This is a genomic window from Bradyrhizobium sp. 132 (assembly GCF_023074185.1).
Lineage (GTDB): Bacteria > Pseudomonadota > Alphaproteobacteria > Rhizobiales > Xanthobacteraceae > Bradyrhizobium.
Map to the genome: position 1 here is coordinate 55,948 of NZ_JADPKY010000033.1, position 55,037 is coordinate 110,984.

Annotated in this window: 58 protein-coding genes and 3 pseudogenes (2 of these 61 only partly in view); 21 read left to right on the forward strand and 40 right to left on the reverse strand. The window is 64.5% G+C overall.

Features of this window, described 5'->3' with window-relative positions; all coding sequences use genetic code 11:
* Positions 1–821: the 5' portion of a cell envelope integrity EipB family protein gene (locus tag IVA74_RS05600; protein WP_247340669.1), read on the reverse strand. Its footprint begins 25 nt before the window's first position; the window shows 821 of its 846 coding nt (coding positions 1–821); its start codon is at positions 819–821; the stop codon falls past the left edge of the window.
* A 242-nt stretch (positions 822–1,063) separates the two neighbouring features.
* On the opposite strand from IVA74_RS05600, the gene IVA74_RS05605 reads away from it, so the two are divergent.
* The 4 genes from IVA74_RS05605 to IVA74_RS05620 are packed head-to-tail and all read left to right on the forward strand — an operon-like array spanning position 1,064 to position 4,058.
* The gene (locus IVA74_RS05605) at positions 1,064–1,531 is read left to right on the forward strand and encodes a RidA family protein (RefSeq protein WP_247340671.1); all 468 of its coding nucleotides are present in this window, start codon (positions 1,064–1,066) and stop codon (positions 1,529–1,531) included.
* A gap of 5 nt (positions 1,532–1,536) precedes the next feature.
* Positions 1,537–2,283 (forward strand): glycerophosphodiester phosphodiesterase, encoded by a 747-nt coding sequence (locus IVA74_RS05610; protein WP_247340673.1) that lies wholly within the window; start codon positions 1,537–1,539, stop codon positions 2,281–2,283.
* Between the two features lie 53 nt (positions 2,284–2,336).
* Entirely contained in the window at positions 2,337–3,578 is a 1,242-nt protein-coding gene (locus IVA74_RS05615; RefSeq protein ID WP_247340674.1) for a GNAT family N-acetyltransferase, read from the forward strand.
* Between the two features lie 51 nt (positions 3,579–3,629).
* Positions 3,630–4,058: an HIT family protein gene (locus IVA74_RS05620; protein ID WP_247340675.1), complete on the forward strand. Its 429-nt coding sequence runs from the start codon at positions 3,630–3,632 to the stop codon at positions 4,056–4,058.
* 117 nt (positions 4,059–4,175) lie between these two features.
* On the opposite strand, the gene tsaA is transcribed toward IVA74_RS05620, so the two are convergent.
* From tsaA to IVA74_RS05640, 4 genes and pseudogenes are all read right to left on the reverse strand, one after another.
* Entirely contained in the window at positions 4,176–4,667 is a 492-nt protein-coding gene (gene tsaA, locus IVA74_RS05625) for a tRNA (N6-threonylcarbamoyladenosine(37)-N6)-methyltransferase TrmO (protein ID WP_247340676.1), read from the reverse strand.
* Positions 4,668–4,698: 31 nt separating this feature from the next.
* On the reverse strand, positions 4,699–5,049 hold the full coding sequence (locus tag IVA74_RS05630; RefSeq protein WP_247340677.1) for an AzlD domain-containing protein: 351 nt from the start codon (positions 5,047–5,049) through the stop codon (positions 4,699–4,701).
* A pseudogene (locus IVA74_RS05635) lies at positions 5,046–5,785 on the reverse strand (AzlC family ABC transporter permease). The gene IVA74_RS05630 and the pseudogene IVA74_RS05635 overlap by 4 nt, the downstream one beginning before the upstream one ends.
* Positions 5,786–5,891: 106 nt before the next feature.
* On the reverse strand, positions 5,892–6,845 hold the full coding sequence (locus tag IVA74_RS05640) for a lytic transglycosylase domain-containing protein (protein ID WP_247340801.1): 954 nt from the start codon (positions 6,843–6,845) through the stop codon (positions 5,892–5,894).
* Positions 6,846–6,953: 108 nt separating this feature from the next.
* Here IVA74_RS05640 and IVA74_RS05645 point away from each other — a divergent pair, with 108 nt between their 5' ends.
* Positions 6,954–7,970: a TRAP transporter substrate-binding protein gene (locus IVA74_RS05645; protein ID WP_247340678.1), complete on the forward strand. Its 1,017-nt coding sequence runs from the start codon at positions 6,954–6,956 to the stop codon at positions 7,968–7,970.
* 55 nt (positions 7,971–8,025) lie between these two features.
* Here the strand turns inward: IVA74_RS05645 and IVA74_RS05650 are convergent, their stop codons facing one another.
* The gene (locus IVA74_RS05650) at positions 8,026–8,226 is read right to left on the reverse strand and encodes a hypothetical protein (protein WP_247340679.1); all 201 of its coding nucleotides are present in this window, start codon (positions 8,224–8,226) and stop codon (positions 8,026–8,028) included.
* A gap of 76 nt (positions 8,227–8,302) precedes the next feature.
* A complete protein-coding gene (locus IVA74_RS05655) occupies positions 8,303–8,584 on the reverse strand; it encodes a type VI secretion system-associated protein TagO (RefSeq protein ID WP_247340680.1) in 282 nt (93 codons plus the stop codon).
* Positions 8,585–8,816: 232 nt separating this feature from the next.
* Here IVA74_RS05655 and IVA74_RS05660 point away from each other — a divergent pair, with 232 nt between their 5' ends.
* Positions 8,817–9,455, forward strand: a complete 639-nt coding sequence (locus tag IVA74_RS05660) for an HAD family hydrolase (RefSeq protein ID WP_247340681.1) — start codon at positions 8,817–8,819, stop codon at positions 9,453–9,455.
* 3 nt (positions 9,456–9,458) lie between these two features.
* On the opposite strand, the gene IVA74_RS05665 is transcribed toward IVA74_RS05660, so the two are convergent.
* On the reverse strand, positions 9,459–10,499 hold the full coding sequence (locus tag IVA74_RS05665; RefSeq protein WP_247340682.1) for a phenylacetaldoxime dehydratase family protein: 1,041 nt from the start codon (positions 10,497–10,499) through the stop codon (positions 9,459–9,461).
* A gap of 28 nt (positions 10,500–10,527) precedes the next feature.
* On the reverse strand, positions 10,528–11,544 hold the full coding sequence (locus tag IVA74_RS05670; protein ID WP_247340683.1) for a carbon-nitrogen hydrolase family protein: 1,017 nt from the start codon (positions 11,542–11,544) through the stop codon (positions 10,528–10,530).
* Positions 11,545–11,732: 188 nt separating this feature from the next.
* Here IVA74_RS05670 and IVA74_RS05675 point away from each other — a divergent pair, with 188 nt between their 5' ends.
* The 4 genes from IVA74_RS05675 (at position 11,733) to IVA74_RS05690 (ending at position 15,764) form a co-directional block, all read left to right on the forward strand.
* A complete protein-coding gene (locus IVA74_RS05675; protein WP_247340684.1) occupies positions 11,733–12,689 on the forward strand; it encodes a helix-turn-helix domain-containing protein in 957 nt (318 codons plus the stop codon).
* Positions 12,690–12,734: 45 nt separating this feature from the next.
* A complete protein-coding gene (locus tag IVA74_RS05680; protein ID WP_247340685.1) occupies positions 12,735–13,025 on the forward strand; it encodes a hypothetical protein in 291 nt (96 codons plus the stop codon).
* Between the two features lie 116 nt (positions 13,026–13,141).
* Complete coding sequence (locus IVA74_RS05685) at positions 13,142–14,167, forward strand: aldo/keto reductase (protein WP_247340686.1); 1,026 nt, start codon at positions 13,142–13,144, stop codon at positions 14,165–14,167.
* Between the two features lie 175 nt (positions 14,168–14,342).
* Positions 14,343–15,764 carry an MFS transporter gene (locus IVA74_RS05690; RefSeq protein ID WP_247340687.1) on the forward strand — a complete coding sequence of 474 codons (1,422 nt, stop codon included), beginning with the start codon at positions 14,343–14,345 and terminating at the stop codon, positions 15,762–15,764.
* Positions 15,765–16,019: 255 nt separating this feature from the next.
* Here the strand turns inward: IVA74_RS05690 and clpA are convergent, their stop codons facing one another.
* Together clpA and clpS are read right to left on the reverse strand one after the other, a co-directional pair.
* Positions 16,020–18,416 (reverse strand): ATP-dependent Clp protease ATP-binding subunit ClpA, encoded by a 2,397-nt coding sequence (clpA, locus tag IVA74_RS05695; RefSeq protein WP_247340688.1) that lies wholly within the window; start codon positions 18,414–18,416, stop codon positions 16,020–16,022.
* Positions 18,417–18,702: 286 nt separating this feature from the next.
* On the reverse strand, positions 18,703–19,035 hold the full coding sequence (gene clpS, locus IVA74_RS05700) for an ATP-dependent Clp protease adapter ClpS (protein ID WP_247340690.1): 333 nt from the start codon (positions 19,033–19,035) through the stop codon (positions 18,703–18,705).
* 478 nt (positions 19,036–19,513) lie between these two features.
* Between clpS and IVA74_RS05705 the strand changes: the two genes are divergently transcribed.
* Positions 19,514–20,866, forward strand: a complete 1,353-nt coding sequence (locus tag IVA74_RS05705) for a TadE/TadG family type IV pilus assembly protein (protein WP_247340692.1) — start codon at positions 19,514–19,516, stop codon at positions 20,864–20,866.
* Positions 20,867–20,939: 73 nt separating this feature from the next.
* Here the strand turns inward: IVA74_RS05705 and IVA74_RS05710 are convergent, their stop codons facing one another.
* Positions 20,940–21,278 (reverse strand): phasin family protein, encoded by a 339-nt coding sequence (locus tag IVA74_RS05710; protein ID WP_247340694.1) that lies wholly within the window; start codon positions 21,276–21,278, stop codon positions 20,940–20,942.
* A 387-nt stretch (positions 21,279–21,665) separates the two neighbouring features.
* Between IVA74_RS05710 and IVA74_RS05715 the strand changes: the two genes are divergently transcribed.
* Positions 21,666–23,513, forward strand: a complete 1,848-nt coding sequence (locus IVA74_RS05715; RefSeq protein WP_247340696.1) for a D-alanyl-D-alanine carboxypeptidase — start codon at positions 21,666–21,668, stop codon at positions 23,511–23,513.
* 317 nt (positions 23,514–23,830) lie between these two features.
* Here the strand turns inward: IVA74_RS05715 and IVA74_RS05720 are convergent, their stop codons facing one another.
* From IVA74_RS05720 to IVA74_RS05735, 4 genes are all read right to left on the reverse strand, one after another.
* Complete coding sequence (locus tag IVA74_RS05720) at positions 23,831–24,556, reverse strand: DnaJ domain-containing protein (protein ID WP_247340697.1); 726 nt, start codon at positions 24,554–24,556, stop codon at positions 23,831–23,833.
* Between the two features lie 66 nt (positions 24,557–24,622).
* Positions 24,623–25,372, reverse strand: a complete 750-nt coding sequence (locus IVA74_RS05725) for a VWA domain-containing protein (RefSeq protein WP_247340698.1) — start codon at positions 25,370–25,372, stop codon at positions 24,623–24,625.
* A 120-nt stretch (positions 25,373–25,492) separates the two neighbouring features.
* On the reverse strand, positions 25,493–26,353 hold the full coding sequence (locus tag IVA74_RS05730) for an alpha/beta fold hydrolase (RefSeq protein WP_247340699.1): 861 nt from the start codon (positions 26,351–26,353) through the stop codon (positions 25,493–25,495).
* Positions 26,354–26,699: 346 nt separating this feature from the next.
* Entirely contained in the window at positions 26,700–27,623 is a 924-nt protein-coding gene (locus IVA74_RS05735) for a division plane positioning ATPase MipZ (RefSeq protein WP_247340700.1), read from the reverse strand.
* Positions 27,624–27,905: 282 nt separating this feature from the next.
* Between IVA74_RS05735 and panC the strand changes: the two genes are divergently transcribed.
* Positions 27,906–28,757, forward strand: a complete 852-nt coding sequence (gene panC / locus IVA74_RS05740; RefSeq protein ID WP_247340701.1) for a pantoate--beta-alanine ligase — start codon at positions 27,906–27,908, stop codon at positions 28,755–28,757.
* Here the strand turns inward: panC and IVA74_RS05745 are convergent.
* The 5 genes and pseudogenes from IVA74_RS05745 to IVA74_RS05765 form a co-directional block, all read right to left on the reverse strand.
* Entirely contained in the window at positions 28,754–29,194 is a 441-nt protein-coding gene (locus IVA74_RS05745; RefSeq protein WP_247340702.1) for a DUF1489 domain-containing protein, read from the reverse strand. The two genes, panC and IVA74_RS05745, sit on opposite strands and share 4 nt — an antisense overlap.
* 42 nt (positions 29,195–29,236) lie before the next feature.
* Complete coding sequence (locus tag IVA74_RS05750; RefSeq protein ID WP_247340703.1) at positions 29,237–30,208, reverse strand: hypothetical protein; 972 nt, start codon at positions 30,206–30,208, stop codon at positions 29,237–29,239.
* A 157-nt stretch (positions 30,209–30,365) separates the two neighbouring features.
* Positions 30,366–30,569: a hypothetical protein gene (locus IVA74_RS05755; protein WP_007603227.1), complete on the reverse strand. Its 204-nt coding sequence runs from the start codon at positions 30,567–30,569 to the stop codon at positions 30,366–30,368.
* A gap of 178 nt (positions 30,570–30,747) precedes the next feature.
* A pseudogene (locus tag IVA74_RS05760) lies at positions 30,748–31,125 on the reverse strand (YidB family protein); the annotation flags it as partial.
* Positions 31,126–31,204: 79 nt separating this feature from the next.
* Positions 31,205–31,867 carry a glutathione S-transferase family protein gene (locus IVA74_RS05765; protein ID WP_247340706.1) on the reverse strand — a complete coding sequence of 221 codons (663 nt, stop codon included), beginning with the start codon at positions 31,865–31,867 and terminating at the stop codon, positions 31,205–31,207.
* A 124-nt stretch (positions 31,868–31,991) separates the two neighbouring features.
* Between IVA74_RS05765 and IVA74_RS05770 the strand changes: the two genes are divergently transcribed.
* Positions 31,992–32,705: a DUF599 domain-containing protein gene (locus tag IVA74_RS05770; protein WP_247340708.1), complete on the forward strand. Its 714-nt coding sequence runs from the start codon at positions 31,992–31,994 to the stop codon at positions 32,703–32,705.
* A 15-nt stretch (positions 32,706–32,720) separates the two neighbouring features.
* On the opposite strand, the gene IVA74_RS05775 is transcribed toward IVA74_RS05770, so the two are convergent.
* From IVA74_RS05775 to mgtE, 4 genes are all read right to left on the reverse strand, one after another.
* Complete coding sequence (locus tag IVA74_RS05775) at positions 32,721–33,662, reverse strand: hypothetical protein (RefSeq protein WP_247340709.1); 942 nt, start codon at positions 33,660–33,662, stop codon at positions 32,721–32,723.
* Between the two features lie 49 nt (positions 33,663–33,711).
* Positions 33,712–34,530: an aldo/keto reductase gene (locus IVA74_RS05780; RefSeq protein ID WP_247340710.1), complete on the reverse strand. Its 819-nt coding sequence runs from the start codon at positions 34,528–34,530 to the stop codon at positions 33,712–33,714.
* 157 nt (positions 34,531–34,687) lie between these two features.
* Positions 34,688–35,020: a helix-turn-helix domain-containing protein gene (locus IVA74_RS05785; RefSeq protein ID WP_247340711.1), complete on the reverse strand. Its 333-nt coding sequence runs from the start codon at positions 35,018–35,020 to the stop codon at positions 34,688–34,690.
* A gap of 165 nt (positions 35,021–35,185) precedes the next feature.
* A complete protein-coding gene (gene mgtE / locus IVA74_RS05790; RefSeq protein WP_247340712.1) occupies positions 35,186–36,607 on the reverse strand; it encodes a magnesium transporter in 1,422 nt (473 codons plus the stop codon).
* Positions 36,608–36,723: 116 nt separating this feature from the next.
* On the opposite strand from mgtE, the gene IVA74_RS05795 reads away from it, so the two are divergent.
* Positions 36,724–37,497: a polysaccharide deacetylase family protein gene (locus IVA74_RS05795; RefSeq protein ID WP_247340713.1), complete on the forward strand. Its 774-nt coding sequence runs from the start codon at positions 36,724–36,726 to the stop codon at positions 37,495–37,497.
* 179 nt (positions 37,498–37,676) lie between these two features.
* A complete protein-coding gene (locus IVA74_RS05800) occupies positions 37,677–38,957 on the forward strand; it encodes a polysaccharide deacetylase family protein (RefSeq protein ID WP_247340714.1) in 1,281 nt (426 codons plus the stop codon).
* 5 nt (positions 38,958–38,962) lie between these two features.
* Here the strand turns inward: IVA74_RS05800 and IVA74_RS05805 are convergent, their stop codons facing one another.
* A complete protein-coding gene (locus IVA74_RS05805) occupies positions 38,963–39,337 on the reverse strand; it encodes a hypothetical protein (protein ID WP_247340715.1) in 375 nt (124 codons plus the stop codon).
* Positions 39,338–39,631: 294 nt separating this feature from the next.
* On the opposite strand from IVA74_RS05805, the gene IVA74_RS05810 reads away from it, so the two are divergent.
* A complete protein-coding gene (locus IVA74_RS05810; RefSeq protein ID WP_247340716.1) occupies positions 39,632–39,889 on the forward strand; it encodes a hypothetical protein in 258 nt (85 codons plus the stop codon).
* A gap of 21 nt (positions 39,890–39,910) precedes the next feature.
* On the opposite strand, the gene IVA74_RS05815 is transcribed toward IVA74_RS05810, so the two are convergent.
* The 13 genes from IVA74_RS05815 to IVA74_RS05875 form a co-directional block, all read right to left on the reverse strand.
* Positions 39,911–40,099, reverse strand: coding sequence for a hypothetical protein (locus IVA74_RS05815; RefSeq protein WP_247340717.1), 189 nt, complete (start codon positions 40,097–40,099; stop codon positions 39,911–39,913).
* Positions 40,100–40,110: 11 nt separating this feature from the next.
* Entirely contained in the window at positions 40,111–40,440 is a 330-nt protein-coding gene (locus tag IVA74_RS05820) for a four-helix bundle copper-binding protein (protein WP_247340719.1), read from the reverse strand.
* A gap of 99 nt (positions 40,441–40,539) precedes the next feature.
* Entirely contained in the window at positions 40,540–41,484 is a 945-nt protein-coding gene (locus tag IVA74_RS05825; protein WP_247340722.1) for a cation diffusion facilitator family transporter, read from the reverse strand.
* Between the two features lie 18 nt (positions 41,485–41,502).
* Positions 41,503–42,408, reverse strand: a complete 906-nt coding sequence (locus IVA74_RS05830) for an NAD(P)/FAD-dependent oxidoreductase (protein ID WP_247340724.1) — start codon at positions 42,406–42,408, stop codon at positions 41,503–41,505.
* The gene (locus IVA74_RS05835; protein WP_247340725.1) at positions 42,405–43,481 is read right to left on the reverse strand and encodes a flavodoxin family protein; all 1,077 of its coding nucleotides are present in this window, start codon (positions 43,479–43,481) and stop codon (positions 42,405–42,407) included. The genes IVA74_RS05830 and IVA74_RS05835 overlap by 4 nt, the downstream gene beginning before the upstream one ends.
* A 66-nt stretch (positions 43,482–43,547) precedes the next feature.
* Positions 43,548–43,754 (reverse strand): hypothetical protein, encoded by a 207-nt coding sequence (locus tag IVA74_RS05840; RefSeq protein ID WP_247340726.1) that lies wholly within the window; start codon positions 43,752–43,754, stop codon positions 43,548–43,550.
* A complete protein-coding gene (locus IVA74_RS05845; protein WP_247340727.1) occupies positions 43,751–43,957 on the reverse strand; it encodes a hypothetical protein in 207 nt (68 codons plus the stop codon). The genes IVA74_RS05840 and IVA74_RS05845 overlap by 4 nt, the downstream gene beginning before the upstream one ends.
* 296 nt (positions 43,958–44,253) lie before the next feature.
* Complete coding sequence (locus tag IVA74_RS05850; protein WP_247340728.1) at positions 44,254–44,454, reverse strand: hypothetical protein; 201 nt, start codon at positions 44,452–44,454, stop codon at positions 44,254–44,256.
* Between the two features lie 134 nt (positions 44,455–44,588).
* On the reverse strand, positions 44,589–44,810 hold the full coding sequence (locus tag IVA74_RS05855; RefSeq protein WP_247340729.1) for a hypothetical protein: 222 nt from the start codon (positions 44,808–44,810) through the stop codon (positions 44,589–44,591).
* 134 nt (positions 44,811–44,944) lie between these two features.
* The gene (locus IVA74_RS05860) at positions 44,945–45,691 is read right to left on the reverse strand and encodes a Crp/Fnr family transcriptional regulator (RefSeq protein ID WP_247340730.1); all 747 of its coding nucleotides are present in this window, start codon (positions 45,689–45,691) and stop codon (positions 44,945–44,947) included.
* Positions 45,691–48,852, reverse strand: coding sequence for a CheR family methyltransferase (locus IVA74_RS05865; protein ID WP_247340731.1), 3,162 nt, complete (start codon positions 48,850–48,852; stop codon positions 45,691–45,693). Before IVA74_RS05865 ends, IVA74_RS05860 begins: the two co-directional genes overlap by 1 nt.
* A 351-nt stretch (positions 48,853–49,203) precedes the next feature.
* Entirely contained in the window at positions 49,204–49,470 is a 267-nt protein-coding gene (locus IVA74_RS05870; RefSeq protein ID WP_247340732.1) for a hypothetical protein, read from the reverse strand.
* Positions 49,467–50,489, reverse strand: a complete 1,023-nt coding sequence (locus tag IVA74_RS05875; RefSeq protein WP_247340734.1) for a chemotaxis protein CheB — start codon at positions 50,487–50,489, stop codon at positions 49,467–49,469. The genes IVA74_RS05870 and IVA74_RS05875 overlap by 4 nt, the downstream gene beginning before the upstream one ends.
* A gap of 87 nt (positions 50,490–50,576) precedes the next feature.
* Between IVA74_RS05875 and IVA74_RS05880 the strand changes: the two genes are divergently transcribed.
* Positions 50,577–50,981 (forward strand): response regulator, encoded by a 405-nt coding sequence (locus IVA74_RS05880; protein ID WP_247340736.1) that lies wholly within the window; start codon positions 50,577–50,579, stop codon positions 50,979–50,981.
* A 344-nt stretch (positions 50,982–51,325) separates the two neighbouring features.
* Here IVA74_RS05880 and IVA74_RS05885 read toward each other — a convergent pair whose 3' ends face one another.
* Positions 51,326–52,108, reverse strand: coding sequence for an SDR family NAD(P)-dependent oxidoreductase (locus tag IVA74_RS05885; RefSeq protein WP_247340738.1), 783 nt, complete (start codon positions 52,106–52,108; stop codon positions 51,326–51,328).
* Positions 52,109–52,281: 173 nt separating this feature from the next.
* On the opposite strand from IVA74_RS05885, the gene IVA74_RS05890 reads away from it, so the two are divergent.
* The 3 genes and pseudogenes from IVA74_RS05890 to IVA74_RS05900 all read left to right on the forward strand — a co-directional run.
* Positions 52,282–53,457, forward strand: a complete 1,176-nt coding sequence (locus tag IVA74_RS05890) for a zinc-dependent alcohol dehydrogenase (RefSeq protein ID WP_247340739.1) — start codon at positions 52,282–52,284, stop codon at positions 53,455–53,457.
* Between the two features lie 12 nt (positions 53,458–53,469).
* Entirely contained in the window at positions 53,470–54,009 is a 540-nt protein-coding gene (locus IVA74_RS05895; RefSeq protein ID WP_247340740.1) for a hypothetical protein, read from the forward strand.
* Positions 54,010–54,036: 27 nt separating this feature from the next.
* Positions 54,037–55,037, forward strand: a pseudogene (locus IVA74_RS05900) (alpha-amylase family glycosyl hydrolase); it runs 603 nt beyond the window's last position.

Below are 55,037 nucleotides of genomic sequence, written 5' to 3' on the forward strand. Positions count from 1 at the left end.
GCGTCGAACTTGCCCATCGCGCCCGAAATCACAAAATCGTTGTAATCGAGCACGAGCTGGCGCGAGACGCCGTTTTCGTAGAGCTCGAACGCCATCGCGTAGACCGGCGTCTGCTCGCCTTCCTTCTGCTGGGCTTCGCGGTCGAAATAGCTGACGGTCACGGGCCAACGCTTGAGCGACTTCATGTGCTCGTCGGACGTCGACGGATCGGGCGAGCCCTCGCGCTCGGCCGGGATCGGCTGGCCGATCACGGTCAGCGTGTTGTAGACCTTCTGGCCATCGTCGGAGCCGTCATAGACGGAGAGCTCGAGCAGCGACTTGCCGTCCTTGGCGGCGGCAATGATGCGCTGGATCTGTTCGGTCGGGAATACGATCTTGCCATCGAGCGTAAAGCTCTTCGGCGCCGGCAGCTTCAGCTTGACGTTGATGTGGTCGCCGTCGCGCTCGGCCGAGCCGTCGACCCGGCCGGCATCCGCCTCGTTCATCCGCGTCTCGATCTTGAAGCGGTAGCTTTTGCCGGCGGCGTCCTCCCAGGAATTGGAGCGGAGGTCGCTGAGCGTGACCTTGCCCTCGCCGCTGTCGAGCTCGGAGACCTGGCGGAATTCGGAGGTGTAGCCCTCGCACGAACTGCCGGCGAAATTGTAGAGGATGCGACCGCGCGCGCTGTTGACCGAATTGGAGCGCGATTTCACTAGGCTCAAATCGTAGAGTGCCTGATGCGCGAGGAATGGACCGTTGGCCGCCTGCGCGACGCCTCCGGGACCGAAAGCGGCCGCCGCGAGCGCCGTCACACCGAGCGAAGTCCGGAAAAGGTGCAGCATGTCTGGTCCCTTGGGGAAAGCGCAAATCCGACATTTTAATGAACGTTCCATTGCGTCGCAACTGAGGCCGTTTCACGTAAAGTTGCGGCTACAGTTGAACCACCTGCCCCGCCTCGACAAAATGCAGCCGCTTGCAGGCCCTTGGGCTTGCTTGCATGTGGCGGCACGATGGGCGAAACAGGGCGCGCTCGGCCTGCAACGGAGGCGCCCGGGCGGATGGATTTTGGACAACGAGGTCGAACATGGCGGGCACGGTCGAACAGAAGCTGGCGGAACAGGGCATCAAGCTGCACGAGGCCCCCACCCCCGTGGCCAATTACGTGCCGTTCGTGCGTACCGGTAATTTGCTGTTCGTCTCCGGTCAGGTCTGCTTCGCCCCCGACGGCAAGCTGATCGCCAAGGGCAAGCTCGGCGCCGGCGTGACCATCGAAGACGGCGCGGCTGCCGCCCGCGGCTGCGCCGTCAACCTGCTGGCCCAGGTCAAGGCGGCGCTGGGCGACCTCGACAAGGTCGTTCGCGTGGTGCGCCTCGGCGGCTTCATCAACTCGGCGCCGGACTTCCTGGACGGGCCCAAGGTCCTCAACGGCGCCTCCGACCTGATGGTCGCCGCCTTCGGCGACAAGGGCCGCCATGCCCGCACCACCGTCGGCGTCGCCTCGCTGCCCGCGGATGCGGCGGTCGAGGTCGACGGCGTGTTCGAGGTCGCCTGAGCGGAATGCGCGCTCCCGATTGGCTGACAGCCCGGCCGGTCGCCCATCGCGGCCTGCACGACATTTCCCGCGGCATCGTCGAGAACATGCCGGGCGCGGTTCAGGCTGCGATCGCGGGCAATTTCTCGATCGAAGTCGACATCCAGCTGTCGTCCGACGGCGAGGCCATGGTGCATCACGACCATGAGCTGGGCCGCCTGACCGAAGCCGCCGGCGCGCTGGTCGAGAAGACCGCCGCCGAGCTGAAGGCCGTCGCGTTCAAGGACACGGCCGAGCGGATGATGTCGCTCAGCGACCTCTGCAGCATGGTCGCCGGCCGCGTGCCGCTGGTGATCGAGGTCAAAAGCCATTTTGACGGCGACCGCAATCTGGTGAAGCGGATGGCCGAGGTGCTGGCGTCCTATCAGGGGCCCGCGGTCGGCATGTCGTTCGATCCCGACCAGGTGCTGGCGCTGCGCGACCTGTTGCCCTCCCTCCTGCGCGGCATCGTCGCGCAGCGGAGCTATGAGGACGAATATTGGGCTTACCTGAACCAGGAGCAGCGCGACAGCATGCTGTACCTGCGCCACGGCTTCCAGACCCAGCCGCATTTCGTCGCCTTCAAGGTCGACCACCTCCCGGCCCCGGCGCCCTGGATCGCCCGCAATGTGCTCGGCTGCGCCCTGCTAGGCTGGACCGTGCGCACGACCGAGCAGCGGACGCGGGTCGGGCAATATGCAGACCAGATGATCTTCGAGGGCTTCGTGCCGTAGGCTTGATGTTCCCACTCTTGAAGTCGCTGCTGCAATGCACGATCTTGGGCACGATGGCACCATCCGAAATCACCCTCGAAGCAGTACCTTCCATTGGCGAAGTGTCACCGGACGATTGGGACGCCTGCGCCAATCCCGGCAAGATTTGTAACGGGCATGGCAAGGGAACCTCATCCGGGCTTCCAGGCGATTCCCACGGCCTCTCAAGGCCCGCCTATAACCCCTTTGTCTCCCACGCATTTCTTTCCGCGATCGAGAAATCGGGTTCGGCAACAATCCGCACCGGCTGGGAGCCTCGGCATCTCGTGGCCAGGATCGATGGCCGCGTTGCGGGGGTGGCGCCCTGCTATTTGAAATCGCATTCGCAAGGCGAATACGTCTTCGACCGCGGCTGGGCGGATGCCTATGAGCGCGCTGGCGGGCGCTATTATCCGAAGCTTCAGGTCTCGGTTCCCTTCACGCCGGCGACGGGGCCGCGGCTGCTAGTTCGCGACGGCGTTGACCACGAGCGCATCACGGAGGCGCTGGCGAGCGGGCTGGTGGCGCTGTGCGGCGTCAGCAAGGCCTCCTCGGTGCACGTTACCTTCGCGCGCGAGGCGGAGTGGAAGCTGCTCGGGAAGCACGGCTTCCTCCAACGCACCGACCAGCAGTTCCACTGGCACAACCCGGGCTTTGCGACGTTCGACGATTTCCTGGCGACGCTGAACTCACGCCACCGCAAGTCGATCAAGCGCGAGCGGCGCGATGCACTGGCCGCCGGGGTCACCATCCACTGGCTCACGGGCAAAGACATCACCGAAGACGCGTGGGATGCGTTTTTCATGTTCTACATGGAGACCGGCTCGCGCAAATGGGGCCGGCCGTATCTGACGCGGGAATTCTTCTCGCTGATCGGCGAGACCATGAGCCAGGACGTGCTGCTGATCATGGCACGCCGTAACGATCGCTGGATCGCTGGCGCGATCAACTTCATCGGCTCGGACACGCTGTTCGGCCGCAACTGGGGTGCGGTCGAGCATCATCCCTTCCTGCATTTCGAGGTCTGCTATTATCAGGCGATCGACTTCGCCATCAAACACGGCCTGGGGAATGTCGAGGCCGGCGCGCAGGGCGAGCACAAGATCGCGCGCGGCTACCTGCCGCGGACCACCCACTCCGCCCACTTCATCGCCGATCCCGGCTTGCGCCGCGCCATCGACGATTACCTCAAGCGCGAGCGCGCCTATGTCGCGGAAGCCGGACGGCAGCTGGCCGAGCTCGGCCCGTTCCGCAAAGGCGCCGACGAGGCGCCTTGACGGTTCACTGCTGCTGGTGACAGTAGCGCGAAATTCCAGGGAGCCGCCGCCATGACCGCCTACGACACCAACAACATCTTTGCAAAAATTCTGCGCGGCGAATTCCCCTGCCACAAGGTCTACGAGGATGAGCACGTGCTTGCCTTCCTCGACATCATGCCGCGGGCACCAGGCCACACGCTGGTGATTCCAAAAGCCCCTGCCCGCAACATCCTCGACATCAAGCCTGATGACTACGCCCATGTCGCCCGCGGCGCCCACAAAATCGCAGCCGCTGCGATGACAGCGTTTAGGGCTGACGGCATCACCGTGCAGCAGTTCAACGAGGCGGCCGGCGGACAGGTGGTATTTCATCTCCACATGCACGTGATGCCGCGCCACGACGGCGTGGCCCTACTGCCGCCCGCCAGCCGCAAGGAAGACGTCAAGGTGCTGGAAGAGAACGCGACCAAGCTGATCGCGGCGTTGAAGGAGGTTTGAGTTTCTCGGCTCGTCATTGCGAGCGAAGCGAAGCAATCCAGACTGTGTCCGCGGTGGCAGTCTGGATTGCTTCGTCGCAAGAGCTCCTCGCAATGACGCGGATGGAGCGAAGCGCCTTCACTCCGTCTGAAAATCCCGCGGCTGCGGCGCGGCCAGCGGGGTGAACTCGCAACGATCGGGCTTGATGTCGATCAGCGGCGTGTTGTCGATGCAATCGAGTCCACGCACCAGAATCGCATTGCCCTCGATGCCGACGAGCTTCACGATCGACGTGCCGATCGGATTGGGCCGGACCGGCGAGCGCAGCGAGAAGGTGCCCCGGGTCTTCTCGTTGTTCTTAGGGCTTTGCAGGACGATGTCGCGGCGCGACTGGTCGAGCCAGTAGAGCACTTCGAGATTGCTGTAAAAATCGACGCCCTTGATCGCCGGCACGAACGGTTCGAAGATCTCGAGCCGGCATATAGGGCCGTCATGCCGGCCTTGCCGCGGGGTCTCCAGCCGCGAGGTCCAGGGCGTGCGGATGCGGCCGATGAAGACGAGGCCTGCATCCTGCGTCGACGGCAGCTCGATGGAGACTTCGCCTTCGCGGAGCTCGTTTTCGCGAACCATATTTCCTATTCCCTGCTGTTCGCCGGCGGTTTTAGCCCAACCACCACGTACCGGCCAGCATGAAGACTTCGCCCGCGACCACGCCGGCGAAGATCGAGCGGCGGGTCAGCAGGAAGACGATGAGGCCGGCGCCGACCGCACCGTAGCGCAAGGCATCCGGCACGCTCGCAAGCGCCCCGGGCGGCTCGACCACGATCTGGGCGATGACGCCGGCCAGGATCGCGGTGGCGACCGCCCGTACCCAGACCAGAAGCTCGGAGCCCTCGTCGATGCCGCCGCCGAACCACAGGCCGAGCATGCGCCATATCTGGTTGGGAACAACGCCAGCGACGAACAGCACGGCGAGCGCGTGCCAGTCGCCGATGAGCTGTGCAAAGCTCATGCGCGCACCTCGCGCCACCAATGCACGCCATAGGCAATCGTGCCGGCCACGAGGCCGCTGACGAGGATGTCGAGGCCGGAGTTCATCTTCGCGGCCAGCGGATAGAGCAGAACCCCGAGCGCCAGCGCGACGCCGTCGGCGACCTCGCGGCTGTTGCGTGCGGTCGAGAACAGGAAGGACAGCGGCGTCAGCAGCAGGATCGCGGCGCCCAGCGTCTGCGTCAGATTTGCAGCGAGGAAATAGCCGACCGTGTTGGCGGTGAGACACACCGAGACGAGACCGAAGCCAAGTCCGTTGACAAAGGCGATCCGGCGCTCACGCGGCACCTGCGGCAGGAAGCGATGGCATTCGACCCACAGTGTCACCGCGGTGAGATGCGCCGCGAAAAACAGCTCGCGCCGTTTTGTCGTCGGCGTGCGCATCAGCGGCAGCACCGAGACCACCATCGGAAACAGGCGGACGGCGCTGACCGTGACTGCGATCGCCGACTGGATGACGGTCGCGCCAGAGCCGAGCGTGTGATCAGGATGATCTGCGCCGGTCCCGCCCAGACGAACAGCGTCGAGCAAAGCGCCCATAGCAGGCTGAAATGGCTATCGTGGGCGAGCGCACCAATGCCGAGATAGGTCGCGAACAGGACGAAGGTGAGGATCGTCTGCGTGATCGAGCGCAGTCCCCACGCAAAGGCGCGCCAGGGACTTTGCCATTGAGGTGAATCGAGCGGAGGAAGCGCCACGGGAGTCTTGGACGGATGAGGAATCGTGCCTGCATAACGGGCAATGCGGCGCCTCGCGTCAAGAAAGCGCGCGGCGGGGCTGGCATGCACGCTGGGACAGATGCCCCTACCCGCTCACGCCGCGGTTCTTCAGCACGAAGCACGCCCCGCCGGCCTTGCGGATGCGACCGCAGAGTTCATCCGCCTCGCTCCGCGTATCGGCGCCGATGCGCACCTGGTAGAACGCGCGCGTGCCGCGGCTGCGCATCACCGAGCTCAGCAGGCTCGGATCACGTTCGCCGATCACGTCGCTTAGCCGCGTGACCGCGCGGGAATACATCGCCAGCGCCCGGTTGCGGTCGAAGCCGGCGGCGAGCTGCACGCCCCAGATCTTTGCGGCCGCGAGCTCCACATGCTGCTCGAGCTCGGCGACGAAGGCATTTGGCGCGCGCTTCAGGAGCACCATCAGATCGCGGCAGCTCGTCGGCGGCGAGCTCGGCGGGCCCTTGCCGGTGCTGCCGGCCTTGGCCCATGCATCGACGCTCGTGCCGGTAATGGCGAAGACGTAGTTGCGCGTCTGGTCCGGCATCGGACCGGTGCCGACGAGCCATTCCTGGACCCGGCGCGGGCCGGCATTGTAGGCGGCGGCCGCCAAGCCGAGATTGCCGAACTGATTGCGCAGCTCGTTCAGAAATTCCGCCGACTTCGGCAGCGCCTGCACCGGATTGAAGGGATTGAGCAGTCCTCGCTCGCTCGCGGTGCCCGGCATGAATTGCGCGATCCCCTGCGCGTGCTCGCCGCTGCGCGTCATCGGCCCCACCGCATCAGCCTGGAAGCGGCTCTCCTGCCAGATCACGCGGGCAAAGAACTCCAGCGGCAGATTGGCATCGCGCGCAGCGGCCTCGATAATCAGGCAGATCGACTCCCGCGTGTCACTCTCGCGCGCATCGCCGGACTTAGCCGGCGGCGTCGCGAGTTCCTCGACGCTGGGGACGGCGACGTCAGTCTTTGCAGGCGAGCTGTCCCATGCTGCGACCCGTGTCGCCGAGACAAGCAGTGCGGTGATGATGCACAACGCAATCTGCACCCATCTCGTGCAGGCATGGTGATGGCGCGCGCCGGCGCGGCGTGCAACAAGATGATCTGCCATGTTGTGGCATCGTGCCATGGTTCGACGAGTTGCCAATATATGCTGCCTGACCTGCTTTTCTCAATGCGATATCCCGCCAAACGGATCCGCGCGATCCTTGCCCTCGCCGCACTCATCCTGAGCGTCGCGCCAGCCGCCGCGCAGGTGAAATGGCGGATGACCACGGAATATCCTGAGAATAACATCTCCGGGATCGGGCTGACGACCTTCGCCAGCCGCATCTCCGAGCGCACCCACGGTTTCGTGACCGTGACCAACGCTTTCGACAACGAGCTCAAGATCAATTCGGGCGAGATGCCGCGCGCGGCGCTGGACGGCCGGATCGCGGGCGGCGATGCCTTCGCGGGCGCGCTCTCGGGCCTCGACCCTGTGCTCGGATTGTCCACCCTGCCCTTTCTCGTGCAATCGGTCGAAATCGCCCGCGCCAGCAATTTGCGGGCGCGCCCGCTCTATGAGAAGGCGCTCGCTGCGCGCGGCCTCAAGCTGCTCTATCTGACGATCTGGCCGGCCACGGGCCTCTGGTCGGAACGGTCGCTCGACAGCGCCGACGATCTGCCGAAACTGAACTTGCGGGCCTACGATGCCAATTCCAGCGAGGTCATGCGCGCGGCCGGCGCGAACGCACAATTCCTGCCGATGGACGCAGCACTTGCCGGACTGAGGGAGCACCGGCTGAATGCCTTCCTCACCTCCGGCGACGGCGGCGCGGGACGCAAACTGTGGGACTTCCTGCCGCATTTCACGGCCATCAACTACGCGATGCCGATCTCGATCGCCTTCGTCCGCAGCGACGCATTTGCCGAACTGTCCGAGCCGATGCAGCGCGAGGTGCTGGCTGCTGCGGCCGAGACAGAGCAAAGCCAGTTTGCGCTGCTCGCCCATCGCACATCCGACAATTATGCGCGCATGCGGGACAATGGCGTCCATATCGCCGAACCGGCGCCTGCGTTCCTTCTCACGGAGCTGCGGAAGGCAGCAAAGGACGCGATCGCCGCCTGGGAAACCCAGGCGGGCGCGGAGGCGACCGCAATCGTCGAATGGGCGAGACAGCAATGAGGAAGCTGTAGCGGCATCTGCGATGAACGCTCCGCTGGTGTCGCTGCTTATCGCCCTAGGTTTTGACCGGAACCGGGATTTCGCCCCGGATGGCGCGGTCGAGGGCATCGATCAGCGCCTGGATCTCGATAAACTTGTTGCGCGCTCGCTCGGCCGTGTCGCGCACAAAGGGAGCGGCCAGCACTTTCGCATGCGCGTCCCTGTCCTCGATCATGCGATCACGGGCCTTCTGCAGAGTTTCAAGTCGCTCGCTCATCCGGCCTCTCCCAAAAAATTGTCTCGATCCTAGTCCGGACTCGCCGGTCGACGAGAACACGGCGAACAAGCAACCCTCAACAGCCGCGGCAGATGTTCTTCAGCTTCGCTGCGGTTTTGGCCTCTTCCGCAACGAACGGGTCCTTGTAGGCACTACGGGACGCATCGTTCTCCGCAGCAGCGGGCTTTTTCTCCTTTGGAGGAAATGCAGTATCGTAGCAGGCGAGACGTTCGCTCGTGCTTTCGATCGCGCGGCAGTCCGGTCCTGCCGCGACAGCGCCTTGCGACAGTGTGCCCAGCATCAATGCGACAAGAAGCGCTCTCCGGCGGATCCAGTCGACCAGACGAAATCCAGCCATACACGCTCCTGCTCAGTCGGCGGGAGCACTGGTGACCCTCAGTCACCGGTTGATGCCGATGGAAGGGCGGTGATGGCGCGACTCTACGCGTCCCTCCCGCGAATAGCGAGCTTTAAGGGATACGCAATATCAAGAAGGCGGATTTCGGCGTGGCAATTGTTGCGCGTTGCCTTGGTCCGCGGCCTCGTTTAGGTCAAGCAATAGATGGCGGCATCAACCCAGGCGCGGCAACATGATTACAATCTATTTCGATCTCGACGGCACGCTGACCAACCCGAAACCCGGGATCACGCGCTCGATCCAGTACGCCCTGGAGCGGCTGAACGTGGCGGTGCCGAGCGAGGACGAGTTGACCTGGTGCATCGGCCCGCCGCTGCACGCCAGCCTGGAAAAGCTCACCGGCAGCGCGGAACTCGCCGACCGGGCGCTGCTGCTCTATCGCGAGCGCTTCAGCGATGTCGGCCTGTTCGAGAACGAGGTCTATGCCGGCATCATGGACACCCTGACAACGCTTGCCGCGACGACACCGCGCATGTTCGTGGCGACCAGCAAGCCCGCGGTCTACGCCACCCGCATCGTCGAGCATTTTGGACTAAAGCCGTATTTCGAGCGCGTGTTCGGCTCCGAGCTCGACGGCACCCGCGTCGACAAGCGCGACCTGCTGCGCTACGCGCTCGACGAAGCCAGGGTCGATTCCGCCAGCGCGATCATGATCGGCGACCGCAGCCATGACGTGGTCGGCGCCCTCACCAATGGCATGACGGCGATCGGCGTGCTGTATGGCTATGGCAGCGAGGCCGAGCAGCGGGACGCCGGCGCGCATCACATCTGCGCCGCGCATCCCGAGCTGCTCACTCACTGCGTGGCCTAAGTTCTAGGCACTGACGGTCTCCACCGCCGCCAGCATGCCGGTCTTGGCGTGGCAGTTCAGATATTCGAAGAACTGCTCGTCGGCCGCCGCCACAGTGACCTCGTGATAGAGCCGCAGTTTTGCTGAGGGGCCGAGCGTCGACAGGTACTTCATCGCCGCGCCGAATATCCTGACGTGGGTCGGATGCGACTCCGCCCACCGCTCCAGCGCAGCCAGGCTCTTCCACCAGCTTTGGCCGTAGGACTTTTCGCTCGCGTTCCCGTCGGCTGCAAGCACGCGCATGTAGCGGTTGGCGTAGCAGCCGATGCCAAGACCGTCATCGCGCAAGAAATCCATCCCCTCGCGCAACACCGGCTCGACGTCGTCGAGATAGAGCTTTCGCTCCGAGGTCTCGGTATCGCTCCAATCCTGTCCTGACCGGATCAGGCAGAGATTGTCGTGCGCCTTCACGCGCAGCCGCGCGCCGTCGCGGATCAGCTCGGGATTGCCGCCCGGCGACATCGGATCGGTCTGCGACAGCGGGATGCGGTCGCGCATGCCGCCCCAATAGGCGTGCTCCTGCACCTCGCCGCTCATGCCCTGCGCAATCACCGCAACGCCCTCGGGCCGGTCGAGCGAGGAGAACAGCGTCTCGTGCCGCGCCACCGTGGGGCGCAGCACCTCGATGAAGGTGCCGACGCCCTCGAACTGCTTCCCGGTCCAGGCCTCGCGCGCCGGTCCGAACCAGGCGTCGAAGCGCGCGATGTCGTCCCAATAGACCACTGAAACGACGTTCTCGTAGCCGGCCTCATCGACATATTGCGCGCGGTCCCAATGCGAGGGCCCGTCTTCCGCCGCAAAGCGCTCCGCGATTTCGGCGAGCGCATCCGTCGCGACCGCCGGCGCCGCGCCACGATATTGAACACCGAAATAGGCCATCAACACGCGGCTCACGGCGGGCTTGTAGCGCGCCACGAAGGACGGATATGGCGGCTGGTAATCGTCCGGCACACGCTTGTGGCGCGTGCGCGGGGTCTCGAGATGCAGAGGAATTGCGGATTCCATGATCGTGTCCCTCCCTCGATCCCGACGATCAACTCGCCGCCGCGGCAATGTCGGTGGGCTCGACGCTGTCGACCGGCAGCGCAAACTGCTCGACGCGCTGGTATCGCTTCTTGTTGAGCAGGAGCCGCGTCACGTCGGGCCGCGAATAGTGCCCGGCGGGATCAGCGGCGTTCTTGGCGACACCGATGGCGCCGAGATCGATTTCGGCGATCAACAGCCCTTCCTGGTCCGGCGCGAGCTTGTCGCCGATCTGGCTCCCGTCAGGGCCGTAGATCGCAGCAAAGCCACCGCCGGCATGCAGCAGCGCGTGCTTGTCCGGCCGATCGCAGAGCTCGTCGATCATCGCCTGCGAGACCGTCGCGCAAGGCGCCAGCACGAAGCAGGATCCTTCCACCGCGTAGACGCGCGAAGCGGCGTTGTTGACCTCGGCGCCGAGCGCTGGCGCGAAAGGATCGTAGAGCGAAAAACTCGGCCAGGCCGCGACATGCACCTGCTCGTTCTGGGCATACATCGCATATTTCGACAGCGGCTGGAGATGCTCCCAGCAGCACAGCGCGCCGACACGGCCGATGTCGGGCCGCGCATGCACGGCGAGATCGCTGCCGTCGCCCTCGCCATAGACCGTGCGCTCGGCATGGGTCGGCCGCAGCTTGCGGCGCTTTGCGATGGTCTCGCCATCTGGCCCGATCAGCCATTGCGCCAGGTAAAGACTGCCGCCGTCACGCTCGGACAGGCCGAACACCGCGGTGAGCTTGGCCTTGCGCACGGCGTCGCGCAGCCGCTCGGACTGCGGGCTGTCGTAGGACAGCGAATTGTCGAAATAGCGCTGCACGAAGCCGCGACCGATCGCCCAAGCCGGCGAATCCATCCAGATGTGCCAGGGGTAGCCGGGGATGAAGGCCTCCGGAAAGGCGATCAGCTTGGCGCCTTTCTCGGCGGCGTCCCTGATCAGGGCGATCGATTTGTCGATCGAGGCATCGAGGTCGAGCCAGGCGGGCGCCGCCTGCACCACCGCGACCTTGTATTTCGGATGTTGGATGCCCATTCCCGCCTCCCTTGCCGGTTGATCGGAAGCTACGTCCGATGCAGTCTATTGGGCCAGAGCCGGACCAGGACCGCTCGACCGCCCCGGCACGAAAACTCGACTGGAACGGCGGTACGGGATTTGCCTCCGGTCAGGCGCGATCCGCGCCAACATGCGATTTTGCGGGATGTGAAAGGGAGGCTCTGCAGATGCCAATCCAGTTCACCACGGACGACAGCCCCGGCCACCGCCGGCTTGCGCTCTGGCAGGATATCGTCTGCGACGTCTTCGTCGGGCTCGACTGCAAGTCCGACCTCGGCAGCGCCTTTCGCGGCTCGGTCACCCGGGCGCCGCTGGGCAAGGCGGAATGCTCCGAGGTCTGCTCCGACCGTCAGCACGTGCTGCGCACGCCCTCGCGCATCGCGCGCTCGGATCAGGATTTCATCCTGATCGCGCTCGGCAATCGCGGCACCGGCGGCGTGGTGCAGGACGGCCGCGAGGCCGTGGTGCATCCGGGAGAGTTTGCGCTCTACGACACCACCCGTCCCTATGAGCTGAAATTCGACGGCACCTTCACGCAGACCATCTTCAAGGTGCCGCGCGAGATGCTGCAGCGCCGGCTCGGCGCGACCGAAGCCCTCACCGCCTGCTCGTTCGGACCGGACTCGCCTCTGCAGAGGATTGCCTACGATTTCATCTACCGGCTTTGCCAAAGCGCGGATCAGATCGATCCGCTCCACGCCGCCGCTCTGTCGGAACAAGCCGTCGACGTCCTGGCGATGGCACTAGGCGAGCGGCTAGGCAAGGCGCCGCTGCCGTCCTCGACGCATCGCTCCGCCCTGCTCTACCGGCTGAAGGCGCATATCAGGGCTCATCTCGCCGATCCCGACCTCTCGCTATCCGAGACCGCAGCGGCGCTCGGCATCTCCTCCCGCTACGTCAACGATCTCCTCGCCGACGAGGACACCTCGTTCCAGCGCTACGTCCTCGGTGAGCGCCTCGCTCAGTGCAGGCGCGACCTCGCCTCGCCCGTGCTCGCCCACCGCCACATCAGCGAGATCGCCTTTGCCTGGGGCTTCAACGACCTCTCCCATTTCGGTCGCGTCTTCCGTGAGCATTTCGGGATGTCGCCGCGCGATTTCAGACAGAGCCAATTGCGGCATTGACATCCGGGTAGCCATTAGCCGGAGCCTTCGCTTCAGGCGAAGGCAATGCTCGTGAATTCCAGATTGTCAGGTGCTGCCGCCGGGATCAGGCTGGCGCACATGAGGACTCACGCCAACACAAGCGGATCGGAGGTCTTGCTGGGCGTCATCGCGATCCGGCTCGCGGTGCTGGTCGTGGTGGGCTGGACCCTGACGCTCTTGCCGCGGCAGGCGCGCGAGAGCGACGCCGGCTGCCTTCCCTCACCTGTAACGTGGAGCGAGGCTCGGCATCCGGCGACGACGACCGGCGCGCGCGTGACTGACGCAGCCTTCGACGACATGCGTCTGCACGACTAGGGCCCTCCCAAGCAAGGCCGGTATGTGGGCGTGGAATAGGACACGGCGCCTGCTTGCACTACCATTCGGCACCAAGGCCGCACCGTTCAACCAGCGGCCAGCCGAGGAGCATATCGATGGAATACCGACGCTTGGGCCGCTCAGGCCTCATGGTGCCCGCCTTGAGTCTTGGGACCGGCACCTTCGGCGGCGTTGGCCGCCTCGCTGCGTGGGGCACGACTGACGCAGCCGAAGCGCGGAGCCTTCTGGATATCTGCCTCGATGCCGGAGTGTCGATGTTCGACACCGCGAACGTCTATTCGCTCGGCGAGTCCGAGCGCGTTCTCGGCGAGGCCATCAAAGGCCGCCGCGACAAGGTTTTGATCTCGACCAAGGCAACGTTCCGCTTCGGCGACGGCCCCAACGACATCGGCTCGTCACGGCAACATCTGCTCGCGGCCATCGATGCTTCGCTGAGCCGGCTCGGCACCGATTACATCGACCTGTTCCAGCTTCACGGCTTCGACGCCTTCACTCCGCCTGAAGAGGTGCTTGCGACCCTCGATGGGCTCGTGCGCGCCGGCAAGATCCGCTACGTCGGCGTCTCGAACTTCTCCGGCTGGCACCTGATGAAGTCGCTTGGCGTCGCCGACAAGCACGGCTTTCCGCGCTATGTCGCCAACCAGACCTACTATTCACTGATCGGGCGCGACTACGAATGGGAGCTGATGCCGCTCGGCCTCGACCAGGGGCTCGGCGCCGTGGTCTGGTCGCCGCTCGGATGGGGACGCCTCACCGGAAAGATCCGCCGCGGCCAGCCAAAGCCTGACGTAAGCCGCCTACCCAAGACGGCCGAGTTCGGCCCGCCGGTGCCGGACGAGCACGTCTATCGTGTCGTCGAGGCCATCGACGAGGTCGCGAAGGAAACGGGCAAGAGCGTCTCGCAGATCGCGTTGAACTGGCTGCTGCAGCGTCCGACAGTCTCGACGCTGATCATCGGCGCGCGCAACGAGACGCAGCTTCGCGAAAATCTCGGCGCGGTCGGATGGTCCTTGACCAAGGATCAGATCGCAAAGCTCGATGCCGCGAGCAAGGTGACCCTGCCCTATCCGTACTGGCACCAGCGCACGACCTTCACCGACCGCAATCCGCCGCCGGTGTAGACACCTTCGGAAACGCGAAATCGCCTGGCAGGCTGCGAAAGCCGTCCTGCCCATGCCTCGCCGCCGGGAGACCCGCTCCCGGTGCAGGAACTGTCCGTCTCCTGCCGGGTTGCGATGCATCTCGCTATTTCCTATTCGGAGAAGTACCACGGCTCGAATCAAGCGCGCCTCCACCATGTCGCCTGCTCCCATCGAGCATGCCGACGGCCTGCCGCAGCCGCAGCGCAACCAGGCGGTGCTGACGATTGCGCTCGGCATCATCATGGCGGTCGTCGACAGCGCCATCGCCAACGTCGCGCTGCCGACGATCGCGGCCGACCTCGACGCAAGCCCGGCCTTCTCGATCTGGATTGTCAACGGCTACCAACTCGCGATCACGATCTCGCTGCTGCCATTGGCTTCGCTCGGCGAGATCGTCGGTTATCGCCGCGTCTATCTGGTGGGGCTGGTGCTGTTCACGCTCGCGTCGGCCTTCTGCGCGCTGGCGCACACGCTGCCGCTCCTCACGATTGCACGCATCGTGCAGGGGTTCGGCGCGGCCGGCATCATGAGCGTCAACGCGGCGCTGGTGCGCTTCACCTACCCGCGCAGCCAACTCGGCCGCGGCATCGGGCTCAACGCCCTCGTCGTCGCCTTCTCGGCCGCGGTCGGCCCGACGCTCGCCGCCGGCATCCTAGCGTTCGGCAGCTGGCCCTGGCTGTTCGCCATCAACGTCCCGCTCGGCCTGGTGACACTCGTCTTCGGCCTGCGTAGCCTGCCTCACACCAAGGCTGCGAGCCACTCCTTCGACTGGCAGAGCGCGGGGCTCTCCGCGATCACCTTCGGCGTCGGCATCGCGGCCGTCGACAGCGTCGGTCATGGCGAGGCCGCCATCACCTGCCTCGTGCAGTTTGGCATCGCCATCGTCGCCGGCGCGCTGCTGATCTACCGCGAAACCCACGTGGCTTCGCCGCTGCTGCCGGTCGACCTGTTGCGCATCCCGGTGTTCGCGCTGTCAATTGCGACCTCGATCGCCTCGTTCTGCGGGCAGATGCTGGCCTTCGTTGCGATCCCGTTCTACCTCCAGAGCCGCTTCGGCTATTCGGCCGTGCATATGGGCCTCCTGATCACGCCATGGCCGATCGCTGTGGCGTTCGCGGCGCCGCTGGCCGGCCGCCTGGTCGAGCATTATCCGGCGGGCTTGCTCGGCGGCATCGGGCTCACGCTGTTTGCGTGCGGCCTCGGCACGCTCGCCTTCCTGCCGGCGACGCCTACACCGCTCGACGTGATCTGGCGGATGGCGCTCGCCGGTGCCGGCTTTGGCCTGTTCCAGACCCCCAACAACCGCACCATGATCGCCGCCGCCCCGCGCGAGCGCGCCGGCGGCGCGAGCGGCATGCTGGGCACGGCGCGGCTGCTCGGCCAGACCACTGGCGCGGCGCTGGTCGCGCTGTTCCTCGGTCGCTATCCGATCGAAGGAACCAGGATCGCACTGCTCACCGGCGTCGGCTTCGCGCTCTGCGGAGCCATGCTAAGCATGTTGCGGCTGTCGCCCGCGGGCGCGCGCGGTGCCGAGCATGTCCGCGTGCAGGACGATCAGCGTCTGCGCGGCGATTAGCGGGCCTCTCTCCGACTCAAAACGTCGCAGCGGGAGTCGCCGGAGAGGCGCAAAAGGTGGTCGCGGGGCCTTCGAAGAGACCCAAGGCGAAACCGAGGGCCGGGCCCGCTCCTACCGCTGCGGCTGCGCCGCCAGCGGAAGTAAAGTAAGCTTCGTCTCTCACGAGGGCATCGGCGCCCCCTACCTAAGGAAGTGTGGCCCTCCAAATAAAAAGGCCGGCTCTTCAGCCGGCCTTTTCAATTCATTGCGCGCAGATCAAGCTTTGACCAGCGGACCCTTGGTCGGCCCTTTCGAACCGCCCGGCTTGGACTTGCCCGGCGGGCGTTTGCGGGCGCCCGGGAGCTTCTCCTGCTTCGGCGTAACCGGACCCTCGACGAACTCGAAGCCGATCTTGTCCTTGGTCTCGTCGGCCTCGTCTTTGACGAGGACGACGCGGACGTGGCCGCCGCCCTTCAGCTTGCCGAACAGCACCTCGTCTGCCAGCGGCTTCTTGATGTGCTCCTGGATCACGCGAGCCATGGGACGTGCGCCCATCTGCTCGTCGTAACCATGCTTCACCAGCCAGGTCTTGGCGGGTTCGGACAACTCGATGGTGACGTCGCGATCGCCGAGTTGCGCTTCGAGCTGAAGCACGAACTTCTCGACCACCGTGCCGATCACCTCGACGCTGAGATGGCTGAACGAGACGACGGCATCGAGACGGTTGCGGAATTCCGGTGCGAACTGCCGGTTGATCGCCTCGTGGTCGTCGCCTTCACGCTTCGAGCGCGTGAAGCCGAACGCCTGCTTGGCGAGATCGGACGCGCCGGCATTCGTGGTCATGATCAGGATCACGTTGCGGAAGTTGACCTGCTTGCCGTTGTGGTCCGTGAGCCGGCCGTGGTCCATGATCTGGAGCAGCACATTGTAGAGATCAGGATGCGCCTTCTCGATTTCGTCGAGCAGCACCACGCAATGCGGATGCTGGTCGACGCCGTCGGTAAGCAGGCCACCCTGGTCGAACCCGACATAGCCGGGAGGCGCGCCGATCAGGCGCGACACGGTGTGTCGCTCCATGTATTCGGACATGTCGAAGCGCAGCAGCTCGACGCCGAGTGACGCCGCGAGTTGCTTTGCGACCTCGGTCTTGCCGACGCCGGTGGGGCCCGAGAACAAATAGCAGCCGATCGGCTTCTCCGGCTCGCGCAGGCCGGCACGCGCCAGCTTGATCGAAGCGGCGAGCGACTCGATCGCCTTGTCCTGACCGAACACGGTGCGCTTCAGGGTCTGCTCGAGGTGCTTGAGCACCTCGGCGTCGTCCTTTGACACGCTCTTCGGCGGGATCCGCGCCATCGAGGCGATCGTGGTCTCGATCTCCTTGATGCCGATGGTCTTCTTGCGCTTGTTCTCGGCGACCAGCATCTGCGCCGCACCGGATTCGTCGATCACGTCGATCGCCTTGTCCGGCAGCTTGCGGTCGTGGATGTAGCGCGAGGAGAGCTGCACCGCGGCCTCGATCGCCTCATTGGTGTATTTCAGCCGGTGGTAGTCCTCGAAGTAAGGCTTTAGCCCCTTGAGGATCGCGATCGCGTCCTCGACCGTCGGCTCGTTGATGTCGATCTTCTGGAAGCGCCGCACCAGGGCACGGTCCTTCTCGAAGTGCTGGCGATATTCCTTGTAGGTGGTCGAGCCCATGCAGCGGATGGTGCCCGAGGCAAGCGCCGGCTTGAGCAGGTTCGAGGCGTCCATCGCTCCGCCCGACGTCGCGCCCGCACCAATCACGGTGTGGATCTCGTCGATGAACAGGATGGCGTTGGGATGCGCCTCGAGCTCCTTCAGCACCTGCTTCAGGCGCTCTTCGAAGTCGCCGCGATAACGCGTGCCGGCAAGCAGCGTGCCCATGTCGAGCGAGAACACGGTCGCAGCGGCCAGAACTTCCGGCACCTCGCTGTCGACGATGCGCTTGGCAAGGCCTTCCGCGATCGCGGTCTTGCCGACACCGGCCTCGCCCACGAACAGCGGATTGTTCTTCTGCCGGCGGCACAGCACCTGGATCGCGCGGTTGATCTCGGAATTGCGTCCGATCACCGGATCGATCTTGCCGTCGCGCGCCTTCTTGTTGAGGTTGACGCAATAGGTCTCGAGCGCCTCGCCCTTCTTCTTGGCGTCGTCGCTGCTCTTGGTCTCGGTCTCCTCGTCGACACCGCGCACGGGGCGCGCCTCGGAGACGCCCGGCCGCTTGGCGATGCCGTGGCTGATGTAGTTGACGGCGTCGTAGCGCGTCATGTCCTGCTCCTGCAGGAAATACGCGGCATGACTCTCGCGCTCGGCGAAGATCGCGATCAGCACGTTGGCGCCGGTCACCTCTTCGCGGCCGGACGACTGCACGTGGATCACCGCGCGCTGGATCACGCGCTGGAAGCCGGCAGTCGGCTTGGCGTCGTCGGCGCCGTCCGTCACCAGATTCTCGAATTCGGTCTCAAGATAATTGACGAGGCTCGTGCGGAGCTTGTCGAGGTCGACGCTACAGGCGCGCATGACGGCGGCTGCATCGGAGTCGTCGATCAGGGAGAGCAAAAGATGCTCGAGCGTCGCGTATTGGTGATGACGCTCGTTTGCGATCGCCAGTGCACGATGCAGGGATTGTTCAAGGCTTTGGGAAAAAGTCGGCATTCGCGTCCTCTATGGCCCCCACCATCATGATCGTCATCGACCGGTCAGGCAACAACAACCTTTGTCACATATAGGTATATAAGATCGCGGCGAAAGGCCGGTTCCGCGACTCAGGCGGCTGCACAGCTGCGGTACTTTTTGATGCAAAACCCGTTCCGGTTCGGGCGCGATCGGCGCCGGTGCAGAATTCCGTAGTTTTGCCCGCAACGAACATCGCGCGCAGACCTCACGCGACGATCACACTGCGACATGCACAAGAGCCGGCCTCGAACGCGCCGTAGGTGTCTTACTTCTTTTCCATCACGCATTGCAGCGGATGCTGGTGCTTGCGGGCGAAATCCATCACCTGCGTCACCTTGGTCTCGGCGATCTCGTAAGTGAACACGCCGCACTCCCCGATCCCATGATGATGGACGTGCAGCATGATCTTGGTCGCGGCCTCGGCATCCTTCTGGAAGAATTTCTCCAGCACGTGAACGACGAATTCCATCGGCGTGTAATCGTCGTTCAGGATCAGCACGCGGTACAGGTTCGGCCGCTTGGTCTTGGGTTTGACCTTGGTGATGACGGACGTGTTTGGCGCGGAGGGACCGCCGGGACGGTTCTCGTCGTTGCTCATCCGGGGAGCGTGGGCGGCGGCGGACAATTCTGGTCTGGAAGACAATTGCGGCATGGCTCAGGCGTTCAAATTCCCCACGGAAGCGTATGACGGTTCACCGCGCAGCCCCGTCTTCGGAGCTTCGCACAGGCGCGCCGCCTTGTTGGATCGCCGCTTTCAACCGATCCGGTCCAAACCAGATCGGCTTCAGCGAATATGGGCCTGCCCCCGGCTCGCCGCAAGCATGCGACGGATCGGCCGATGCGGCCGCGGCGGTCCCGATTCCCGGTCGGAGCGATCCTCGGCAAGGTTAATCAATCCGGACCGATTTGACAAAAACTTCCGCCCGCCCGTTTAGAAGATGTTGACCAGGAACCCGGCCGTTGACGCCGCTGCGACGGTTTCGCGCGGGATACTCCGGTTTTCTACGGTTGAATTTACCGGGCGTTCAATGGCGTGGCGCGAAAACCGGCAAAGTCAAAGATTTTCGGGGATCGCCATGTCTCGCCTGCCCCTCGTCAGCCGTATCGGTCGACAGCTCGCCCGGTTCGGAGCGGCCGAACAAGGCAATATCGCCGTGATCTTCGCCATCGCGCTGCTCCCGGTTTTGACCTTCGTCGGAGCTGCGGTCGATTACAGCCGCGCGGTCCAGGCCCGTTCCGCGATGCAGTCGGCCCTCGATTCCACTGCACTGATGGTCTCCAAGGATCTGTCGTCCGGCACCATCACGACGTCGCAAATCAGCACCAAGGCGCAGGACTATTTCAAGGCCCTGTTCACCGCCACCAACACCCTGCCGTCAGTCACCGTCGCGGCCACTTACACCGCGAGCACCAGCATGGGCTCCACGATCCAGGTCACCGGCACCGGCAGTTACACGACCACCTTCATGAAGGTCGCCGGCTTCCCGACGCTCGACGTCGGCGCCAATTCCACCAGCGCCTGGGGCCTGGTGCGCATGCGCGTGGCCTTGGTGCTCGACAACACCGGTTCGATGGCGCAGGACGGCAAGATGGCGGCGATGCAGACCGCCGCGAAGAGCCTGGTCGATCAGCTCAGCGCGCTCGCCAAGACCAGCGGCGACGTCTACATCTCGGTCGTTCCGTTTGCCAAGGACGTCAACGTCGGCAACAGCAATTCCAGCAAGTACTGGATTGATTTCAGCGATTGGGACGCGGCGAACGGCAGCTGGAGCTGCACGTCAGGCAGCAACAACAACTGCAACAATTGGAAGTGGACACCGGCCAACCATAATGCCTGGACAGGGTGCGTGGTCGACCGCGACCAGGATTACGACATCAAGAACACGACGCCCACGAGCGGCAATGTGGGGACGCTGTTCCCGGCCGAACAATACTCCTACTGCAACACAGGCAGTTCGTCCTATCTGCAGCCGATCATGCCGCTGAGCTACGACTGGAGTTCGCTCAAGGGCCGCATCGACGACATGAAGCCCACCGGTAACACCAACCAGGGCATTGGCCTTGCCTGGGGCTGGATGACGCTGTCGACCGGCGATCCCATGAACGCGCCGGCCAAGGACACCAACTACACCTACAAGGACGCGATCGTGATCCTTTCCGACGGTCTGAATACGCAGAACCGCTGGTACAGCAGCGCTTCGCAGATCGACACGCGGCAGAAGAAGCTGTGCGACAACGCCAAGGCTCAGCCCAGCAACATCACGATCTATACGGTGCAGGTGAACACCGGCAGCGACCCGACCTCCAGCGTGCTGCAATATTGCGCGAGCGGCACCGACAAGTTCTATCTGGTAACGAAGGCAGATCAGACCGTCTCGGTGTTCAAGGACATCGGGACGTCGCTGTCGAAGCTGCGCGTGGCGCGCTAAGACCGACCCGCCGCGACACAAAAAAGCCCGGCTGCTTCAGCCGGGCTTTTGATTCCAGGATGCCCAGGAAACGTTAGTTGGCGGCCGGCGTGAACTTCGACACGATGGTCTCGACCGGCTTGAACGCCTGCTTGGCGAGATCGCTGTAGAGGCCGGCGATCTTCTGCGATTCCGCGACGAAGGTCTCGTAGGCGGAACGGGCGAAATCGGTCTGCGCTTCGACGGCCTTGTCCAGCGACTTCACACCGGAAAGCTTCTCGACGAAGGACTTGGTGTCTTCGAACGACTTCTTGGTGTAGTCGCCATAGGCGCTGGCGATCGCCTGAAGGCCGTGCTGCATCGAGGTCGCGGAGGCGACGTACTGCTCGAAGTGCTCTTTCCCGTAGCCCTGAAAGTCTTCAACCTTGAACATTCGGAATCCTTTTCCCTAGCTCTCGTCGGAAGCCCCGGCTCCCTGACTCTGCTCACAATTAGTGCAACGCACAAAAAAGTCAAGAATCTTGTGCAACGCACAAAAATGCATGCAAACTCGCGGAGATTCCCGGGGGGTCCCGCAATGGTTCCTTAAGCTTTTGGAAACCGCGGCCCCGTACTTTGATTCCCTGGACGTCTTCAACTTCCGCAAGCGGCCGAAAGCCGTTGAAGAACATCACCTTAGCCAGAATAGCGGCTCAGGCCCAACCTCCCCCGCGGCGAACACCTGTGGAGGAGCAGCCTGAGCAGGTAATGATCCCGGATCTCATGGGCACAATTTCGCCTCACGAGCCGGTGATCAAGTCAGAAACGGGGACGGGGTTTCATGCTTCGTAAAAACTTGTCTTCCTCGCGCTTGGCGCGGATTGGCGTTTTCGGGCTTCTTACGGTCACCACCGCAGTCATCTTCACCACCGATGCTGCCGAGGCGCGACGCCATCGGCGCCATTACGCGCAGCATCGCGTGCAGCGCGATGTGTCCGAGAGTTCCAGCCCGAAATTCGCGTCGATCATCGTCGACGGCAATTCCGGCTCCGTGCTCCAGGCAACGAGCCCCGACGGGATCCGCCATCCGGCCTCACTGACCAAGATCATGACGCTCTATCTACTGTTCGAGCGTCTCGAGTCCGGCAAGATGAAGCTCGACACCGAGATGCCGGTGTCGCAGCACGCCGCCGATCAGGATCCGACCAAGCTGAACCTGCGTGCCGGCCAGACCATTCGTGTCGAGGACGCTATCAAGGGTCTCGTTACCCGCTCGGCCAACGACGCAGCCGTGGTGATCGCGGAAGCGATCGGCGGCGACGAGGACGACTTCGCCCAGATGATGACGCGCAAGGCGCGCTCGCTCGGCATGTCCAGGACGGTCTACCGCAACGCCAACGGCCTTCCCAACGACGAGCAGGTCACGACCGCGCGCGACCAGGCCACGCTCGGCCGCGCCATCCAGGAGCGCTTCCCGCGCTACTATCGCTATTTTGCGACCTCGACGTTCACCTGGCACGGACAGTCGATCCGGAACCACAATCATCTGCTCGGTAGTGTCGAGGGCGTGGACGGCATCAAGACCGGCTACACCCGCGCCTCCGGCTTCAATCTCGTGACCTCGATGCGCCGCGGCAACCGCCACCTGATCGGCGTGGTGCTGGGCGGCCGCAGCGGCGGCTCGCGCGATGCCATCATGCGCAACCTGCTCGCAGAGAACCTCGATAAGGGCGCGACCACCCACACCGTCGTCGCGGTCACCGAGCGCAATGGATCTGACGCCGCTGTCGAGGTCGCCGATGCGTCGGATACCCCGGCCCGCTCCGTTCCGCAGGTTCAGGCCGCCGCCGCTCCTGCCCCCGAAACAGCCTCGCAGCGTCTCGCCTCGCGCCTGTCGGCGCTTGCTGCTGCGACCGCCGCGATGCCGCCGGCTCAGCCCAGATCTGAATCCAGCAAGCCTGAAGTTCGGCCGACTGAATCCAAGATCGAGCCCGCGCCGCTCACCAATGGCGTGATCTCGAGCCAGCCGCTCTCCCTCATCCCCGGTTCGTCCGAGCCGATGAAGCCGGTCCGGGTCAAGACTGTCCAGGTCAAGGCCGGCACCGTGAAGGTCGCCTCCGCCGCCCCGGCTCAGGTCGCACCGCAGGTCACGAGCACGATCGCGGCCCGCTCCGACGTCGCCGAAACCTCGAGCGCCGTCGTCGCCCGGGCAGACCTCATCAACAAGCGTGAGGTCGTCAGCCAACCGGAAGCTCCGAGGGCCGAGCTCGCCCGTACCGAGCTGCCGCGGCAGCCGGCGGGCTTCGGCACCGGCAATGGCATCCTCGGCGTATTGCCGGCCGCAACCGCCGCCGCGCCCGCTCCGGCCGTCGCGAGGCTCGCTTCAGCCGAGCCGACGCTGCAGCCGATCCAGATGAGCGCCACCACCAGGCCGGCCGTCACCCATAGCGGCTGGATCGTCCAGGTCGGCGCGCTCGAGAGCGAGAACGAAGCCCAGCAGCGCATCGACGCGGCGCGCAGCTCGGCCCGCGGCCTGCTCAGCAAGGCCGACCCGTTCACCGAGGTCGTCGCGAAAGACAATCGCAAGCTCTACCGCGCCCGCTTCGCCGGGCTCGAGCGCGACCAGGCCGAAGCCGTCTGCCGCACCCTGAAGCGCGCCGATATCTCCTGCATCACCGTCCGCAACTGATCTTTCGCATCGCGCCAATCAAAAAATGCCCGCCCCTTGCGCGGGCATTTTCATTTTCGGGATGCGGTGATGCCAAGACCTTTTGATGCCAAGACCTTTCGGTGCCAAGACCTTTCGATAGCAAGGCTGCGATGCCAAAGGCCCTGATGCCAGGCTGTTTGATACCGAGGCTGTTCCACGACAACCTCTCGTCAAGGATTTACGGTTAAAATTTTACGCAAGGGATCGACCACGCCGACAATGGCGGGCATCGGGGCGACGGCAAACAGAGCAAGCGGGGCTCACACGGGACGGGCGTTTGTAGCGTGGTGCCGGAGTTAGCCGTTATGCGTACGAAGCAGAGTATCCTTGGCCTCGTTTACACGGGCAGCGAGATACGTCGAGCCCCCCTGGTCGGGATGCAATTTCTTCATCAAGGACTTGTGGGCGCGGCTGATATCGTCACGCCCCGCCCCCGGCTGCAAGCCAAGGATCTGATAGGCCTCCTCCGCCGTCATTTTGCCGCTCGCCACCGTGCGGCGCTGCCCCCCTGCCGCGTTGCTCTGCGCGTTCTGACGCCAGGCGGGAAACCGGCGGTCCAGATAGCTTTCAAGTAAGGCCACGCTCTCGGCGTCGAACGCCGGGACCATTGCCAGCAGGCCAGCGAGATCGAACTCGTCGAGATCGCGCCCGGCATGAGGCCCCGCGACGATCCGGCCTCCGAGCTGGCCAGACTCGTGATCGAGCCGCATATCCAGGAATTGCGAGCGCACGCGTGAGGCCTGACCGGCCGGGCGCGTCGCGCCCCCGCCGAACAGCCCGCCGACGTTGCCCAAGCCGGCGTTTGCCAGCGGTGTCCAGCCCAGGAGCCCGGCGCCGAAGATCCCGAGCGGGATCGCCACCACCAGTTCGCCCCGCAAGCCCGTGAACGCTGCGACAGCCAGCGCCACCACGCCGCCACCGAACCTGATCGTGCGTGCCAGCACGGCCGGATTGGCGGAACGAAACATCTGGAGCAGCAGATAAAGGGTGATAACAGCGATAGCGCCGGCAATCAGGGTCATGGCCGGAATATACTCGGCCTATCGTCAAAATGCATGGTGTCTTGTCCCCCGCAGACCGCGCCAGCGCTACTTCATCTGGCCGATCAGCTTGGCCGCGCCGCTGGCGGTCTTCGCCAATTGCAACAGCGCCTCGCGTCCGCCGGCGGCGTAGGCGGCAGCTGCGCGCAACAGCTCGCGCAACTGCGCCGCCGCGCCCGGATCGAACCGGCACCAGGCGCCGCCGGTCAGGCGCGCAATTTCGCGAAAGGCCTGCTCGGCGACGGCGTCATGGCCTTCCTGAAAAACGAACACAGGCACCTTGAGCATGCCGAGCTCACCGGCCTTGGCACAGAGCTCGTCGACGTTCTCTTCCATGGCGTCGCCGACGAAGACAACGGCGCGCACGCCGGATGCGACCGCCTCGCGCCGCGCCTCGCTCAGCACCTTGCCGATCTGGGTGTCGCCGCCGCGGCAATCGATCTTGCTCATCAGCGCCGCAAGCCTGGCGCTGTCGGAAATCCATCCCGTGGCGCGGCACTCGTTGAATCCGCGATAGTAGACGAGCCGGATGTCGAGACTGCCGAGCGCGGAGGTCTCACGGAACATGTCAGCCTGAAGCGCGCAGGCCATGTCCCAGGTCGGCTGCCGGCTCATCGTCGCATCCAGCGCGAAGATCAGCCGGCCTTTCGCACCGGGAGCATGTGGCGACAGCGCTCGCGCGTTTGCGACGAAGGCGGCGATGTCCTCCGAGGTCGACGCCCCCGCCTGCGGCACCGCGCCGCCTGGTTTCGCCGAGACGGCCTCGCGGCCGCGCGGTTTGATGGGTTCGCCCGACATCTATTGACCCTGCGTGAGCGGCTAATGTGGTTAGCGCGCGCAGCCCGGTCAATGTGCAAAGCCCCCGCAGGCAGGAGCCGGCGGGGGCTTTGAAAATCGATACTGACGATGAGGAAGACGTCAGCTCTTGGCAGGCGCCATCAACGCGACCGGACCGGGCTCGAGAATCTTGGGCGGGGACGATTGCGTGTCGACCGGCGCGACCTCGCTGTCAGTCGCGCTCAGGAACTTGTCGAGCATGCCCTGGATCGAGTTCTTGGCTGCGTCCGGACCGGTGTCGCGCATGTCGTTGTGCTGGAATTCGGTCTTCACGACCTGGATGCCGGCCTTCTCGCATTCCTCGTCGGTCGGGATCACACCCGCATCGGTCTTGAACTGCGGGTCCTGCGAACGGAACGACAAAATCTTGAACTTGCCGGCGGTGACGAAGGGCACGCGCAGATTGTCGAGCGTGACGACCTTCTTGACCTCGTCCGGATACTGCTTGGCGAAATACATCGTGATATCGCCGCCCATGGAGTGGCCGACCATCGTCACCCTGCCGTAGTCGGCGTTGGGCTGAACCTTCTTCATCTCCTGCATGGCAAGATGGATGTTGGCGACGCCGCGCAGGATCTGCGGCAGCCGGCCGACATAGAGCTCGCCGGGCTTGGTCACCATCGGAGGATCGGTCGGCAGATCATGCTGCGGGCTGACGACGAGGTAACCGCGCGCAGCGAAGATGTTGGCGAGGAACCCGTACTCCGTGTTCTTGACGGTGTTGCCGTGGTTGATCACGGCGACCGGCATCGTGATCATGCCGGCATTGGCCTGCATTTCCTTGTCGCGACGGATCGCGATATCGACAGGCACGGCGCGGTTGTCGCGCGAGGCGTCGTAGAAGGTGATGGTCTCGTGTTTGATCGCCCACTTGCTCGCCGTGAAATAGGCGACGCCGCAGAGGGCACTGACCGAAACCAGAACGGCAATTCCACGCTTCATTTTCGTCCTCAGCCTCAGGCTCGTGCGGCCTGAATCCCTGTTGAAAATCGTGTTCTTCCGGAGCTCTTCGGCCCCTGGTCGCCTATTCCCTAATATATGTCACAGGGGCGTGACAGGAAGGCCAAATATTGTGAACTGACAGCCCTTTCATTGTGCGTCGCACACGTTTCTTGGGCATCCCTGCTCTCATACGGCTACGTCAGGGTGCACGTCGCCCTCCGGAGCAACCGGTCTCGATTGGGTTCAATTTCGCAGTAAACGCGAGGTGAAAACGGTCGAGCGAAGGCTCGGTTCCCGTGGGGACCCCGGCCGCTTTGATCGACTGGAAGTAGCAATATACCGCCGCTCAAGCGCCGAGGATGTCGTGGACCTCGAGCGGCTTATCGACCTGGTTGAACCACTCGGCGCGGTTGGCCGCACGGCGGCGGCCGCGCTCGTCGAGCGGAAGCTTGAGCTGGCGGAGCAGGCTCGTCACCTCCTCCCGCGCGGTCAGATGGCCGAGATTGGGCCGCATGCCGAGCGTGGCCTCGTTGATCTCGTCCAGCGCGGTCAGACCACGCGGGAAGAACTCGCGATAGACGACGCGTTCGGCGAAGCCGTCGACGTAGCGGAAGCCGAGCCGCAGCGACAAATCTTTCAACCCCTCGGCGACGAGCTGCTTGTTGCGGGAGCCGAGCATCGACAGGCGGTTGCGCACGACGATCCAGTCGGTGGTCGCGCCGTCGAGCTGGCGGCGCTTGCGGCGGGTGTCTCGCACCATCTCGGCGTAGTGGCTCTCGCCCGTCACCGCGTAGTTGGCGGGATCGACGGTGCCGAGCACGTCGAAATCGAGGAAGCTGTCATTGATCGGGGTCACCAGCGTGTCGGCCATCGAGTGCGCAAGCCGCATCAGATAGCTGTCGGTGCCGGGCGTATCGATGACGATGAAGTCGAAGCTGCTCTCGACCGCCGAGACCGCCTCCATGAACTGAAGGAACTCGGAATTCTCGTTCTCGGCGACCTGCATGGTCTCGCCGAGCTTGATGCAGCGATGCAGCGGCAGTTCGAGGTCAAGCTTGGTGCGGCGCGCCCAGGCGGAACGGTTGTTGATGTAATGAGTGAAGCTCTGCTGACGGCAGTCGAGGTCGATGGTGGCGACGCGCTGGCCGGCTTTCAGAAGCGCGACCGCGATGTGCAGGGCGGTGGTCGACTTGCCGGAGCCGCCCTTCTCGTTGCCGAGCACGACCACATGCGCCGCGCCGGACTGGCCTTGGCTAGCTTGCACAAGCATCGCGATCCCTAACACCCCTAACGAATATCTTCGAGTTGGCCGCGCCTGCGGTCAAGTGAAATGCGTGACAGGTAATGCAATTCGCACTGCGCCGTTCTTCATCATGAATCGCGGCGTCTTCTCTCGTCTGTGATCCAACCCACAATGTCGCGACATCGTGCGCGGCCTTGCGCGGGATGCTGTGCCGCAGTCGGACGCATGGCGTCCACGGTCGCCGCTTGTTAAGGTTAGTCTGCCGGGCGCCGGGACGCGCTCGCCGATTCCCAACTCCGTCGAGTTCTGATGTCACGCAGCCCCTTGATCGCCCGCACGGTCCCCGCCTTGCGACGCGCCGTCGACAATCTTCGCAAGCGAAAGGCCACGATCGCGCTGGTCCCGACCATGGGGGCGCTCCATGACGGCCATGTGTCGCTGGTGCGCCTCGCCAGGCGGCGCGCGAGCCGCGTGGTGGTGTCGATCTTCGTCAACCCGACCCAGTTCGCACCGACCGAGGATTTTGGCGCCTATCCGCGAACCTGGAAGGCCGATATCGCCAAGCTCGCCGCCGAGGACGTCGATATCGTCTGGCACCCCGGCGTCGAGGCCATGTATCCGGAGGGCTTTGCGACCCGGATCGTGCCGGAGGGACCGGCGCTGGCCGGCCTCGAGGACCGCTTCCGCCCGCATTTCTTCGGGGGTGTCGCGACCGTCGTCGGCAAGCTGTTCACGCAGTGCCGGCCGGATGTCGCGATCTTCGGCGAGAAGGATTTTCAGCAGTTGCGGGTGGTGACGCAGATGGCGCGCGACCTCGACCTCGGCGTCAAGGTGATCGGCTCCCGCACCGTGCGCGAGCGCGACGGGCTCGCGATGTCCTCCCGCAACGTCTATTTGTCGCCACAGGAGCGGCAGACCGCAACCACGCTGTACCGCGCCATGAAGGAGAGCGCCGGGCGCATCCGCGCCGGCGAAGCGATCGCTTCCGCAATGGCGCGCGGTGCCGGCATGATCACGGCGGCTGGCTTTGCGCTCGACTATTTTGAGGTGCGCCATGCTATCACGCTGGCGCCGGCCACCTCGCGCACGGACGGCCCTTTGCGGATCCTGGTCGCGGCCAAGCTTGGCAGCACCCGGCTGATCGACAATATCGCGGTCTAGAGCAATCCGAGATTGCGCAGCTCGCGCCGCATCGGCTCCGGCATCGCGGCGATCGAGCCGGCTGCGGACTTGCCAAGATCAGGCGGCACGGAATCGTCGGCGAGATAGCGCCAGCCCTGGAACGGGCGCATCGGCCGCGGCGACACCGAGATCACCTTCGGCTGCATCACGATCCGGCAGCGGCCGATGCCGTCCTTGTCGCGGAACGGCTCGATGCCGATGATTTTTTCGCGCGCGGCGACTTCGCCCTTGATCACCCAATAGAGCGACCCGCCCGACAGGATCTCGGCGTCGCGCTTGGGCACCATGCGGGTGATGTGGATGTGATGTTGCGGCAGACCCTTCTTCTTGGCGGTCCGCATCCGTTCGGCGGTCCACTCCTTCAATTCCTTGACGGAGTCGCAACCGACCGCGAGCTTGATCAGATGTAGTGGCATGCCCCAGCATTAGCCGGGCAGCCACGCATTTGGAATGCCGATCTACTCGTTATCCGCAGCCGCGGGCGCCGCGGCCGGCGGCGCCAGCGGAACCGGCGGTGCCACCGGCGCACGCGCAGCCTTCGGCGCAGACGGTTTCTTTGCGGCGGGCGCGGCGGCCTGTGCCGAAGCCGCTGCCGGCGCGCGCGGAGCCGGCGAGGCCCCAGCGTTTGCGGCGGGCGCCGCCTGGCGCGTTGGCGGCTCCGGATTCATGATGCTGATCGGCGGCGTCGACGAGGCGCTCGGGAACTCCGCATTGGTCGGCTTGCCCGTCGGCATCGACGGCGGCAGTCCGGCAAGCGCGGCAGTGGCCGGCAACTGCGACGTTGCAGGCGCATTCCAGGTCGGCGCGTAGCGCGCGACCAGCGTGTCGTAGAGATGGGAATCCATGTTGGCGGCGACCTGCTGCTGATCGGTCAGCGAACGGAAGGCCGCGCAGTCGAACTGTGTGCAGCCGTCGCGCGCAACCAGCACCTGCGCGACCAGGCCGTAGCGATCACGCTCCAGCGATCTGCGCAGCACCCTCACGTCGAGCGTCAGGCTCTTCTCGGCGGTCGCGGCATCGCCGAGCGCCATCAGCCGGTCGATCCTGGCGGCGGTGTAGGAGATCGCCGCGGCGGCTGCGTCAGGCGCGCCGAACAGCGACTTCTCGCAGCCAATGGCCACGGCATCGCCGGCGAGATCGTCGAGACAGGACAGCGCCGGCAGGCTCGCGATGACCGCGGCCTGCGCACGCGCCTCGGTCGGCGTGACCTGCCCCGCCGGTCCAGAGACGTGCACATTGGCAGCCAATGCGACGGCAATGGCGAGCAGTGCGATGACGGTCAGCGCGCCGTTGGCAACCGATCTTTCGGCACGCAGCAGCGTGATCAGGAGGATCAGTCCGAAGAAGCCGGCAGCCGCCAGCGTCATCCACATCGGAAAGACCGGCGAGCGCCAGATTTGGTCGAGCGGCGAGGCCCATGCCCAGTTCATGCGCGACGTCCCCTCACGCGAGCAGAGAGCGAATGGTCAAAGCGAGCACCGAGAGTCGGCAACTGCCCCCGGCCCACCTTTTGAAGGTGAAGCGGGCCTTTTGACGGCGGCAGGATGGAATTCCCCGGTACGCGCCAACGCGCGGATAGCGTCGGCTTCAGGACAGCGCGAGCTGGCTTTCCTTGGCGACGCGTTCGAAGGCTTCGGTCGAGCTCTTGATCCGGTACTGGCAGTCGTCACCATCCGTCGGCAGCAGGCGGATGATCTCATACGATCCGCTGGCAGCGGGGCGTGCGACATTGCTGGCCGTGAACAACACGCGCGATCCAATAGGGAATTTGTGCTTCAACACCCTCTCCATCACTCAAACAACGCCTGCCACGCCCATGGTCCCACTGCGTCGGCCGGCCGGAAACCCGGCTGTCATATAGCATGCGGCCGGCCTTTTTGGCCAGCAGTATGCGACATGGCAAACCTGCCAATTTTGCAGTTATTTCAGAGTGATGCCCCCGACCGCTGATACCGCTGGAACCGGTTCTTCAGGCGGTATGGGGCAAATGGCCGTCGGGGCTGGCGTGATCCACGGCCTTGGGCAGTTCCTGGGCCAGAATCTGGCCCAACTGGTCGACCGGGATGTTGTAGCGCGCAGCCAATTGGCGGACGGTGTCGCTGCCGAGCACGGCGCGGAGCTGGTCGGCCGAGATCGGCAGGTTCTGGCCGTTGCCGAGCCAGGATTTGACCTGGTCACCGAACCCCGCCTGCTGGAGTTTTGCGACGATCGCGCCGAGGCCGCCCTGATTGTTGCTACCGATCACCTCGTTCAGCACGGCCGGCAACACGGCTGCGCCGAGCTGGCCGAGCGCGCTACGGAGCGCCGGGTTGTTCTCCAGCGAGTCCAGGATTCCCATGACTGTGCCCTCTCCTAAGCCGTAGCTCCGCCGCGATTGAGCGCCGCCATGCGCCGTGACGTCAAGCCGCGCTCAATCACATTCGCGACTACACGTTCTCGAACGTTTCGATGACGAGCGTTTCGGCGAGCCCGTCCCGGGTCCATTCCTGGAACGCCGGCAGCGCCAGCATCGTGTCCATGTAAGCCTTGGTCTCCGGCGTGATTGCGATCGCGTAGGTGCGAAAGCGGTGCACGACCGGGGCATACATCGCATCCGCCGCGCCGAAGCGCCCGAACAGGAACGGACCGTTGGCGCCATACCGGGCCCGGCACTCGCGCCAGATCTCCTGCACGCGCGCGATATTGGCCTGCGCGTCCGCCGACAACGTCACGGGCCGCACCGGGCGGTGCAGGTTCATGCCGCATTCGTTGCGCAGGGCCATGAAGCCGGAATGCATCTCGGCGCACACCGAACGGGCATGGGCGCGGGCGGCGGCGTCGTCGGGCCACAGCTTCACGTCCGGGAAGCGCTCTGCGAGGTATTCGATGATGCTGAGCGAATCCCACACCGTGATGTCGCCATCGACCAGCACCGGCACCTTGCCGGCGCGGCTGAACGAGATGATCTGCTCCTTGTCCGCGGGATTGTCGGTGTAGAGCGGGATGACGGTCTCGACGAACGGGATGTCATTGGCGCGAAGTGCGAGCCAGGGCCGCATCGACCATGACGAGTAGTTCTTGTTGCCGATTGCGAGTTTCAGCGCAGCCATGTCATCAGTCCTTCCCGAGACGTCTTGAAGCGAGCTGCTTTTAACGCCATCGCCTGCCGCCAATCAATCGTTGCTGCACCTCGCCATGCGTGGCAAGCGTTGCGATCCTCGCCAGGAGACAGACATGAGCAGGCACTGGGTCGACATCACCGCCGTCGGCTTCTTCATCATCGAATGGCTGGTCTACGCGCTGACGCTCGAGCATTCGGCCTATGGCCGCGACAGCCTGTCGGCACGCATGAACCGCTACCGCGAGGTCTGGGTGCGCCGGCTGCTCGACCGCGACGCGCGCATGGTCGACATGCAGATCATGGCCTCGCTGCAGAACGGCACCGCCTTCTTCGCCTCCACCAGCCTGATCGCGCTTGGGGGCGCGCTGGCGCTGCTGCACGCGACCAACGACGCCATTGCGATTCTCGGCAAGCTGCCGATCGACCTCAGCCCCTCGCCCGCGCTGTGGGAGCTGAAATGCGTCGGCCTCGTCCTGATCTGCGTCTACGCCTTCTTCAAATTCGCGTGGTCGTATCGCCTGTTCAACTATGTCGCGATCCTGTTCGGCGGCATGCCGCCGGTCTCGCAGCGCGGCACGCCGGAGGCGGAAGCCCATGTCATCCGCACCTCGCGCCTGTTTGAATCCGCCGGCCGCCATTTCAACCGCGGCCAACGCTCCTTCTTCTTCGCACTTGGCTATCTCGGCTGGTTCGTCAGCCCCTGGGTGCTGTTCGTGACCACGGCAGCCGTGGTGATCGTGACCTGGCGGCGGCAATTCGCCTCGAGTGCGTGGGAGGCGATGGCGCCGGAGGTGGTGGATGGCGATGAGATGAAGCGCGGTCGTTGATGGGCTACGCGAGAGCTAGCCGCCGAAATCCCGCGGGCTGAACGGAAGGTCCATCACCTTCCATTCCCCGTATTTGTCGGCCGGCAGCATCTTGTAGGGCTGGCAGGCCTGGAGTGCGCTCATTGCGGACTTCACGAGGGCCACGCCCTTCGCGGACGGCGGGGCTTCGATCAGGATCGGCTCGCGCGCCAGCGTGCCGTCGGTGGCGAGCACCGTGCGCAGCTTGATGTTGACGTTGTCGGTCGGCGCGACCCCGGCCGGCAGTTTGGCGCAGCTTCGCAAGTGACGACGCAGCTCGGCGATGATTTCGGCCGGCAGCTTGGCTGCGATTGAATCCTTGGCGTCGCCGCCATCGTCCTTGGGGGCGTCTTTCGGCAGCTCCAGCGGCAATTCCGGCGGCAGGCCCAGCATGACGCCGTACTTGACGGTGACGTCAGGCTCCGGCGCCTGATAGGCTGGCGGCGGTGCGGCCTCTGGCTGCTGCATCGCTTGCGGCGGCGGCGGTTGCGGCTGTGCGTTGGCCTCGCTCGGCTTTGGCAAGGGCGGCTGCTGTGGCTGTTGCTGCTGCTGCGCAGGACGTTGCGGCTCGGGCGAGGCCTGCGGCGCCGGCGATGGTGATGGTGATGGCGCGGCCTGTTGCTTGGCCGCAGACTTCGTCGCCGCGGCGGGCTTGTCTTTGTCCTTGTCGGTGAAATCCAGCTTCGGCAGTTTGAAGTCGGGGATCGGCTCCGGCGGCTTCTGCTTGAGCTCGTCCTTGAGCTCGTCCTTGGCCTTCTCCTCGGTTTTGGCCTCCTCCTGCTTCATCTGCTCCGGCGTCACGATGCTGACGGAAACCGATTCGGGCGGGCTGGCGTGAAACGGATGGACTTCGCTGATCGCGATGATCAGCGCGACCAGCGTCAGATGGGCGATCGCCGACGCTGCAATGTCCGTCCGTATGATCTTCCGCAGTTCCATTGCCTGACTTCGGGTTGCCAAGCTGGTCCTAGCATACGGCAGCCCCCTCTCAATCCCATTTTGGCGCGAAGCCGAAATCGGTCAGGCGACCCCTGGGACTGGCCAGTGCGGCGATCTGGGCCATCTCGTCGTCCGAAAGCTCGAAATCGAAGATATCGATGTTTTCCGACAGACGTTCGACGCGCGAAGTGCGCGGGATTGCAGCGACATTCTGTTGCACCAGCCAGCGCAGGCAGATCTGCGCCGGCGTCTTGCGATGCAGACGCCCGATCTCCGCGAGCGTCTGGTCGGTCTTGATCCGCCCCTTGGCGATCGGGCTGTAGGCGACCAGCGCTAGCGCGTGCTGGTCGCAGGCCGCCCTCACCTTCGCCTGGTCCAGATAAGGGTGGTATTCGACCTGGTTGCAGACCAGCGGCTCCGGCGACAGCGCGACCGCCTGCTCGATCAGCGCCACCGTGAAATTGGAGACGCCGATGTGGCGGGTCAGGCCCATGCGCTTGGCATGCGACAGCGCGCCCAGCGTCTCCTCCAGCGGCACGTGCGAATTGGGCCAGTGCAACAGCAGGAGATCGACGGAGGGAAGCCGCATGCGCGCCAGGCTCTCCTTGACCGAGCGCTCGAGATCGTGGGGTGCGAAATGGTTAGTCCAGACTTTTGTCGTCAGGAAGATGTCGTCGCGGCGCACGCCGGAGGCGCGCAAGCCGTCGCCGACCTCGCGCTCATTGTCGTAGACCTGTGCGGTGTCGATGTGGCGATAGCCGAGCCGGAGCGCCTGCTCGACCACGCGCGCGCACATGCGCCCGCTCAGCTCCCAGGTCCCCAGCCCAATCGCCGGTATCCTTGCGCCCTTGGTCTCGACGAACAGCATGAGGAATCCTCTCTGTCGCGGTCGCCCCAAATCATCATCCAGGCGTCATTATGAACCCGGCTGGTGACACTGCCAACGGACGACCCGGGCTGCCGGGCCGGATATTCGGCGCAATGCTAACGGGAGGTTCGCACCAGTTTTACGTCAGGTCTGGAGTTCAGGCTTTGGCGAGCGCCTGGAACACGGTGTCGGGCGCATGCGCGATCACGGCAAGCAGCGCGCGGGCCGGTCCCCGCGGGGCGCGCTTGCCCTGCTCCCAATTGCGGATGGTTTCGACGGGAACGCCGAGTTTGGCCGCGAACTCCATCTGGGTCAGGCAGGCGCGACGGCGCAAATCGCGCACCGCGAGCGAGCTGGCTTCGGCCGGCGCAGCGCTGGCCGCAGGCTGGATTGGAAAGGGCTGGATTGGAAGCGGCTGAACAGGAAACTCTTGCCCGTCCCGCAACTCGACGATCCGTCCGTCCGCCTTCAGCCGCACACGCATGCTCATTCCCCCAAGCAAGGGCGATGATGCGGCAGGCCGCTTAAGTTCGGATTAAAGATAGCGGCGGCGTATACGGTCTCGTGCCCCGGTTCTGCGCAGCAGCGCCATAAGCGCGTTTACGTGCGTCTTCGACGCGCTATGGCGCCGCAGCGCGCCCGGGACACGAGAGACCTACCTCAGCCCGAACCACAACGTCGCGATACCTAGGAAGGAGAAGAACCCGACGACGTCGGTGACCGTAGTCACGAACGTGCCGGAGGCCACGGCCGGATCGGCCCTGACACGTTCGAGCGCCATCGGGATCAGGATGCCGCCGAGCGCGCCGGCGAAGAGGTTCACGATGATGGCGAGCCCGATGACGATGCCAAGGCCCGGGATCTTGAACCAGGCCACCGCCGCGATTCCGGTGATCACGGCGAAGGCGAGGCCGTTGACGAGGCCGACCAGCCCCTCGCGCATCACCACGCGCCAGGCATTGGAGGAGCCGAGCTCGCGCGTCGCCAGCGCGCGCACCGCGACCGTCATGGTCTGGGTCGCGGCATTGCCGCCCTGGCTCGCGACGATCGGCGCCAGCACGGCGAGCGCCACCATCTTTTCGAGCTGGCCCTCGAACAGGCCGAGCACAGAGGACGCGAGGAAGGCGGTGGCGAGATTGACCAGCAGCCAGTTGAACCGTGCGCGCGCAATGGTGAACACGGTGTCGGAGAGCTCTTCGTCGCTGTTGACGCCGCCGAGCGCCTTGAGGTCCTCGTCTGCCTCCTCCTCGATCACGTCGACCACGTCGTCGACGGTGATGACGCCGACGAGGCGATCCTGGGTGTCGAGCACCGGCGCTGCGACGAGATTGTATTTGCCGAACATGCGCGCCACCTCCTCCTGGTCCTCCAGGACGGAGACGCGGCGGCGATCCTCGTCGGTCAGCTCAACAAGCGCCACCGGGCGGCGGGCGCGCAGCAGCACGTCGAGCGAGACCGCGCCCTGCCAGTGCTGCTCCTTGTCGACGACGTAAATCTCGTAGAAGCGCTCGGGCAGATCCGGCGTCTCGCGCATGTAGTCGATCGCCTGGCCCACGGTGAAATCCTGGGGCACTGCGATGAACTCGGTCTGCATCCGGCGGCCGGCGGAATTTTCCGGATAAAGCAGGCTGCGCTCGAGCACGACGCGTTCCTTGAGCGGCAGCTTCTCGAGGATCTCCTCCTGATCGGCCTGGTCGAGGGTTTCCAGCAGCTCGACGGCGTCGTCGGATTCAAGCTCGCGGACACCTTCCGCGACGGTCTCCGGCGGCAGTTCCTCGAGGATCTCCTCGCGCACGCCCTCATCGAGCTCGTTCAGCGCGGAGAAGTCGAAATCGCGCCCCGTCAGCTCGACCAGGCGGACGCGGTCGTCGGGCTCGAGAGCCCCGATCAGATCGCCGAGATCGGCCTCGTGCAACTCGGCAACGCAGGCGCGCAGCGCGGCGCTGTTGCCGGCCTCGATCGCATGGGCAATTTCCTCGACGAATTCGTGACGAATTTCGCCGTCTTCATTGCGCATCGGCACGTGGTCGAGTACCGACTCCGCGGCAGATGCGGCACCGTCCATATGTTCGTCCATGGCGCGCCTCGCCGTTTGACAGGTTGGAACGAGTGGTCTGAGCTGATGGTTCAGGCAATACCCACAAGGCAACTCTGAGCGCAATGACAAAGATGCTTCGACTGAGGTGGGGCTCGATGGCGGCAGGCGCAGCGCTGACCGCCCTCGCCGGTATCGCCTCGACTGAAGCCGCCGAGTGCCCGCGCAAGGACGCGCTCGGCACCTCCCGCGTTCTGAGCGTCGACGCCAGGACCACGCCGCGCGTGGGCCTGAAGAGCTTTCCGCAGACGTTAGCCCTCGCCGATCACGAGGTCGTGCTGACCTTCGACGACGGACCGCATCCGCCGACGACCTCGAAGGTGCTGGCGGCGCTGGCGCAGGAATGCGTGCGCGCGACCTTCTTCCTGATCGGCCTGCACGCCTCCGAACACCCTGACATGGTCAAGCGCATCGCCCGCGAGGGCCACACCATCGGCCACCACACCTTCTCGCATCCGTTCATGGCGCGGATCCCGTTCGACAAGGCGAAGAGCGAGATCGACCGCGGCATTGCCGCCGACGAGATGGCGCTACACGGGACGTCGACGACGACACCTTCGACGCCGATCTTCCGGTTTCCCTATTTCGAAGCCACGCAAGCCGAGCTCGACCTGCTTCAGTCCCGCGGCATCGTCGTGTTCGGGGCTGACCTCTGGGCCAGCGACTGGAACGTGATGACGCCGGAGCAGGAATTGAAGCTTGTCACCGAGCGCCTCGCCGCCGCCGGCAGGGGCATCATCCTGTTCCACGATCCCAAGGCACGCACGGCCGCGATCATGCCGGCCTTCCTGCGGTATCTGAGGGAGAACGGCTATCGGGTGGTTCACGTCGTACCGGCGGGCACATCACAGAAGAATGCCGACGCCCGTTGATGCCGGAATGTCACGCCGGCGCAAGATGGGGTGATTTGGGCCCTATTAACAGTCTGTTCATGCTACGCCATGCAAGTATTAAGGGGTGCTTGTAACGGGAAAGGTTCTTGCGCCTGAACCATTTTCTGATGTCTCCGACCTACTACGGCAGCAGTCGCATAAGAGGGCAGACGGGATTCATGATCGGAAGTAGCGTTGTTGTTCGGACGCGATCGTGGATCGTCCTTTGCCTTGGCGGATTCCTTGGTTTCCTGACCATCGGCTCGACGGCGGCCGTTGCGGCCGACTGCCCCGGCCATCCGGACGCGCTTGGGACGTCGCGCACCCTCGTGGTCGATCCGCACGAGCATCCGCGCATCGGCACGATGCAGTACCGCGAGACGCTGCCGCTGAAGGACCATGAAGTCGTCCTGACCTTCGACGACGGTCCGCTGCCGAAATATTCGAACCAGATCCTCCAGATGCTCGCCGACGAGTGCATCAAGGCGACGTTCTTCATCATCGGCGAACAGGCCAAGGCGAATCCGGAAGGCGTGCGCAAACTGGTGGCGGCGGGCCACACCGTCGGCACCCACAGCATGAACCATCCGCTGACGTTCGACCGGATGCCGCTCGATAAGGCCGAGGCGCAGATCAACGGCGGCATCGAATGGACCTCGGCTGCGATGACCGATCCGTCCAAGCTGGCGCCGTTCTTCCGCATTCCAGGCCTGATGCGCGCCGAAGGCGTCGAGAACCTTCTGATCTCGCGCGGCATCCAGGTCTGGAGCGCCGATTTCCCGGCCGACGACTGGCGCCATGTGTCGTCCGATCGCGTCTATCAACTCGCGATCCAGCGGCTGGAGGCCAAGGGCAAGGGCATCCTGTTGCTGCACGATATCCAGGCCCGCACGGTGGCGGCACTGCCGAAGATCATCCGCGACCTCAAGGTGCGCGGCTATCGCATCGTGCATGTGGTGCCCGCGACCGCCGAGCGGCCGGCGACGCCGACGACGCCGGTGGAATGGCTGCTGCATCCGCCGACCGAGACCACCCCGATCGCGCGCTGGCCCGCCGTGCCGAACTTCGTGTTCGCGCAGACCAAGATGCTGCCGGCGCCCACGCTGGCCGACCTCAACGCGCAGACCGATCATCAACCGCTGCTGCCGCGCAGGACCATGGCAATGGCCAATGTCGCGGCCACCCTGCCCGTGCCCGGCCGCGATCTCTTTGCTATCCCTGAAGGCTCGGTAGAGGTGCTGCTGTCGACGACCTTGTCACGGCGCGCCGCAACGCGGCTGGCGATGGCAGCCGAGACGCCTCGGGCGGCCAGGAGCAAGGCCGGCAAGTTGCGCGGACATCGCACTGCACATGCCGCGCCGGCGGGAGCGAAGCATGCCGCGGCCCCCAAGAGCGCTGCTCAGAAGGGCGCTGCGACGCATCCGACGCGCGTCGCGAGCCTGAAGAAGCGCGCACAGTAAAAGCACTACTGCCGCATGATGTTGGCGACGCAGAGCAGCACGATCAGCGCCAGGAAGAACAGGTCCATATAGGATTTGAGCTCGCCGTCGCGCCGCAGCCGCGCAACGTCGGCCACGACCTGCTTGCGCACATTCGTTCCGCCCGCGCCGGCATTGAGCGGAGCCTGAAGGCGCTTGGTCTCGGCCTCAAGTTTCTCGAGCTTCTGGTAGAAGAAGAAAGCCCGCAGCGTCGAGGCCGCGCGCATACCGGCATAGACCAGCACCAGGATCGCGATGATCGCCCGGTTCTGGTACTTCTCCATGAAGTTCAGGCTGAAATAGACCATCGCCATGAATGCGAAGTTGGTCACGAACCGATAGACGAAGCTTAGAAAGACCATGCGGGCTCAAGCCTTGAAGGGGTGGCGCAACCGGATCGTGTTGCGAATACGGGATCAGGGGGCCCAGAGCGGAACAGCCGGCCTGGATGCCGTGCAGGCGCCGTCTACGCCAATTTTGTTTCAACAAAGATACTATTGCCCCTGCAATTGCCGCCTTTTAGCCACTCGCGCGCCGCCATAATGCAAGCCGGAGCACGGCTGTCGGCCCGTTCCGCGCGCCTGCTGCTGCAACGGCTCAATGGAGATTTGGCGAGAGCCGCGATAGACTACCGCCACCACATGTGGGGGCTGCCGATGCCGAAGAAGGGAATCACCGGCCACGACGACTGGGTTCTGACCGAGGCGCTGGCGACCGCGCTGGTCGCGCTGGAGCAGCTCGAAACCAAGCACCAGCCGAACGCGCATATGGACGATATCCGCAAGATGCTCTCGAACGGCAAGGAGCCGGCGGCGGTGAGCCTGCACCTCGCCCAGGCCAAATGCCGGCTGTTTCCCGACCTCGATCCGCTGGAGATCTACCGGGAATACGGCATCGGCGACGAATACGGCTGAGGGCGCCGTTGACCGGCGCAACTAGGGGCCGCCGGAGACCGATCCCGCGATCACCATGACCAGCGCGGCAAGGTCGATCTTGCCGTTGACGATCAGCTCCTCCGAGCTTTTCAGAGCGTCCGTGTCCTGGACCTTGAGCGATTGCGGCCGGTTCGCCGCCTGCCGCTGCAGTTCGCCGATGATGGCTTCCTTGAGCTTCTCCTCCAGCATGGACTTTGTCCTCAGGCTGCCATCGCACGGCAGGATTGTGCGCAGGAGCGGCACATGGCGACGCACTCGTCCATGCCGCCGAGCCGCTCGCAATCCTCGGCGCATTCGGTGCAGATTTCGGCGCATTCGCCGCACGTATGCCGGTGATGCGGCGTGTTGATCAGCATGAAATGCGCCGCCGTCCGGCACATTTCGGCGCACGCCATCATCAGGCGGAAATGCTTGGGCTCGACGTGCCTGCCGCCGGTCTCGAGGCAATGGTTCATCGCCGTGCCGAGGCAGGTCTGGTAGCAGCTCATGCAGAGCGCGATGCAGCGCGTCATGTCTTCGGATTGAGCCATCCGTTTTCTCCAATGCTCGCCCCCTGCACCGGTCAACCAGTGGGATGTTGTGATCGTTCCTGCCGTCGTGCCGATTGACATCGGGGGAACCTCGCAAAGCTAGCCGTAACGCGTCGCGCGCACCGCCCGGTAGCGAGCATCGGTCTGCGGCTTGATGAACAGCGCCGCCACGCTCGGATGGCGTTTGCGTATCTCGGTCTCGATCGAAACGACGCATCGCTCGATGTCGTCGGCGCGCTTGTCATCCGCAAATTCGATGCTGAGGGCCGCAACGACCTCGACCGGCGACAGCTGCACCGTCAGAAGGCCGTTGGCCCTGAGCACGCCGGGCGAACGCCTTGCGATGTCGAGGACCGATCGCGCAAGCTCCGGATCGGCGGGCTCGCCGATCAGCAGGCTCTTGCTCTCGCGCGCGAGACCGATCGACACGATCGCCAGCAATATCCCGATCAGGATCGACCCGATCCCATCCCAGACCGGCTGGCTCAGCAATACGGCGGCCGCAGTGGCCGCCGCAGCAATGGCGATGCCGACCAGCGCCGCACTGTCCTCGAGCAGCACCATGAATGCCGGAGGATCCTTGCTGCGAACGAAAGCCTGATAATATCCCAACCGCTGGCCGTCCGAGCTGAAGCGCCGCAGGGCAATCAGCCAGGAGCCCCCTTCAAACAGGAACGACAGCCCGAGCACCACGAAGCTGACGATCGGACTTTCGATCGGCTCGGGTGCGGCGACATGCAGAATGCCCTGATACAGCGAGACACCGGCGCCCAGCGCGAAGATGAGCAGCGCAACGATGAAGCTCCAGAAATACAGCTCGCGCCCATAACCGAGCGGATGGGATTCATCGGGCGAACGGCTCGCGCGCCGGTAGCCGTAAAGCAGCAGGATCTCGTTGGTCGTGTCGACGAGCGAATGCACCGCTTCGCTCGTCATGGCCGAACTCCCCGTCCACGCGGCGGCGCCGATCTTCGTGACCGCGACGAGGACGTTGCCGAGCAGCGCCGCATAGACCGCGGTCCTCGAGGATGATTCTGTTGCCAATGTCCGATACCCCGTTCCTCATGCCAGCCGTCGCGGCAGGCTGCGGTGGATCGTGCAGGCGGCGACCGCGGCGTGGCCGAACGCGACCGAGATCTGGTGCAAGTCGGTGACGACGTCGCCGATCCCGTAGAGCCCGTCGACGGAGCTGCGCTGATGGTCGTCGACCTTCAGGTAACCCTCTCCGGTATGTTCGGCCACGAGCGTCATCGCGAGATGCGAGCGCACCTCCGCACCCATCACCGGGTAGACCATCTCGAATTGCGCCGTCCGGCCGCCTTCGAAGACGGCTTCGACGCCGTCGTCTCTCCGCCTCAGGCGCACGCCGGGCGCAACCACGACCTCGACACCTGCTTCAGTCAGCTCCGACACTGCGGCCTTCCCGTCATCCTCGCCCGTTGCGAGCAACGTCACGTCGCGGGAGTAGCCGCGCAGGAACAGCGCCTTGCCGGCGGCACGGTGAAGCGGGCCGACGATTCCGATACGGTGGCCGATCGCCTCGAAGGCGTCGCAGACCGGACAATAGCGCAACAGCCCGTCCGCGACCGCGGCGCGCCATTCGTCGAACGGCGGATGGGTATCGACGATACCGCAGGCAAGGATGACGGTGGCAGCCGCATGCACGTCGCCATTCCAGATCGCCTGAAAACCGTGGTCGTGCCGCCGCAAGGCGGTGACCTCGGCGGTCACCCGCGTGACCGCGAGCTCGTCCAGCTGCGCCGACATGCGTGCCATCAAGTCGGTGCCGGACAGGCCGTGGACGAAGCCCGGCACGTTGTGACTGCGCGGGATCAGCGCCGCCCGGCTTGCGCCTGCGTCCACGACACAGACACGGCGCCGAAATCGCGCGAGGTAGATCGCGGCCATCAGCCCGGCCGGGCCGCCGCCGACGATCAGGCAATCATGCGATTGATTTTCCCCGCTCATTTGGGAATCGGATCGGACAGGCCCTCACCGGGCTCGCGAAGCTGTCCGCTCCGCGCCAGCCGGACCGCATTGCCGAGCGCGCGCGCTGCATTCCGCACCTCCTCCTGGAATCCGCTGTCGTTATCGAGCGCGCGGTGCGAGGTGGCGTATTGCTCCATGTAGCCGACATAGCCGTCGAACTCGGCGAAGCGGCCCGCAGAGACCAGCTGCATGTCGGTCAGCCAGTCGGACAAGGCGCGGCGCACGCCCTCGGCACCGACCGCATCGCCGTGAACAACGAGGCCGAAATGACGGCCGGCGAGATGGCGGGGATAAGACCACCCCTTCAGCTCCAGCGCCTTCGCCTCGGCGGCCTCCTTGCCGTGGGTCGAGGTCGGATCGGGATTGCCGCCATCGGCGCAGACCATGCGGTCCATCATCGCCTTGAGCCCGGCGGGCACGTGATACCAGTTCACCGGCGTCACGATCAGGATGCCGTGGGCCGCGACCCACAGCGGATAGATATCGTTCATCCAGTCGCCGGTCTGCCCCAGCGAATAATTCGGATAGCAGCTGCAGGGCCAGTGGCAGAGCGGCATCGCGGTTCCGACGCAAGACTTGCAGGGATGGATATGCTTGCCGAACTCCGAAGCCAGGCGCGACAGATCGAGGACGTCGACGGCAAACCCAAGCTCGGCAAAAACCGGTTCAGCGAGCTCGACCAGACGCCAGGTCTTGGACATCTCGCCGGGACAGGTGTGCTCGCTGCGCGCCGAGCCGTTGATGATGAGGATACGCGGCGTCTCGTCCGCATCGTCATGAATTCGCTGCGCCGCCAGGATTTTCGCGCGCGCGTCGAGCCAGTCGATGGCGATGTCGTAGTCGGGATCGGAGAATCCGGCGCCCGCCTTTCGCGTCAGCGGGACCTTGCGTGAATGGCTGTAGGCATCCCAGGCAGCGCCGACGATGGCATCGAGCTCGCGCTGGAGCGGTGCAAAGGCGGGATCGACGAACTGGTTTTTGTAACGCCGTTCGAACGCCTCGCGCGACAGCTTGACGGGCGGCATCCCCTTGCGAACGTCGGCTTCCGTCATGCTGGCTCCTGGCGAAGTCGGACCAGCCCGACCAACCCGGGACGCAGCGCGCGGTTCCTCGTTACTCTAGCAGTGAGCGACGTCCGGCGGCAGGTCGAATTGCGCGATCCGCTGGTCCAGCCGCCACAGTTCGATGCGGTGGCCCAGCACGAGCGATGCCGCTTCGCGCTTGGCCTGCTCGTCATCGTCGCAGACGAGATTGATGCATCCGAACACATGCCCGTCCGGATCGATCTGGAATGCGCGGTAGTGCCTGATGCTCCGCACCGTCATCCTCCACGTCTCGGGTAGACGGGCGTGCTCAACCATTCCGTCAGGTGCGAGGTCGCGTCGTTTTGCTTGGCGCGCCGAAGCAGCATGTCGCGCTCCTTGCCGGGCGGCAGGCTGCGCGCGCGTTCGCGAGCGGTTTCGGCGAATGTCGCCAACCGCTCCTGGAGCGATTGGGTCTGTTTCCTGCGATTGCGTTTGGCGGTCATTGTACTTTCACAAAGCGCTTTGATTGGAAGGAAATTGGCCCCGGCGGGAGGTCTGGCGCCAGGGCCCAGGTTTCCGTGCCGGTTGGGGCGGCCCAGCCCGGCAACGTTGGCAGCTTCGGCCGCAACCGCCGGTTCCGGCATTTCAATAAGTTAACGGTGCATGATTTTGCTGGTGCGAAGCACCGCGACCGGGCAGCGGATGCGCATCACTTCGCGCGCCGGCGCAACTTCGACTGCGCCGCGAAGCGGCGTTGAATGGGGCACCATTCCGGCGCTGCGCATTCGCTTCGCCGGCCCTATTCCGGCGGCTGCAGCCCCGGCGACCGTAGCCACTCGCTCATCTGAGAACCGGTTTCCGCCTGACGCGCCCTGCGCAACATCTCGTCGCGTGCAGCGCCGGGCGGGAGCGACTTGGCCTGTTCGCGAAGCCGCTCGGCTTCCGCGGCCAGGCGCACTTCCAGTGCATCCGTTTGCTTGACACGATGCCGCGTCAACATGAAGAATTCTCCCTGTTCGTGGACAGAGCGCGCCGTTGCGTCCTTCTCTGACGGCTTCCATAGCCAGACCGGATCGGAGCCTCAACGTTCCGGACCGCGAACGGTTTCTCCATGCCAGGCAAGTATCGGAGGGCCTACTCTTCCCGGTGGTCGCGAAGGGCCTTGATCTCCGAGCGCAACATCGCGCTTTCCATCACCACTCGGCGCACCTCGCGCGTGGCATCATCAAGCTGATCCGCGAGCGCTCTGTGCTGCGCCCGGAGGGCGCGGCTCGCTTCGATCGCGCGCTCAGCGCGGGCAAACAGGACGTCGTTCATGGAGCGACGATAGAAGCTTCGGAACCACAGCGCCTTCACGTAAGTTACGTAATTTACTCAAAACCAGCCATCCGCTCAAAATCATCCGCGAACGTTAACCTGGATCAAGTATCTCGCCACCTGTCGACCGCCCGCGACCGAGGACCCACGTACTGTCCCAAGCAAAAGAGCGCTTAGCCCCGCCGATAGAGTTGCAGATAGCTCGGCGAGAACAGCGCCGCATCCTTGAGCGCATCGAGATCGGTGATGGTCAGCGTGCGATCGCGCAGCACGATCAGGCCGGAGGCCCGCAGTTCCTGTACCGTGCGGTTGAGATGGACCACCGACAGCCCGGTGGCGTCCGCAAGATCCATTTGTGTCACCGGCATCACGCAGGAATTGCCGTCGACCATGCCGACGGGACGCAGCCGCTCGATAATCTCGCAGAACAAGTGGGCCACGCGTTCAAACGCCACCCGGCGGCCGAGATTGATGGCCCATTCGCGCTGGATGGCGTTGTTGACGAGGGTCTCACACCAGAACGCTTCCGCCAGCGCGCGGTCGCCCGCCACCAGACCCTCGAACCGCGCGCGCTTGATTTCGGTGTAGACGACCGGCGTCATCGCCGCGATGGAATGATCCATGACCGACAGCAGGAACGCGTGCGCGTCGCAACTCTCGCCGGGAAACAGAAAGTTGACGATCTGGCGCCGACCGTCCTCGAGCGTCTTGTAGCGGCAGAGCCAGCCCGACAGCACGAGGCGGACACTGTCGACCGGATCGCCCTCCGAGATCAGATCCTCGCCCGACCCTGCGCGCTGGATTCCCTCAAGCATTGCGTATTCAAGCGAGCTGCGGGCCTCCGTCGACAAGGGCCTCAGCACGTTCAGCCGGCGAATGACCGGGTCCACCATGCTGCGATCTAGCGTCGACAAGGGCATCAGTTGGCCACCGCCGGTGTATGAAACGCCCGCTTGCTAAGAGGAATGGTGATCGTGCATGCCAATCCCCTGGGATTGAATGCCATCGTGGTCTGCCCCTTGAACTCGAACGCGAGTGTGCGCTCCAGAAGCTCGGTCCCAAATCCTTTGTGCGGCGGCAGCGCAACCGGCGGCCCGCCGCGCTCCCGCCACTCGAACACCAGCTCCGCCGGCTCGGTGCCCTGCTCAATGCGCCAGGAAATCTCGATGCGACCTATCGGTCGGCTCAGGGCGCCGTATTTCAGCGCGTTGGTCGCGAGCTCGTGAATGGCAAGCGCGAAGGTTTCCGCTGCCTTCGAGTGAAAACGCACCGTGGGACCGCTGACACGCACCTGCTCGCCTTCCCTGGCATTATAGGCCAGCAGCTCCTCGACGGCGAGGTATTCGAGATCGACTCCGCCTTCGGGATCGCGGGTCACCAGCGCCTGGGTACGGGCGAATGCGTTGAGCCGGCCGTCGAGATGGGAAGCAAACTCCTCGACTGTCGAACTGCTATCGGCCGTGCGACGGGCGATCGAGCGCACCACGCCGAGCGTATTGCGGACCCGATGCTGGAGCTCGGCCAGCAGCAGGCGCTGCCGCTCCTCGGCGCGGGTAATGGCGGTGATGTCGACGAAGGTGATGACGACCCCGGCGATGAAATTGTCGATGCTGCGATAGGGCAGGATGCGCACGATGTAGCGCGTGCCGCTGTCCGGCTCCCTCAACTCGCGCTCGGCGCTGGCAAGCGTCCGCAGCACGCCGCGAATGTCGTCATAGAGCTCCTCGATCGGGATGCGCGCCTTGATGTGCGCGATGGGCCGGCCCGTGTCGGTCTCGACGAGATGCAGAACCTGCGTGATCGCCGGCGTGAAGTTCATCACGCGCAAATCGTTGTCGAGGAACACGGTCGCGATCTGCGTGCTCTCCAGGAAATTCTCGAGGTCGCTGGTGGCGCGCGTCAATTCCTGGACCCGGTGGGCCAGCTCGCCGTTGACGGTGGTCAGTTCCTCGTTCACCGACTGCAATTCCTCGCGCGAGGTTTCGAGCTCTTCGTTCGCGGACTGAAGCTCTTCGTTGAGCGACTGGTATTCCTCGTTCGAGGACTTCAGCTCCTCATTGGTGCTTTCGAGCTCTTCGATGGTCGCCTGAAGGCGCTCCCGCGTCGCCCGCAGCTCGCCTTCGATACGCTCGACGTGCTCCGTCTGCACCAGCGCATTGGGATAGCCCTCGTCGGCATCCATGGTGCGCACCGGGCCGTCCTTGAACAGGACGACGAAATTGCGGTGGTCGCCATCCTGGATCGGCTCCACCGTGATATCGACGAGAATGCGATGGCCGTTGACGCCGAGCTGCACCTGCTCGGCATGGGCGGGCTCATTGGTCTCCGCCGCGCGGCTGAGCACCGTTCGCAGCTCCAGGCGGAGATCGCGATGGACGAGTTGGAGCAGGTCGAGCGTGGCGGCGCCTGCCGTCGGCTCGATGTAGCGGCCGGTGCGCCCGGAGAAGTGTAAGACCTGAAAGTTGCCGTCGGTGATGACATAGGCGGGCGCGTAGCGCTCCGCGACCCGTTGCGCGCGGCGCTCCAGACCCACGTCGGGACGGAACGAGCGCAGCGGCGGCACCTCGGCGGGAGCCCTGCCCGCAGCGGTCGTGATCGGAAATTCCGGCGGCAGCCGCGTTCCGGTCTCGAGCTTCTTGAAGATGCGGGCGCGGCGGTCGATCGGCACGAACAGTTTCGGATGCCGCGTCACGTTCTCGGAATTGCCGAGGAACAGGAAGCGATCCGGCAGAAGCGCGAAGTGGAATAGCGGAATCACCCGGTTCTGCAATTCGGCATTGAGGTAGATCAGCAGGTTGCGGCAGGAGACGAGATCAAGCTTGGAGAACGGTGCGTCCTTGATCACGTTGTGCTGCGAGAAGATGCACATTTCGCGCAGGTCCTTGACCACGCAATAGGTATCGCCCTCGCGCACGAACCAGCGCGCCAGGCGCTCCCTGGTCATGTCCGCCTCGATCTTGGTGCGGTAACGACCGACGCGCGCGGTCGCCAGTGCCCGTCCGTCGATGTCGGTAGCGAAGATCTGAACCTGCGGGGCGGAGTCCATTTTGGCCATGTGCTCGCGCAGGAGGATACCGATCGAATAGGCCTCCTCTCCCGTGGCGCAGCCGAGCACCCAGACGCGAACCTGCTGGCCCGCGCTCTTGCCTTCGAAGATCTTCGGGACGATCTGGCTCTCCAGCACTTCGAACTCGCGCTTGTCGCGGAAGAATTCGGTGACGCCGATCAAGAGATCGTTGAAGAGGTGCAGCGCCTCGTCCTGGTCGTTGCGCAGGAAATCGACATAGGCGGAAATCTCGGCGATCTGAACCACCTGCATCCGCCGCTGCACGCGGCGCAGAAAGGTGTTCTGCTTGTAGCCGTGGAAATCATTGCCGGTCTTGCTGCGCAGGACGTCGGCGATGCGCGACAGCGAGCTCGCCGCAGCGGCCAGTCCCTCATCGAACCCCTGCTTCTCGTCCAACCGCCGCAGATGACGAGCATAGACCTGAATGTGCTCGGCGATCTCGTCCGCGGTCAGCACGTAGTCGGCGATGGCTGCCGGCGTATTGGCGTCCTTCAGATGATCAGCCTCGTCACTCGCGCCCTTTTCGGCGATGGCGAGACCACCGTGATCCTTCAGCGTCGCGGTACCCAGCGTGCCATCGCCGCCGATGCCGGACAGGATCACGCCGATCGATTGCTCGGCGCGTTCTTCCGCCAGCGACACCAGGAAGCTGTCGATCGTGGCTCGCTCGCCGGGCGCCTGCTCGGCCTCGCGGACCGCGAAGCGACCGCCATGGATCGTCGTGATCATCGCCGGCGGGCACAGATAGACCGTGCCGCCCTCGATGGTCTGGCCGTCGCTGATGTCGGCGATCTTGCCGCCGCTGGAATTTCGCACGATCCGGCGCAGCCGCGGCTCATCGAACGCCTCATGATGTTGAAGCGCCAGCACGACGGCCTGGTCGGCGCCTACGGTCAGTTTGGCAAAGAAGCGCTCGATGCTATCCAGAGCTGCCGGCGGGGCGCCCACCCCGATGATCAGCGGGGACCTGGTCTGGTGCTCTCTTTCGACCGGCTGGTCGCCGATTTCATGCATGATCTCGGTAGCTCTCATTCAGTGACGTGAACCAGCGGGTCGCCCGCTCGCCGCAAATAGCAGAATTGATGTTATCCCAACAGGTGAAAGGCGGATATGTCACGCTGCGTTCCATACCGCGAGCATCGTTGTCAATTCCCGGCCAAAGGCCCATAGTTGCGTGCGGCAGGAGCCCCGTGATGCAGACGTCCGACAAACTCGCGGCCCTGATCAGGCGGGCCGAGGACGCCACCGCGACCGCCCGTCGGCTGCTCCGCGAGAACGATCGTTTGCGCCGCAGCGCCAAGCGGCAACTCGATTTTATGTACGAGCTCGGCGTAGAGTTCGGGCGGCCTGCCTGCGCGCCCTGGATCACTCCGGGCCGACTTGCTGCCGAAGATAGGCAATCCGCTGCTGGATCAGGACGCGATGGCGCAGCCATTCCGTCAGAGTCTGCTTCAGCGCCTCCACCAACCGTTCCGCCTGGCCCGCGTCGCAGCCGTCGGCACTGAGTTGACGGACCCGATCCTCCTGGTCGCGGATGCGCTGCGAACCCTCCTCGATATCCCGATCGGCCTTGATCAGATGGCGGCGCTCGGTATCGAGCTGCTCGGTCCATTCGGCGAGGGAGATGGTCATGGCGACACCCTCAAGCCTTCCGCTTGCGAAACCGGAGGATCGAGCGATTTTAGCACAACGCGCCGGATCATGTCGGCATATTCGCGATATTCGGCAGCCCGCGTCCCGTACATCTCGGCGACCGCAGGCCGGCCGCTGCGCCGGCCGTCGGTCGCCATGCGCTGCACCAACTCAGCCCGCTCCTCGATGATGCGCAGCGCGACCCGCAGGGCTTCATCCACCCGCCCCTCCTGCTCTTTTGCGAGGATGTCGCCGGTGAAGGCGTGACCGACCTGGCAACGGAAGCGCATCGGACGCGCTTCCTTGATCTCGGACAGCACGCCCCCGCAGGCCGGACAGGTCAGCGCAACCGGATCAGCCACGGAGAGGAGATTGTCACTGCCGATCCGTTCGCCGGCCGCGATCTCGACCTCGAGCCGGATCTCCGGCGGGATCGGCAGCGCGGCGCCGGCAGTCTCCCTGGCGAGATCGGACAGGACATCACCCATTCCGGCGCCGGGGACGCAAAGATCGATGATGGTCGCCTCCAGGGCGCTCCTTGGCATTTCATCGGCGATGGCGTCCGAGGGGTCCTGAACCACCGAGATCCCTCCGCAACGCTTGATGGCGTTGAGACCGGCCGCACCGTCGGACAGCAGCCCGCTGAGGAGCACGCCGATCACGCGCGGGCCGTAATTGATGGCGGCCGAACGAAACAATGCGTCGATGGCCGGCCGGACCATGTTCTCGCGCGGACCGCGCCCGAGGAACACGCGATCCTCGGACAGCAGCAGATGATGGTCCGGCGCGGCCAGATAAACCTGGCTGGGCTCTATCTTCATGCCGTTTTCGGCCTGCCGGACCGGAAGCGGCCCCGCGCTGCTGGCCACTGTCGAGAGAATGCCGATGCCCTGCGCGGGGATGTGCAGGACGATGAACACCGCCGCGGGCAGATCGGGCGGCAGACGGCCCAGGATCTGCTTCAGCGGTGCGGTCGCGCCGGCCGAGCCACCTATGACGATGATGTCGCGGTTGCTCATGGAACCCACTTTCTTCTGTAGCGTTTGTACCAAGGCGGGTCACCGCCCTATGTTCCTAGGACGGGAAAGGAAGGCATGGGAGGCACCATGGCGATCTCGCCCACGTGGTCACATCCGCTGTCGCCGCTCAGCGGGCGGCGGATCTTCGTTGTCGAGGACGAATATTTTCTCGCCGATGACATTGGCAGGGCATGTCGCGCGCTCGGCGCAGATGTCGCGGGCCCGGTGGGTGATCTCGACGACGCCCTCAGAATCCTGCACGATGGCAGCATCCTCGATGCCGCCGTGCTCGACGTGAACATCCGCAGTGAGATGATCTTTCCGGTGGCCCGTGAACTGAAGGCAAGGAACGTACCCTTCGTCTTCACGACCGGATACGACAAGGTCGCCATCAGTCCGGAATTCCACGACGTGCCGATCCTGGAAAAACCGATTGATCTGCCGGCGATGGCACAGAGGCTGGCCGCGCTCATCGCCGATCCGCACGGTTGAGCCGAACGGCGATCAGAACAGATGCGCTAAAGCGAGCCAGCCGCTCACCGCCAGGCACAGAAGGACCGCAGCATAAGGCAGCATGACGCGCAAGACATGACCCCTTCCCGCCGTCAGCCCATCATCATCCAGACGATTGCGCCCAACATCACGAGGAAACCCGTGATTGCCGTTGCGACAAAAGCCTGTTCGACGCGATCCATCGCCACCACAGCCCCTCTTTCCAGCCGAACCAGTCTGACGGCTCGAGAAGCTTTGCGCATTAGGTTATGTGAATCGGCGTTCTCCTTTGTCGGTCCGCGGGATTGGCCGCGCCGCTCAGCGCAGATTGCGACCGTATCGTTCTACGACTTCGCCGTGCCCGGCTCGGCCATCTTGCGATGCTGCTTGGCCAACATCTCATTCGGTGTGACGTTGGCGACCGTGGTCTGGATCTTGTTCTTCAGTCCGGTCACGATGTCGGACTCGCCGGCCAACATGGCGTCGAAGCCGGCCTTCGCGACCTCCGCCGCGTCGTCCTTCTTCTCGGTGCCGACCTTGGTGTCCATCATGTCGGCGCGGTGGAAGAACTCCGTTTCCGTGGCACCCGGCATCAGGCAGGTGACGGTGACGCCGCTGTCGCGAAGCTCCTCGCGCAGTGCAAATGAGAATGAATCGAGGAAGGCCTTGCTGGCGTTGTAGACCGCCTGAAAACTGCCCGGCGTGAATCCGGCGATCGAGCCCGTGATCAGGATGCGCCCCGAGTTGCGGCGAAGCATCTCGTTGCCGGCCCGATGGATCAGATACAGCGTGCCGGTGATGTTGGTGTCGACGAGGTGTTTGACCCTGGCAAAATCCTGATCGAGGAACGCCTTGCCAAGGCCGACACCGGCATTGGCCAGCAGCGCGCCGATCGGCCGGTCGCCGACCGCGGCGCAGAGCTTGTCGACACCTTCAGTGGTGGCGAGATCGGCCTCGACCGCCTCGACGCTGACGCCGAGCTTGCGGAGATCGACGGCCACTCTCTCGATCTCGGGCTCGTCCGCCGCGATGACAAGGTTGAAACCGGCTTGGGCACAGCATCTGGCGAGTTCCAGGCCAATACCGGTGGAGGCGCCGGTGACGACGGCGAACTGCTTGGCGGACATGAGCGTATCCTTGCGATGGCGTTGATGACGCTCCAATGGCTGCGACCGCCTCTCGTTCCTATCCAAGCCAAACCTCTAGTCAAAGCATGTGCGGTGCGACGATTTTCCAAGTGCAATAGCAACCATCGTTCGTTGTTCGACTTGGATGCCTCGTAGCTCGCGGGAGGACAGAGATGAAGGCGCTGGTTTGGCACGGCAAGGAAGACATCCGCTGCGACACCGTCACCGATCCCGAGATTCAGGACCCGCGCGATGCCATCATTAAAGTCACGAGCTGCGCCATCTGCGGCTCAGACCTGCACCTCTTTCACAACTACATTCCCGGCATGCTGCCCGGGGACATCATGGGCCACGAGACCATGGGCGAAGTGGTGGAAGTCGGCTCGGGCGTCGACGGCAAGCTGAAGAAGGGCGACCGCATCGTCGTCCCCTTCACGATCATTTGCGGCGAATGCGACCAGTGCAAGCGCGGTAATTTCTCGGTCTGCGAGACCACCAACCGCAAGCGTCACCTCGCCGAAAAAGCGTTCGGTCATTCCTGCGCCGGCCTGTTCGGCTATACGCATCTGACCGGCGGCTACCCCGGGGGCCAGGCCGAATATCTGCGCGTGCCGTTTGCCGACGCCACCCACATCAAGGTGCCCGCCAGCATTCCCGACGAACAATTGCTGTTTCTCAGCGACATCTTCCCGACCGGCTGGCAGGCTGCGGTGCAATGCGACATCGAGCCGACCGATACGGTCGCGATCTGGGGCTGCGGTCCCGTGGGGCAGATGGCGATCCGCAGCGCCGTCCTGCTCGGCGCCAATCAGGTAATCGCGATCGACTGCCTTCCCGAACGGCTCAGCATGGCCGAAGCCGGCGGCGCCACCACCATCGACTTCGAGAGCGAGAGCGTTCTGGAGCGGCTCAAGGAGCTCACCGACGGCAGAGGCCCCGAAAAATGCATCGATTGCGTCGGGATGGAGTCACACGTGATGGCCTCGCTGCCCGACACGCTGCTCGACCGCGCCAAGCAGATGGTGATGGTGGAGAGCGACCGGCCGCATGTGCTGCGCGAGATGATCTATGTCTGCCGGCCCGGCGGCATCATTTCGGTGCCGGGCGTGTACAGCGGATTCTCCGACATGCTTCCGATGGGCGCCTTCATGAACAAGGGCCTGACGATGCGCACCGGCCAGACCCACGTCAACCGCTGGACCGACGACCTGCTCCACCGCATCGAGGAAGGCCAGATCGATCCGTCCTTCGTCATCACCCACACCGTGCCGCTCAGCCAAGGCCCCGAGATGTACCAGGTGTTTCGCGACAAGCGGGACTCCTGCATCAAGGTCGTGCTGAGGCCCTGAGGAGCTAGATCAATGTTTCATTTCTCCAACATCGTGCGTACCAGGGGCGACCCGAAACTCGTCGCGGGCGGGCCGAGCCTGAAGCGGCCCGAAGACCAGCTTGCCCGTGCGCTGGGCTGGTTCAGCATCGGTCTCGGGGTCGTGGAATTGTTCGCGCCGAGGCGGGTCACGGAAACGCTGGGCATGGAAGGCCATGAGACGCTGGTCCGCGCCTTCGGTGTGCGTGAGATCATGGCGGGAATCACGTCGCTCTCGGTCGAAAAGAACGCCGGCCTGTGGGCCCGCGTCGGCGGCGACGGCCTCGATGCCGCCGCGCTGCTCTCGGGGCTGACCCCGGACAATCCCAAAAAGGGCAATATCGTGCTGGCACTGCTGATGGTCGGCGGCATCGCGATGCTCGACTATCGCGCCGCTCAGGACACCAGGCCGCGGCGGCCAACGCGCGATGCACGGCGCAAGCTGTATCCGAACCGCAGCGGCTTTCCCAAAGGCATCGAGAGCGTCAGAACCGCTGCAAAGCAGATCGCAGCGCACGCCGCGGGACGGACCTGAGGAAGCACGCCAAGGTGATACAGGGCAATGAGCGACGAGTCCCGTGACGAAGGCCCGTGGTGGGAATCCGCCGTCATCTACGAAATCGCACTGATCTCGTTCCAGGACTCGGACGGCGACGGCAAGGGCGATCTCGCCGGCCTGATATCGCGCATCGATTATCTGAAATGGCTCGGCGTCGACGCGGTTTGGCTGACGCCGATCTACAAGAGCCCCTTCCGCGACCTCGGCTACGACATCTCCGACTACTGCTCCATCGACCCTGCCTTCGGCGGCCTCGAGGTGTTCGACCGCCTGCTCAAGGCCCTGCACGCGGCGGATATCCGCCTGATCCTCGATCTCGTGCCCAATCACACTGCGAACGATCACGCATGGTTTGTCGAGAGCAGCAGCTCACGAAACAGTGCGAAGGCCGATTGGTACATCTGGGCCGACGCGGCCGAGAATGGCGGTCCGCCCAACAACTGGCTGAGCCGTTTCGGTGGCAGCGGCTGGGAATGGTGCGAGGCGCGGCGGCAATATTATTATCATTCCTTCCTGGTCGAGCAGCCCGATCTGAACTGGCGCAACCCGCAGCTGCGCGCCGCGATCGCCGATGTCATGCGCTTCTGGCTCGATCGCGGCGTGGACGGCTTTCGCGTCGATGCCAGCGCGGTTCTGATCAAGGACGAGCTCCTGCGCGACAATCCGCAGAACCCGCAAGCGAAGGGCAAGCCGCCGCCGCAGCGCCAGACGGCCGTGTTTACCGACGACCGGCCGGAGACGATGGGTTGCATCGAATTCATCCGCGAGGTGATCGACGGCTATCCGGACGAATGTTGTGCGGCGAAGTCCAGGGCAAGATCGACCGCATCGGTCACTTCTACAGCAACGATCGGCCGCGCCTGCATCTGCCGCTCAATTTCGCGCTGCTCGACGCACCCTGGGATGCGTTGTCGCTGCAAGCGGCGATCGACGCGTATTTCAACGCCATCCCGGATCATGCATGGCCGGTCTGGGTGATCGGTGGTCACGACAAGCAACGGATC

Coding starts and splice junctions, on each gene's coding strand:
- IVA74_RS05655 (WP_247340680.1), bottom strand. CDS start 8,584: ATGGCTGGATTTCGTCTGGTCGACTGGATCCGCCGGAGAGCGCTTCTT.
- IVA74_RS05765 (WP_247340706.1), bottom strand. CDS start 31,867: ATGGCTGCGCTGAAACTCGCAATCGGCAACAAGAACTACTCGTCATGG.
- IVA74_RS05665 (WP_247340682.1), bottom strand. CDS start 10,499: ATGGAATCCGCAATTCCTCTGCATCTCGAGACCCCGCGCACGCGCCAC.
- IVA74_RS05710 (WP_247340694.1), bottom strand. CDS start 21,278: ATGTTCAAGGTTGAAGACTTTCAGGGCTACGGGAAAGAGCACTTCGAG.
- IVA74_RS05645 (WP_247340678.1), top strand. CDS start 6,954: ATGCTGCCTGACCTGCTTTTCTCAATGCGATATCCCGCCAAACGGATC.
- IVA74_RS05755 (WP_007603227.1), bottom strand. CDS start 30,569: ATGGAGAGGGTGTTGAAGCACAAATTCCCTATTGGATCGCGCGTGTTG.
- IVA74_RS05690 (WP_247340687.1), top strand. CDS start 14,343: ATGTCGCCTGCTCCCATCGAGCATGCCGACGGCCTGCCGCAGCCGCAG.
- IVA74_RS05620 (WP_247340675.1), top strand. CDS start 3,630: ATGACCGCCTACGACACCAACAACATCTTTGCAAAAATTCTGCGCGGC.
- IVA74_RS05780 (WP_247340710.1), bottom strand. CDS start 34,530: ATGCTGTTCGTCGAGACCAAGGGCGCAAGGATACCGGCGATTGGGCTG.
- panC (WP_247340701.1), top strand. CDS start 27,906: ATGTCACGCAGCCCCTTGATCGCCCGCACGGTCCCCGCCTTGCGACGC.
- IVA74_RS05795 (WP_247340713.1), top strand. CDS start 36,724: ATGGCGGCAGGCGCAGCGCTGACCGCCCTCGCCGGTATCGCCTCGACT.
- IVA74_RS05775 (WP_247340709.1), bottom strand. CDS start 33,662: ATGGAACTGCGGAAGATCATACGGACGGACATTGCAGCGTCGGCGATC.
- IVA74_RS05885 (WP_247340738.1), bottom strand. CDS start 52,108: ATGTCCGCCAAGCAGTTCGCCGTCGTCACCGGCGCCTCCACCGGTATT.
- IVA74_RS05685 (WP_247340686.1), top strand. CDS start 13,142: ATGGAATACCGACGCTTGGGCCGCTCAGGCCTCATGGTGCCCGCCTTG.
- mgtE (WP_247340712.1), bottom strand. CDS start 36,607: ATGGACGAACATATGGACGGTGCCGCATCTGCCGCGGAGTCGGTACTC.
- IVA74_RS05720 (WP_247340697.1), bottom strand. CDS start 24,556: ATGACCCTGATTGCCGGCGCTATCGCTGTTATCACCCTTTATCTGCTG.
- IVA74_RS05895 (WP_247340740.1), top strand. CDS start 53,470: ATGTTTCATTTCTCCAACATCGTGCGTACCAGGGGCGACCCGAAACTC.
- IVA74_RS05750 (WP_247340703.1), bottom strand. CDS start 30,208: ATGAACTGGGCATGGGCCTCGCCGCTCGACCAAATCTGGCGCTCGCCG.
- IVA74_RS05745 (WP_247340702.1), bottom strand. CDS start 29,194: ATGCCACTACATCTGATCAAGCTCGCGGTCGGTTGCGACTCCGTCAAG.
- IVA74_RS05800 (WP_247340714.1), top strand. CDS start 37,677: ATGATCGGAAGTAGCGTTGTTGTTCGGACGCGATCGTGGATCGTCCTT.
- IVA74_RS05875 (WP_247340734.1), bottom strand. CDS start 50,489: ATGAGCAACCGCGACATCATCGTCATAGGTGGCTCGGCCGGCGCGACC.
- IVA74_RS05730 (WP_247340699.1), bottom strand. CDS start 26,353: ATGAAGCGTGGAATTGCCGTTCTGGTTTCGGTCAGTGCCCTCTGCGGC.
- IVA74_RS05670 (WP_247340683.1), bottom strand. CDS start 11,544: ATGGGCATCCAACATCCGAAATACAAGGTCGCGGTGGTGCAGGCGGCG.
- IVA74_RS05865 (WP_247340731.1), bottom strand. CDS start 48,852: ATGCATGAAATCGGCGACCAGCCGGTCGAAAGAGAGCACCAGACCAGG.
- IVA74_RS05660 (WP_247340681.1), top strand. CDS start 8,817: ATGATTACAATCTATTTCGATCTCGACGGCACGCTGACCAACCCGAAA.
- IVA74_RS05835 (WP_247340725.1), bottom strand. CDS start 43,481: ATGACGGAAGCCGACGTTCGCAAGGGGATGCCGCCCGTCAAGCTGTCG.
- IVA74_RS05830 (WP_247340724.1), bottom strand. CDS start 42,408: ATGAGCGGGGAAAATCAATCGCATGATTGCCTGATCGTCGGCGGCGGC.
- IVA74_RS05840 (WP_247340726.1), bottom strand. CDS start 43,754: ATGACGGTGCGGAGCATCAGGCACTACCGCGCATTCCAGATCGATCCG.
- tsaA (WP_247340676.1), bottom strand. CDS start 4,667: ATGGTTCGCGAAAACGAGCTCCGCGAAGGCGAAGTCTCCATCGAGCTG.
- IVA74_RS05725 (WP_247340698.1), bottom strand. CDS start 25,372: ATGTCGGGCGAACCCATCAAACCGCGCGGCCGCGAGGCCGTCTCGGCG.
- IVA74_RS05860 (WP_247340730.1), bottom strand. CDS start 45,691: ATGCCCTTGTCGACGCTAGATCGCAGCATGGTGGACCCGGTCATTCGC.
- IVA74_RS05735 (WP_247340700.1), bottom strand. CDS start 27,623: ATGCTTGTGCAAGCTAGCCAAGGCCAGTCCGGCGCGGCGCATGTGGTC.
- IVA74_RS05850 (WP_247340728.1), bottom strand. CDS start 44,454: ATGTTGACGCGGCATCGTGTCAAGCAAACGGATGCACTGGAAGTGCGC.
- IVA74_RS05630 (WP_247340677.1), bottom strand. CDS start 5,049: ATGAGCTTTGCACAGCTCATCGGCGACTGGCACGCGCTCGCCGTGCTG.
- IVA74_RS05615 (WP_247340674.1), top strand. CDS start 2,337: ATGGCACCATCCGAAATCACCCTCGAAGCAGTACCTTCCATTGGCGAA.
- IVA74_RS05675 (WP_247340684.1), top strand. CDS start 11,733: ATGCCAATCCAGTTCACCACGGACGACAGCCCCGGCCACCGCCGGCTT.
- IVA74_RS05680 (WP_247340685.1), top strand. CDS start 12,735: ATGCTCGTGAATTCCAGATTGTCAGGTGCTGCCGCCGGGATCAGGCTG.
- IVA74_RS05810 (WP_247340716.1), top strand. CDS start 39,632: ATGCCGAAGAAGGGAATCACCGGCCACGACGACTGGGTTCTGACCGAG.
- IVA74_RS05880 (WP_247340736.1), top strand. CDS start 50,577: ATGGCGATCTCGCCCACGTGGTCACATCCGCTGTCGCCGCTCAGCGGG.
- IVA74_RS05715 (WP_247340696.1), top strand. CDS start 21,666: ATGCTTCGTAAAAACTTGTCTTCCTCGCGCTTGGCGCGGATTGGCGTT.
- clpS (WP_247340690.1), bottom strand. CDS start 19,035: ATGAGCAACGACGAGAACCGTCCCGGCGGTCCCTCCGCGCCAAACACG.
- IVA74_RS05605 (WP_247340671.1), top strand. CDS start 1,064: ATGGCGGGCACGGTCGAACAGAAGCTGGCGGAACAGGGCATCAAGCTG.
- IVA74_RS05845 (WP_247340727.1), bottom strand. CDS start 43,957: ATGACCGCCAAACGCAATCGCAGGAAACAGACCCAATCGCTCCAGGAG.
- clpA (WP_247340688.1), bottom strand. CDS start 18,416: ATGCCGACTTTTTCCCAAAGCCTTGAACAATCCCTGCATCGTGCACTG.
- IVA74_RS05815 (WP_247340717.1), bottom strand. CDS start 40,099: ATGCTGGAGGAGAAGCTCAAGGAAGCCATCATCGGCGAACTGCAGCGG.
- IVA74_RS05820 (WP_247340719.1), bottom strand. CDS start 40,440: ATGGCTCAATCCGAAGACATGACGCGCTGCATCGCGCTCTGCATGAGC.
- IVA74_RS05650 (WP_247340679.1), bottom strand. CDS start 8,226: ATGAGCGAGCGACTTGAAACTCTGCAGAAGGCCCGTGATCGCATGATC.
- IVA74_RS05890 (WP_247340739.1), top strand. CDS start 52,282: ATGAAGGCGCTGGTTTGGCACGGCAAGGAAGACATCCGCTGCGACACC.
- IVA74_RS05805 (WP_247340715.1), bottom strand. CDS start 39,337: ATGGTCTTTCTAAGCTTCGTCTATCGGTTCGTGACCAACTTCGCATTC.
- IVA74_RS05610 (WP_247340673.1), top strand. CDS start 1,537: ATGCGCGCTCCCGATTGGCTGACAGCCCGGCCGGTCGCCCATCGCGGC.
- IVA74_RS05870 (WP_247340732.1), bottom strand. CDS start 49,470: ATGACCATCTCCCTCGCCGAATGGACCGAGCAGCTCGATACCGAGCGC.
- IVA74_RS05785 (WP_247340711.1), bottom strand. CDS start 35,020: ATGAGCATGCGTGTGCGGCTGAAGGCGGACGGACGGATCGTCGAGTTG.
- IVA74_RS05770 (WP_247340708.1), top strand. CDS start 31,992: ATGAGCAGGCACTGGGTCGACATCACCGCCGTCGGCTTCTTCATCATC.
- IVA74_RS05705 (WP_247340692.1), top strand. CDS start 19,514: ATGTCTCGCCTGCCCCTCGTCAGCCGTATCGGTCGACAGCTCGCCCGG.